Genomic DNA, 57,671 nt, shown 5'->3' on the forward strand with positions numbered 1-57,671 from the left:
ATTTCTTGTTGACTCGCTCTTTTCATAAGTTTGTTTTTGAAGCAAAATTAGCTGGTCAATGGAGGCTGAAAAATATGCAGTTGCTCGGGTGGATACATTGCACAGCAGCTATTATACGGCCAATTACAATGATTCAAGAGGCTTTGCAGAAAAGACCTATGAAGCTTCTCCGCTTAACCGACTCACCAAGCAAGGCGTGCCGGGTACCCCGTGGATAGGAAAAGAGATCAATCGGAATGAGAATACCAACGGAACTGGCGATGCAGTAAGAATATGGACAGTCGATGGGGCGGGATTACCCGTGACCTCCGCCAATTATCCTGCAGGAGCCTTGGCCAAACTGGAAACAATCAATGAAAACGGACAAAGGACCATTGAGTACAAAGACAAACTGGGGAGGCTGATCCTGAAAAAGGTACAGGAATCTGCCACTCCCGGAGTAGATCATTCTGGCTGGCTATGTACCTACTATGTCTATGATTCCTTTGGACGCTTACGGGTAGTGATGCCTCCCAAGGCCACTGCTGCGGTGCTGGCGGGTACAAGTTCTACCAATACCGATATCAGCAATGGGCTGTATTACCGCTACACCTATGATGAGCGGGGGAGAATGATTGCCAAAAAGCTTCCGGATAAGGGAACTGAAGAAATGGTCTATGACCTTCAGGATCGTTTGGTGGCTTATAGAGATGCCAATCTTACCAGCCAAAACAAATGGCTTTATACCAAATATGATGCCTTGGGAAGAGTGGTGATGACTGGTCTTACCCCTAACACCACTACTTCTTCTACATGGCAGGGTCTGCAAAATCTCCTAAATACATCATACGGCCTAAATAATGCCGAAATCAATGCCACCTCAGGGAAAACCGGAACCACCAACGCAGGTGGGTTTCCCCGTGCCGTCGATGGAGGAGAAGGCGAAGTACTGACGGTAAACTACTACGATCATTACAATTTTCGGAAATCAACCCTCACCTATGTCAAACCCAATGCTACCTATCACGATCAGAGCAATCAGGTCCATGGATTACTGACAGGAAAATTGGTCAGGAATCTGGAGAATACCACCCGATATGAAACCGCCATCTACTATGATCGGCAGGGAAGACTGATTCAGACTTTTGAGGACCACCATCTGGGCGGGACCATGCGGGCCTCTACCAAATTTGACTTTGAAAACAAGCCGGTGGAGACCATCACCTCATTTTCTACCCCCGGTACCCAGACCATCACCAAAAACTACCATTACAACAATGCCGGGCTGATCCGAAAAATCACCCATAAAATCAACTCAGGACCTACTGTGACTCTGGCGGACTTTGGCTACGATGAGTTGGGGCAGTTGACTGCCAAGACCTTTCCGGTAGCGGGAAATGCAGCCATGAGCTTCACCTACAATATCCGGGGTTGGCTAAAGCGGATTAATAATCCTCAGGTGAGCAATGCATCCGACAAGGTCTTTGCCCAGGAATTGTTTTATGAAAGTGGAAATCAGTTTAACGGAAACATTGCAAAAGTAGAATGGAAAGGGAGAGATGATATCAAGCGAGTCTACTCCTATACCTATGATGTAGCCAACAGACTGAAAACGGCAAATTATACAGTACCGACAGTATCTGCTCACAATGGGAGATATAATCTAGGATATATCAACTATGACCCCAACGGGAACATCACCACCTTGCAGCGGGTCAATCAACAAACGGCAAGTATCTGGGCCCTGGTGGATAATCTGGCCTATTCGTATGCTTCCCATAGCAATAGGCTTACCAATGTTCATGACCACCAAGGGACCACTACCTATCTTTCCAAGGATTTTAAGAATCTGGGGACATCCAGCTATACCTACGATGCCAACGGCAACCTGACAGTGAACTCAGACAAAAACATCACCTCCATCACCTACAACCATCTGAACCTTCCCAAGACGATTACCTTCTCCGGTACCAATAAGAAGATCGACTACTGGTACAATGCCGAGGGAGTGAAAGTCCGACAGGTGAATACCGACGGGGCCACAGTGAAAACGATCGATTACATCGGGGAATTTGTGTTTGAAAACAGTGCCATTTCTTATATCCTGCACGAGGAAGGGCGTGCCTCCTTTGAGAGTGGAGTTTTCCAATACGAATTCTTTATCAAAGACCACTTGGGCAATCCACCACGGAGGACAAGCCGTCCGTCATTTGGTATGGGCTCCTGTCTCCCCGTTGCTTATATTAATTTCCTGAAAAGTAGGCAAGTTTGAAAAACCAAAGGAAAAGGAACTTGAATTTAGAATTTATCCAATGATTTTTCTTACCGATTTGGACATCTTTGGTCCTTCATTTTTAACAAAATTTGCTTAAATTTGAATCAGGTAAAAAATTACTTCTAAGTATATGAAAACCAATTACTTAATTCCAAGCTTCATTCCTAAGCACGATTAAGTGAGTTGGATCAATTTAAATGAATTAAACAACAGTAAGTCAATTAGTTACAAGTTTTATTTAAATCCTGTCACCCCGACAAAAATAGAAGTAGTTCTTTTAGACTGCTTTAAATATCAGCAGTTCTTAGGAGCTGCTTTTTTTGTTTATAGAAATCTAAATTTTTCTACACACTTCAGAATCAATTGATTTGATAATTCCATAGCGCGTTTTGACCTAATTTGTTAAAAAATTTCGCTTGTTTTCCCCTGCTTTCTCCCTATGTTTCGGAATCATTCATTTTATAGTTAAATACTCCATGATCCTCAGATTCTTCTTCTTTTCTTTTGTTTTTTCCTGCGTTGGCTTTTTTGGAAAAGCCCAAACTTACCAGGACAGTTTGCTGGCTTATCAGCATGAATTGAATCTTAGTTTTGCTGATCCGGAGAGCTCTCCCTTGCCCTTTGAAAAAATCAATGGATTTGATGGCTTACCCTTTTTTCCTATCGATGAAAACTACCGAATCGTAGCCAAATTGGAGATTTTGCCAGCTTCGGACCCTTTTCGAATGCGAACCAGCGACCGGAGTATGCGGGAGTTTGACCGATATGCCTTGGCCCATTTTGAATGGGAGGGAAAAGAGTACACGCTGACTGTTTATCAGAATTCAGAGGATAAGTTTGAACCCGGTCGGGAAAAGAGCCTGTTTCTGCCCTTTACCGATCGGTCAAATTGGAATCAGACCTATGGTGGAGGTCGCTACCTGGATTTGGAAATCCCTGAAGGGGAATACTTGGTGATAGACTTTAACAAGGCTTACAATCCCTATTGTGCATACAGCGACCGCTATTCCTGTCCCATTCCTCCCAAAGAAAACGACTTGGGATTTGAGGTTTTGGCAGGAGTGAAATATGAAAACTGATCAAAAAGAGGCTGCAAGAGTCTTGCTTCCTCTTCTTTATTCAGAACCATTGGATATCTGTTTCATTTAAGCCTCGATCATACCGACCGATCTGGAGGTTTGATTCCTCCTTCGCAGGGACTTCCTATGGGGTCATTGCACTGACAGCGGGAATAGGCCTCCTTGTAGCTGTATCTGGGTCGGGGCTTGGGGTCGTGTTCAAAGAAAAGATCCATTTGTGCCAATGCACACAGGATAAGTTGATCCTCCTTTTCGGGAGGATTGGGGGCTCCCGCACCTTCCGGATTGCCAAACCATTTCCTGCAGGCCTCCGCCTTAACATCCTTAGGATCCCGATTCGGTTCGTCCGAATATAGTTTCAAAAATGTAGCTGCCACCATATCCTGAGCTTCATAGAGTCGGATATCCGGCATTTTGGAAGGGTCGCTGGTGCATCGTCCGGTTACTCCCGCTGCAATCATATGGTTGCAAATCAGGTAGGGAGTCTCCCGTTTGGAATGAGGGAAAACCCGGAATTTTCCGGCCTGTAGCACATTGACTTGAGGAATGCCATGATCATCCTGAGGCAGGATATCCGTGTAGGCCGTACGGAACCAACCCGGAGCCTGAGGATCATAGAGGGGAGATCCGCAGATGAGTAGGGGTAGAGTATTGGTATTTTCTTCAGGCCAGTCCGGAGGGGTCAAGTAAAGCTCCAGCATGGATTTGATGTAGTTTCTTTCCTCAGGACCATCAAAGAAGGCTGAAGCCATCATGATGGGCATGTAGTCATTGGGATATTCACTTTCTCCCGAACCCGGGGCTGCTACCGGGTTCACATCGATGATGGTTTTGTATCGGTTGGTCTGAGTGGGGTCAATCCCGGACTTTTCCAATAATCGGATCCAGCGCTGCATAGTCATGGAATTGTCAAATGTCCCTGCCTGAGCTACTGCCCAAGGGGGATAATGCATCAACAGCAATCCTTTTTGTCCGCTGATATTGAGTCCCAGTGGAGGCAAAAGCGTCCATTTGGAGGTGCCGTCAAAGGGGTTCAAGTTGACATGATAGCCTTCCATGGGATTCCAGACGCCCAATTCCTTCATCAGATCCCTGCCCCGAATGGCCTTTTGGGCATAGGAGTGGCTAAATGCCTGCCAATGTCTCTTTGCAAACCGGTCTACTTTTTCCCATTCAAATTCCCCTTCTATCTGAACCTGATAGGAGCCAAAAGCCAAATCGACTTTGACATCTTTGATCCCTTCGATCCCGTCTGCTGAGAGGGATTTCAGGCTGTAATGCCGAATGACATCTGCCGTGGTTTTGAAATTAAGGTTAGGGTCGGCGATTTTTGGATCCGGAAAAAGCTGATCCAAAAAATAGGCCTCCCCCAAGGGATAGGTATAATTTTTCATCGCTCAGCAGGTCGAAGGAGAATAATCCAAAAAGTCGGAAATGACATAAAGGCCGTCAGTAGAGGCTTTGTCATCGGGGTTCCATGTGGTTTTCATCCAGAAGTTTTTGGCCTGAGGGAAATTTTGGGCATAGATCGCACAGTTTCCCGGTTCGTTGTCAAAGGTTGCGATTACTTCTCCTTTCAGGGAATTTACATCAGCAATCACCCGGCTTTTGTAATCTACATCTTTTTCACTTTTGTTGATTTTAAGGTTGAGCTCGCATCGCCCCCTCCAATAAGGGAAGCCGCGCTCGGTGAAGGACAAAGTAGTGCCCTGACCCATTCCGTTGTTTAGCCCGGGATCACCTTCATGTCTTCCCGTTAGGTAAAATATCATTGCCCCCGCATCATGACAGGCATTGGCAAAGGATACGGCCCCGGGATTGGGGAGATCAAGGAGGACATATTCATTGGTAAAAAAGCAGCTCCCCCAGTAGTCAAGGAAAGGCTTAAGGGAGGGACTCTGTGGGTCAAGCCCTGCCTGAGTCAGTGCAAAACCCACACTCCAATTCATATCCTTGAAGGTAAGTTTGGCTGCCAGCTCGGCGAAATCAGGATATTTCTCTCCTTGGTCGGCTGCAAAATTCTGGATGATAATCAGATTTCTTCGGGCTGTTGAGTACAGTGTGTCATCCAAATCGAAGATCACGATGGGTAATTTGGTGCAAGCTTTGATCGCAGGAATCACTTGCTGAAGGGGAGTGGTAAGGTTCATGAAATAATGAGTTTATAGTGAATAAAAATTTGAAATAAGATAATCAATATATCAGTAAATCAGCGGTTTATTTGATGACAATTTCTCCAGAAGCTCCTCTGCCGGTGTCCTTCTTTTCGCAGTGAAGTGCTCAAAATAGCTTTCCAAAAGTTGAATCTGCTCCTTACTCCTAAAGGACTCAGGCAAACTCTGAAGACCATCTCCTGCCCGTCGGAAAATTTCTTTGGCGATACGGAAAATTTCATCATCCATTAGTCCATCGGATGCTTTTTGGCATAGGAGGTTCAGGCTGTTCATTTTTGGGGCTAACAATTCCCAAACTGCCTGAAGTGAATGGGGTGAATAAAATATTCCGGATAGGAAAGCCGCAGGCACCAATTGCCAGGTTCTAGGAAGCGCATCCGTCGCTCTCACTTCCAAAAAGCCTTTCATCCTTACCTGAGGAAAAAGCAAACTCAGGTGATTTTCCCAATCGGAAAAGGTAGGTTTCCTGTCTTCGATTTCATTTTCCAACCAATAAGCCCAGGTAATCTTTTCTCCAAACCAGCGATCATCCACCCCTTTTACATTCATTAAAGGCGCTTGAAAAGCCATTTGAGCATAAGCTTCTACCCAGCCTTTTTTACTAAAATCTCCCTTTTCAGGAATCCAGAATCCGGTACGCTTGGAATCAAGATTTTTCCAAAGTGTAGAGCGAAGGGACTTTTTCCCGGAGTTCTTCCTTTCCATTGTAGGAGAATTGGCAAATATGGCTGTCAGTAATGGGCAAATCACCTGGGCTACTCCGATTCTGAGCTGTTGGGTTTCTTCCTCTTCTCCCAAATCCAAATTGATATGCTGGGAACAGGTCTGTAGCATCATTTGCTGTCCTGCAGGATGAAGAGAGTTGAAGTAGCCCTGCAAATGTCGATAGCGGGGTTTGGGAAGTTGCAATCCGATTTCCTCCCCTGTGAAAAAGGGATGAGTGCCTATTTGAGCAAAAGTCACCGGGTTTTCCTCCTGAATTTCTTCCAAAATTCTCTGCATCCACTTCAATTGCCGCTCCAATTCAATCAGAGATGGGTAAGGAGCAGTGGCTATTTCTACTTGTCCTCCTGGCTCGAACTGGAAATTATCTCCGGACGCAAAGCTGATTTTGTCAATCCTGAGGGAATCCTCGGCTCCGAATTGATGACCTTGTGCCCCAAAGGCCTGACATTTTTCCCAAAGGAGCCGGGCAATGGGCCTTTGACCCTCGTAGAGAGAGGTAGGATGGAGTGCCTGGCCGTTCTTAGGATCCCTTAGCCAAGAGAAGGCCTCCTGCTCCAAACCGACCTTTCCAGGGCTATACAAAGGGTCGGTTTTGGATTTTTTTTGGGAAAATAGCCGTACATGTAAATCAGCAAGGCAATCTTCTTGGTTCATGGGAGAAAAATCAGAGTCAAGCATGGTCAAAAATTCAGGCGATATCCTTGTGGGATTGAGTTTCAAACTTTTTCTCCGGAATGGAGATGGCGCTGAGAAAATTCCAAAGTTGGAAATTCTCGAAGGCCAAGCCCCCGCCGCCCCGTTTTTCCTGACTTAGCTGCCGGTTGATATCTGCGATCACTAACCAATGGGATTTGGATTCGCAGGAAAAGCCCCATTTGGAATGATCTTGATCATAAGTCCATCCATAGCCTTCAAAACCTGCTTTTCCCAGATTGACGTCTACCACATCCATCGTTTTTTCTTTTTTTCCGGAATCCTGATCTCCAAAGACCATTCCTCTCCTCCATGTTTCCACATCCATATTGCTGCCTAATTCCGGACCCACCAAGTCCTTCCAAAAGTCTTTTCCTGTTTGGTCTCCTGATTTGATCTCGCTCCAAGCTTTGTTTTTCGAAATGAAACGCAACGGCATACCCGCCTGAGTTTTCAGCTGTAGACTTGCAGGTTGGAGAGGAGTTGAGAATGAAGATTGTTGGGCTAGGGCTGAAAGAGGATCTTTTGGGCTGAGTCCGGCTAGATTAAAGCCGTAGACTTGACCTTCGTTTTGGGTTTGCACGACTTGGGCCATCTGATTCAGTGAGGCAAAATCCAAACTCACACAGAAGTAGGTTTGACCAAATTTCCGTTCGTCTTCCGGAAGTTGGGTCTCGCCGATGGCAGGAAATCGGGGAGTAGAATGGAGGAGGTACCAACCGCAGTTTTGGGTTTTGGAAAAAGCAATTATTCCCTTGCTGTGGCCTTTACTCCCTTTGTTTTTGGGCTTGGGTTGGAAAGCCGTAGGAGGAATCTCATCATTCCAGGCCACATAGCCATATTCTGATTTTTTGGAAAAAAGCTCATTCAGCGTCAAGGACAAAGCTGAATTGCTTTGGTCCAAGCTTGTGGATGAAAGCTGAATTGGCCCCAGGCTTGTCGAGTCATAATAGAGGAATTCAAAGCCAGTAGAACCCTTTTTAGGGCCGACATTCATGGGCAGTTTGTAGATAAACCACCAATCTACCGGCTTGCCTCCTTTATCGCTCAGCGGACTAAGCATGGCTTGAGCTTTGAAGTTTTTGCTCTACTTTTTCCCAGAATTTTTTTGGGATTTCGGTGCCAAAAAAATGGTCAATTTCCCGAATACCTGTTGGGCTAGTTACATTGATCTCGGTCATGTAGTCACCAATGACGTCAATTCCCACGAAAAACGCCCCTTTTTCTCTCAGGGTAGGACCGATTTGACTGCAAATCCAAAGGTCCCGTTCGGTCAGTTCAAAGCCTTTGGCACTAGCTCCCACGGCGAGATTTCCCCTATGGTCATCCCCGCTGGGGATTCGGGCTATTCCATAGGGGATAGGTTCCCCGTCTATCAGGATGATTCGCTTGTCTCCTCCGGTTGTTATTTCAGGAATATAGGCTTGGGCCATGATGAAGACGGTACCCCGATGTGTGATTTCTTCCAGAATCACCTGGGTATTGGGATCGCCTTGGGCCAAAATAAAGATGGATTGGCCCCCCATTTTGTGGGTAGGCTTGACCACGATTTTTCCCTGCTCGGCCAGAAATTCTCTCAAAGCCGGAATAGATCTGCTGATGAGACTGGGAGGGCAGCATTGAGGAAACCAAGCCGTAAATAGCTTCTCGTTCATATCTCGGATGGCGGAGGCTTTATTGATCACCCAAACCCCAGCCTCTTCTGCTTTTTCCAGAATGTAGGTGGCCATCACATACTCGATATCGAAAGGCGGGTCCTTTCGCATCAGGATCACGTCGAGATGGGAAAGTGGTAGCAGTTCCGTAGAAATCGGCTGGTACCACAGCTTGAGATCATCGAGGATTTCCACTTTTCTCAGCAATCCCAAAAGCTCCCCATTTTTTAAAAATAGATCTCCCATTTCCAGGTAGAAGACTTCCCAGCCTTGCTTTTGCGCTTCCAGCATCAAAGCCAAACTGGTGTCTTTTTTGGGATTGAGGGATTGAATGGGGTCCATGACCACCGCCATTTTTTTATTTTTCATAAGCTATATTCATTTCAAAAATGCCTATCCCAAAGGTTGGGATTTCAATTGAAAAGGATTATTGCAAATACAATCACAGGAGTACCCTTTGAACCAAACTGGATTATTTGTGCTGAAGGACTTCGTAACCTTGCCAGTCTTTTCCCGGAGGGTGCTCCAGATAATTGAGGCAGCGGGAAATGAATATAGGAAATACCCGGTCTTCGGAGTCGATTTTTTGCCCCTTTTCAAAATGGTCCAAGGCTTCATGGAAGTTTCTTTTGAAATAGGCCTCCATACCTCTCCTGAGTGATTCCAAGGAATTCTCTTTTGCAATTTTTCGGTCTTCCTGCTCTGCATCCAGGATCTCGTAGAGGTTGACAGCCTTGGCCTTTCCTTTTACAGCCACTCGGTCCACCATCCTCCAGGAGAATTCATCTGGATTGGACAAGGCCTTGAAGGTTTGCTCACTGATCAGGAAAGGGGATCCATAGACTTTGGTGAGACTTTCTATTCTTGAGCCCAGATTGACCGTGTCGCCTAATACGGTACACTGCATGCGGTTTTCTCCTCCCATGGTTCCCAATACCAGCGGGCCGGTATTGATGCCGATTCCCATATTCAGGAGAGGTCTTCCCAGGACTTCGGACTCCTTGTTGAACTCCATCAGTGCCTTTGCCATTCCAATTCCAGCCTTTACAGCTTGATAGGCGGGAACGGCAAATAAGGCAAGGATTTCATCTCCGGCGAAAGAGTCAATAAAGCCTCCCTGATTGATAATTTCCGGGCCGATTTTGCTGAAATATTGATTGAGCAGGAGGATGACGGATTCAGGAGAAAGAAGCTCCACCAAAGGGGTAAAGTCCCGGATATCCGAGAAAAGCACACTCATCTCCATGGCCACGGATTCTCCCAATCTCACCTTGGCTATATCACTGTGGCCCAAATGGCTGAGAAATTGGTCTGGGACAAAGCGTTGCTGGGCACGAAGTAGCTTTTCCTGCTCCTCGTAGATCCTTGCATTTTCTATAGAGATGGCTGCCTGAGCTGCCAAAAGTTTGATTATCTGGACCCGCTCTTCGGTAAATGCACTATGTGTGAGGTTGTTTTCCAGATAGATGGCCACTTTCCACTGCCGGTGGATAGATAGCGGAACGCACATCAGAGAGAGAGGCTTTGATTTGATAAGATAAGGATCTTGGGAATAGGGATTAAGTTCGGTTCCATTGGCAATGACAATGGGTGTATTGGTACGGATAGCTGTATTGATCAGAGAGATGGGAAGAAAATCAATGTCCTCAGAGTCAGAGAAAACCAGATCCTTATTACCGCCCATATCCTCCCCATTGCTGGCTTGAATAGAGAAGTGGCCGTCTCTTTTTTCGATAAGAAAGCCACGCTGCGCTCCTGCATTTTCCAGAAGAATCTGAAGGGTAGCTTTGAGTAATTTTTCTAAAACCAACTCCCCTGAGATCACCTGAGAAGCCCGGATTACCGAGGAAATATCCAATAGCTGATTGCTGAAATCGTCAGAAATTCTGGTGGCAGAAGGTAGGGTTTGGGTAAGGGTACGTGATTTGGAGGAAGCTGAACTTTCGAATACCTGAGGATAAGTATCCAGCATGTCTTCGGTCTTTCGGTGGGCTCCCCATCTGTAAAACAGGTACTGGGCAGCTTTCAGATAACCTTCCGCGGCTTTCTCCAAACCCTGCCGGATTAAGTATTGCGCTATTTTCTCCTGAATCACTGCTTCATCCCGGATAAATCCATGCTTTTTGGCCATTAGGACAGCCGCCTCGTAGTGACCTAGGGCATCTTTCATTTTTCCGAAATGCCCAGCCAGTTCAGCTTCCATGAGCAATCTCAGGTGCTCAAAATTTTCCTCACACTGCTCAGCCCAATGGGCCATTTTGGAAAAATTTCCCTGCATTTTTTTCAGGAAATCATCCCTTTCTTTTTCGGTCAATTCTGGCAAAAGGTAACTCCTCACCAAAAATGCTACGATGTGAAACCGAACCAATTGAGGCAAAGACATGACTGAGGCCATGAGTTTTTCCTGCTCCAAAATATGGGGGAGAGCTCCTTGGGCATCGTTGTATAGCAAGTGGATTTCTGCTTTGTAGATATGGTAGTTGGCGATTCCGGTCATAAAATGCCGCTCCGCCATCCCTTCTAAACAGCTCTCTTCATCGAAATATTTGGATGAAAGAGAAAACTTCTCCTCGGTGAGCCCTGCAAAGTTTTTTAGCATTTGGAGGAAAAGTGTTCCTGAATCCAAAGAATCCAAATAATCGCAATCTGCCACGATTTTGAGCAATTTTCGGTGCTCTGCGATGGCAGTTTCCAGGTCCAGCTTTGGATCCCAAATAATGCAATCCTGAGCCGAATAGGCCAGATATAGTAAATCTCCCGACTGATAGCCCGTTTCAATTCCCTTTCTAAACCAGGGGGTCATCGTAGACCAGTGATTGCTCCAATGGTGCACAAACATGGTGTACACGTAGAGAATCCGTGATTTCATAGAAATGTCCCCGTAGCTTTCGATCATTTCCACTCCCAACTTTCCGTATTGATAGCCTTCGGAGGTATTTTCAAAATATCCACAAAGAATCATCCCATATGCCGCATAGGAGAAAGCGGATTCGGGACTTCTTCCGTAAGAAAGAGCCAAATTCACGGATTTGAGAACCAGATAGGGGAAAGTCCTGCCTGTGCCGGATAGAAATGCTGCCGCAAATATCTCCATCAATAGCTGACTGGCGATTTTTGCCCGCTCATCGCTCATTTCCGGCTGATCGATCAGTGAAGCCACTTCTCTTCCAGCACGGTTGATTTCTACATTTTCTATCTCTTGATCCAGATCTTTTTGGCTGGGATTTTTTGCGAAATGGTAGCCCAAAATCTCCAATCCCTGGTAAGCTGCCTGGATGGATTCATGCATTCTTCCGGTAGTGGCATACTGCCGGGTTCGGGTGGCCAGCACGAGTCCTTTTTGCATTTGGGTTTTAGCCTGAGCTAACATAAGTTCAGACCACTCCTCAGCATTTTCCTGATCCCCGGTCAGATAATAACAGCTTTGGATTTCCTCACCGACCGACCACATCAGTTCGTAGTCATTTTCCCAGGTTTTAGCATCCAAAAGGTCTACACTGATTTGAAGGTATTGCAAGGCGGAGGCATAGGCAGAGGATGCTTTTGCTTTCATTCCCGCATCCAGATTGAGGAGAGCCAGATCTTTTTTTTCTTCGGAATCTTGAATAAGCAATCTTCCCTGATTCAGGTGCTCTACTATGTCAAAAAGCAGGTCAGAAAGGTTGTCTTTGGAAATAAACCGAAGCATAAGCCGGCCAATAGACAGGTGTAATTTTTCCTTATTGCCCTCTGGAATCATGGAGTAGGCGGCCTGCTGCACCCGGTCATGCTGAAATTTATAAACCGGATTAATGTGCTGACTGTCTGATTCTTCAGGGTTAAAATACAGTTGGGATCCATGAGAGTAGGTAAGTCCAACCAATCTGTAGTTTTCATGAAGAGGAATAATCATATTCGCTTTGAGCGCCTCGTAAAGATCGGCGGCAGTTTTCTCCATGCTGCTTTTGTTGATCACGGAGAGTGTCTGCAGGTCAAATGTGGCACCGATACAAGCGGCAAGCTGGAGCACTAACTGAGTGCTTTCTGGAAGCCGATTTTGGCTTTTGACCAAAAAATCCACCACATTTTCGCTGTGGCTTACGTTTTCAAGTTTTTTTTGATCCCAAGCCCAAGTCCTTTTTTGAAGGTCAAAGAAGATGATTTTTTGTTCATGGAGATCTTTGAGTACTTCGGTGGAATAGAATGGATTTCCCCCGGTTTTATCAAAAAGGACCTTTCCCAGTTGTTGGGCGGAATCCACCGGACATTGCAAAGTATCCTTGATGATCTTGCTGATTTCAGCCCTATCCAAGGGATTCAGCAGCATGGTCTCGACCATCCGCTTTTTTCGGATTTCCTCCAGAGTGATGGTCAATGCATGGGCTTTGTCTACCGCATTGTCCCGATAGGCGCCGATAAGCATGAGGTAGCCCATCTCTTGGCTGCTTACCAGTCGGTTGATCAAGTTAAGAGTGGGGATGTCACTCCACTGCAAGTCATCCATGAAGATGACTAGCGGGTGTTTCTTTTGGGAAAAAACCTTGACGAAATTCAGAAAGGTGATAAAAAATCGGTTTTGAGCTTCAGAAGGGGATAAGCCCTGAACTGAAGGCTGCTTTCCGATGATCAGTTCAAGCTCCGGTATGAGATCCACAATCAGCTGTCCATGTTGATCCAAGGCTTTATTGAGCCTTTGACTCCATCGGTCCAGGCTGGCCTTGGGCTCTCCGAGAATTTGACGGATGAGATCTTTAAACGCACTGGCTAAAGCCGAATAGGCGTTGTTTTGTCGGAATTGCTCGAATTTACCATGAATGAGGAAGCCTTTTTTGCGCACCACTGTTCGGCCAAACTCGTGGACCAATGCAGATTTTCCCACTCCGGAATACCCTGCGACCAGGCAAAATTCTACGGAACCATGACTGGCCTTTTCGAAATAGGTTTCCAGCTTGTGTATTTCTTCATCGCGTCCATAAAGTCGCTGAGGTATCTGAAATCTTCCGGAAACATCCTCTTCTCCCAAAGAAATTTGCTGACCTGAGTTTCCGGAGTTCAGTAGCTCTTCTGCTTTTTCCAAATCTTTGATCAATCCCAAGCTGCTTTGGTAGCGTTCTTCGGCATTTTTGGAGATTAGCTTGGCAATGATGTCAGAAAAGGCCTGAGGAAAATCGGGGTTGATTTCGCGTAGCAAAGGCGGTTTTTTGCTAATGTGGCAGTGAACCCACTCCAGGGGATCTTGTGCCTGAAAAGGCAACTTGCCTGTAGCCATTTCAAAAAGTGACATACCCAAGGTGTAGTAGTCCGTACGGTAGTCAATATCCCGGTTCATCCGTCCAGTCTGCTCCGGAGAAATGTAGGGCAGAGAACCCGCTATACTATTGGGCAAAGAAAACTCCTGATGCTCCCTATTTAATTCACTCGAAGCACTAAAATCGATAACCCTCAGACCAAAAGTCTGAGGGTCGATCAGCACATTTCTGGGTACCAGATCTTTGTGGACAATCCCTTTCTCATGAATTCTGCCGAGAATTTTCGACAGTTCTATGGAGATTTTCAGAAGATCACTTGGAGGGATTTTTTTTCCCGGAAGGGTATTTCTATAGTCTTCCAATGACAGTCCGAAATACTCCATCTCTATGGCGAGGTTACCATTGCTGTGACCAATGAAATCAAAGACTTCAATGACTCCATCAATAGGGAGTTTGGTCACCATTTGATATTCTCTGGTGATACCTGCTACCTGCTCTTTCTTTGGGTATTTCTCGATCAGGGTTTTGAGGACCACATTTTTTCCGTCCCTTTCCCTTTTTCCTACAAAAAGGATATGAGGATAGGATTCGCAGAGTACTTGCAACTCGACGTAGCCAGGCAGTCTTTCTTTGAAAGGATAGTCGAGTTTGGTTTTCACGGATTAAATATTGAAAAACCTGTTGAAAGTCTCATGATATGTTTTTGTCGCCTCCCCAATGAAGGGGTAGCCATGACCACACAGGGCATGTTCAAATGGGATTTCCTTAAGTCTGACGAAGTCTTCTGCTTGAGGCTGACACTCCTGCATCCATGCTAAACCTAAGTTTCCTGCTTTGAAGAAACCGATTTCTTCCATGGTAGGAATAGTGCTTTCGTCGAAAAATTCATCCGGCTCTATCCAGTTTTGTAGAGAGTCACAGGCGATCATGATTCCACCTTCTCGGTCAAGTCTGATGATGCATTCCGGTCTTTTGGATGTGCGAAAGACAAAAAGGGAAGCATCCTTTAAGGGAAGCGGACCCCCTTCGACTAATTCATGGTCTACTTTAAGCCCTTCTTGTACTCTCATTCCGGGCATGGCCCAGAATTCGGCTCCATATCGGTCTACATAGAAGGGGTCATCTACTCCATGCATGTCTCCGATTCGGACTACATGGGTTACTTTTCCCAAACTTTCAAGCTGTTTTAGGCCTTCTTCTCCAAGTCTGACGGTGTTGATTAGGGTCAATTTTCCGTTTTCACGGACCACGGTCATGTTGCGGCTAAACTGCCACATCGAACCGAAAAACTCATTTTTCATGGTGCCCATCACAAAGAAGACGTCTGGCAGCACTTCTTTGATTGGACCATGGGGCATGGCTGGGTGGTAATTTTTCATAAGATATATGGGTATGATAAGGTAGAAATAAGTTTACAATCTTAAAAGTTAAATTCATTTGGGATGGGATTCATAGTTAAGTTTCCCGGCGTAGGTAAATTCTTTCCCGTAGGCATGTAAATAGGTGTTGAGGTACTTTTTAGCTCCATCAGAAATGTCTCCTGAAAGGAAGTCTGAAAAGATTTCTTCTCCGGTACTGGAATCGTGTCGTTTGATGTGGAATAGGGTCATGTCTTTTCCCCCGAAGATGGGCCATAAGGAATGCAGCTCCCACCTAGCCTTACTCATATCAAAAACTTCTCCGCAGAGTCCGGTGAGCATGGGATGATCGCTTAATGTTTTTTCATCCCAGCTGGGGAAATCACCCTCAGGAGCCTTGAATACAGGAAAATCAGGGGAGAAAAGAATCTGCTGGCCTTCCAGTTTTTTGATATACTTTTCGCTCAATCCTGCCGTGCGGGCTCCATGCAGAATGAGATTTAAATACCGTCGGGTAGGAAGGAGTCCTGGCTTGACAAAGGCCGGGAGGCCCACGTAGGCCCAGGCTTTGGCCAATCCGGATTTGGTTTGGACTTCGACTTCTACCCGATCATAGCCGATTCCATAGGCTTCCAACTGATCCAGCTGTTTCAATTGGCTATCCGGGCAGGAGTAAAAGTTGCCTTCCACCTGATCGCCGGGGTTTCCGGTAGGCCGGATATTTCCCATTCCTCCCTCATGCTCAAACCAATGCTGTACGCTGAAATCCAGTTTCCATCCTTTCAATATTGCTTTTTGAGTATGATGTGGGGTGACCCCTTTGGCACGAAGGGAAATCAGGTTGAGATTCGATCCGTATCCAAAATAGTTAAACATGAATCAGGGATTAAAACTGTACTCCTGGTCCTCCTGAATCATGATCTTTTTCAGTCGGGGATTATCTGTCCAAAAGTTGATCAGATTTTTAAGCAAGGCCTCCGGGTTTTGGAATGGATATCGGGCCATGTGAGCTTGCCACCCTGAGGCTACCAAGTCCTGTACCAGAATCTCTCTTTTTTCAGGACTGTCCGGCTTACTGGCATAGTACAAGTATTTGCTGGGATGATTGGCACAAAGTACCGGAGTGGTGCAGGACTCGCCTTCTTTAAGATTGAGATGGATGAGTGAAAGCGGATTGAGGGTTCCTTTGACCCGGTCTGGGAAAGTCTGCTGCAGCCATTCCATCACTGGTCCACCATAGCCTACCACAGGTTGGGTGACACCACCTCCTAAATTGGAAAGTCTTGCATTCAGCATTTTCCTTACATAATCAGCGAATGTGCCATTGAAGTGATCTATGCCTTCGTTGTCTCCTCCTGGAGCACCCAAGGGTACAAAGTCAACGATACTTTCCAACAAAGAAAATCTGCTTCGGGTAAATCGATTGTAGCCCAATAAATTTTCCCAGCGGCGATTGGTAGGGGAAAAGAGGTAATCCAGATAGACAAAAGTCTCTATGGGAGGAAAGTGAAGCAGCTGAATCGATCGGGGTCTGGCCAGAGAAAGGCCCCAAGGCAAAATAAAGCGCATTTCCTTGCCCGTGTCCTGAATCACTTTCTGGATGGTGGCTTCATTTTGCTCGTAGATTTGAAGACCCAATTTTCCGGCTTCCAAAAACGCCGGGATTTTTTCACGATAAATCCTTAAATCATGGTGAGGACTGGAAAGCTTAAGATTGAATTGCTCTCCGATCTTCCATACCATTGCCCAAGCGCCAAAGTAGCCGTCTCTTTCCAAGGTTTGATTGAAGAAATGGGCCATAAATGTCTGCAGAGAGGTCAGGTTGGAGTTTTGAAGTCCCTCTGAATAGGAGAAAAGCCGGGTAAACAAGTCCTCGTCTCCGTCTAAAATGATATCGATACTTTTTTTCATAAATGGATAAAAATTGATGTAGTTTAGAAAATACCGAGTAAATAGTCGCTTCAGAAGACTTTTCTCCGGTAGCTGTAAATTGAATTAATTTTAGTGGAATTTATCACTTTTTTCAGAATGTTTTATTTTTAATAAGTTTTTGTTCCTACATTTCTTTTGGCCAATTAATGGTTTCGAGATTTTTCTTTTCAACAATTAACATTTTCAATTATGTCCTCCTATCTCATCGGGCGAAGTGCCCAATCCAACTCCTATTTAGTTTGGAAATTTTCGTTAGCCAACGGTCCTGTTTTTGAGCAGGTGACCCTAGAATCCTCCGCACAGCTGGAATCCACCGATAGAATCGCCCAAGTCGGCGGATATATGCTGCAGTGGGGGGCCGGCTTGGATGCCGTCAATGGGAAAAATTACCCCTACAAGCTTTTGGAATTTGACCCTACATTAAAAGACCCTCTCAATGGCCCCGCCGTACAGCAAGGTGTCTGGTCTTCCCAAAAGTTTTGGAACTATCGAAGTCATTATTCCAATGACCCACATGAGCAAGACCATTTGCCTCTCTATTCCATGGGCAATTTCATGCTCTTTTTTGTGGGAGGGGAGGGAAGAGGCACTTACATGCTTTATAATTTTGATCCCAATCCTGCCAAACCCAACTCTTCTGATCCTCTTCCATCGACCTATTTGCCTCAGGGGGGATTTCCTACTATTCAGAAGGGACATGACCTAATCTATTTGAACAATTATGTGCTGGATCGCCATATCGAGAAGTCTGCATTCAGAATTTGGAGTTTTGATCCTCAAAATCCAGTGCCTCTCTCCATTCCAGAAGTAAATGGAGGAAAATGGGATCAAATTACAGCCAAACACCGTGTGATCGGATTAGGAGATCACTTACTTACTTGGATACCGGGAGAAAGAGAGTATACGATTTGGTCCTTTTCTCCCACAGATAAAGAACCTTTGAAAGCGGTGGTTTCCGGAGAAGAATTACCCTGCGAGATGGCGGAATATTCTTCCTTGACCTATTTTCAGACCAAAGAAGCGGTAAGTTCCTCCCAAGCGGCCCCCGGGACGATGGACTACTTCCGGACCAAAATCAAACACGTGGTTTTCTATATGCTTGAAAGTCGGTCATTTGACAATGTAGTAGGTTGGCTTTATGAAAAAGACCGATCAGCCATTCATACCATTGGCAAGCATCATCCCTATGTGGGAGTGGATCCGGATTTCTATAATTGGGATGGGGATAAAAAAGTCTATCCCAAAAAATTCAATGACGGCAAACCCAGCGAGGAAATAGACCTCTCAGACCAGCCTCAGGATCCTTTTCATGATAACTCAGACGGGCTTCAGCAAATGTTTTATGAAAAGAACCCAGGGTATCCGAACAAATCCAAGCCGGATATGAGAGGCTTTGTCAGCAACAATTCCTCTACCGATGTGATGTATACGCTCACTCCGGAGCAGCTACCCATTCTTAACGGATTGGCAGAAAATTTTGCTTCCAGTGACGAGTGGTTTTCTTCAATTCCCGGAGGAACAGACATCAATCGCTCTTTCTCCGTCACAGGATCAGCCATGAACCGACTGGATACTTGGGAAGGAGGAAGTATCTATGCCAACTGGGCCCAATATCCACGTAGACAATCACTCTGGAAAGTGCTTTGGGGTCAGGGTATCAAAGACTGGAAAATCTACAATGCGATCAAATGGCCACCTAGTCCTCAGGGTGTGCCTTTTACCTACCATCTTTATTTGGAAGGCCAAATCCCAAGCGTGGATTCTGACACAAAGGATCATATCGACTCAGTGGATAATTTCACCAAGCAGGCCCAGGAGGGAAAGTTGCCCGCCTTCAGCTTTCTCGAACCCATATGGTTAGCCCAAGATGGAACCACTTCATACCATCCGAAAACAGATCTTGTCCCTGCTGAGATAGCATTAAATGAAATTTACGAAGCCATCAAAAATGGACCAGCTTGGGAGGAGACTCTCTTTGTAGTCACTTTCTCCAAACCGGGAGGGATTTGTGACCATGTGCCGCCTCCGTATGCCCAAAAGCCTTGGCCAAATGATTTGAGGGATGGTTTTAGATTTGACCTGATGGGACCAAGAGTTCCCGCAATTATGGTTTCTCCTTGGGTAAAACCCAATACTGTATTCCGGGCCGAGGGAGATGTGCCTTATGACGCGACCTCCTTCACAGCTACTTTGCTACATTGGTTTGGGGTTCCTAAAAACCAATGGGGTCTGGGTGATCGAATAGACGCTGCTCCTACCTTTGAAAGTATTTTCGAAGAAGAAAATCCCAGAAAAGATGCCCCCAAGTTGACGCCTCCTTCGGATAAGTCTTTTCCAAGTAAAAAATAAGGCCTATTTGCCAACCAACCTCCTGAAAAGTCAGCCATTTGGGCTGGCTTTTCTGCGTTTAATGGGAGGAGGTTTCTTCTGCCCCTTTTCCCAAAGTCAAGAGAATGACTGTTGCCAATATCAACCCTGTTCCCAGCCAGTCCAGCCCCAAGAAGCTGACTCCCAGCCAAAACACAGCGGTAATTGCGGCAGATAGCGGCTCTACACTGGTCAGAAGACTGGCTTTGGTCGCGCCAATGATTGTCACCGACTTGAGGAAAAAATAGAAGGCCAATACTGTTCCGAATACGACGATATAGGCAAATGCAGCCCAGGTCTGCCAATCCCAAGTACCGGAAAAGTACCAAGGCTGGGTGAATAGTGAAAAGGTAATCCCTCCGATCAGCATTCCCCAGCCAGTTACAGCAGCCGGAGAAAAGGTTCTCAGCAATCCCACAGGCTGAATAGTGTAAAAAGCTAAGGCCAGTGCGGAAAGAATTCCCCAGAAAACCGCTTTTTCCGAAATGACCAGCTCCTCCATAGAGCCATGAGTGACCAGCAGAAAGGTGCCTGAAAGAGCCAGAAATAAAGCAGCATATTCCACTAAAATCGGCCATTTTCGGTTTTTGATAGCGTAAAAAGCGACTACGAATACCGGGCCTATGTACTGGAGAATGGTCGCCGTGGCGGCATTGGATAGGGAAATGCTGAAAAAATAAGTGTACTGGACGGCAACCATCCCCAAGATTCCAAAGAGCAGAAGACGAATAGCATTTTTGGGCTTTCCCCAGATCTCAAAGGTTGTTTTTCTTTCCTGAAAAAGAGAAAAGCCAACTAAAATCAGCCCTGCAATGCACATTCTCCAGGTCACCAACCAAGCAGGATTTAATCCCCGATTTTCGAATAAAAATTGAGCGCAGGTTCCTGAGATTCCCCAAAAGATGGCAGATGAAAGGGCCATGATAATTCCCGGTATTTTCTGGTAGGAAGTAGGCTGAGGCATAGGCTAGGTGTAAAAGCTAGCGAAGATACCTGAAAAATCTTCAGACCAAGTTTGAATTACTTGGCTTAATTTGAACTGAAAAACAAAATCCGTCAAGATGGACCCGAGTTTGGAAATTAGATCTGCAAAAAAGAACGATGAAGACAGTCTCTGGTCAGTCATTGAGCCTATTATCCGAGCTGGGGGCACTTATGTGTTTTCTCCTCAGTCATCTAGAGAAAAAATAATGAGCTATTGGCTAAACGAAGATAAAAAGACCTATATCGCTCTGATAGAAGGAAAGGCAGTTGGCACATTTTATATTAAAGCCAATCAGCCTGATCTGGGAGATCACATTTGCAATGCGGGATTTATGGTAGATCCAGAACAAAAAGGAAAAGGTATCGGAAGAAGCTTGGGGCAATTTGCTATCTCTGAGGCTAAGGCTTTGGGCTATCAGGCCATGCAATTCAATTTTGTGATTTCTAGCAATCATTCTGCAGTTGGCCTTTGGAAGAGCTTGGGTTTTCAGGTGATAGGTGAAATCCCTCAGGCGTACCGACATCCTTCGCACGGACTCGTATCAGCTTTTATATTTTACAAGAAATTGTAAAAAGAGTAGCAGATTCTTGATTTCAACTGTAGCATTCAGAGGCTACCTCTCGTCTAAAAAGTAAACCCAACCAAAAATGAAATCCCTGCTTAGGATATTCTTGTTGTTATTCTTCGTTTCCTGTGCTGATGAAGGGGATTTGGATTCTCCTTTCTTGGGAGTTTCCTATGAAGTAAGATTTGACCAGGTCCGCTTCCAAGTCAATGAGCAACTGTATCAGCAGCTCAATTTTGAGCGGGGGAGTAATTCCTTCTGTGCAAATCTGGCAGAAATTAGCTCCATAAAACGAACTGGCAACGAGCTTCAGCTGGTCGTCCGAAGGAATTCATCCTGCAAGGGAGATTATCTCCTGGTTTGGGATGGGGGAGTGCAGGAAAGTATGCCTGAGCGAGTACAGCTGTACCTCTATCCTCAGCTAACCGATTGTGGCTTGGGATCAAGTGTGGTCAATGATACCTTGAAAATAGATTTGAAAAGGGCATTTATGCCCTTGCAGGAGACGGTTGTCAATCGAATGAGCCTTTATATCCGCGAAAACTGCAACTTCTTTGATTTCAATTGTGAAGGAAATTGTGACTTTGAGAAGAATTAACTGGGGGAAAAAGGGCTTTATTTAAGTAATACTAACGGGGCAAGATTTGATTTGAACTGGTCGGACCAAGAGCTGATTGACGGTTGCAAACGTCAATCCAGAAAGCATGAAGAAGTGTTTTTCAAGCGCTACTATGGCTTTGTCATGGGGATCGGTCTCTCCTATGTCAAGAGTCGGGACCAAGCTCAGGAAATCACCCAGGATTCCTTTCTGAAATTTTTTGATTCCCTGAAAAAAATGGATCAGGCCCCTTCCGTCAAACCTTGGCTGAGAAGAATTACCGTCAATACTGCCATTGATTATTATAGAAAAAACAAACGCATTCAAAACCACGAGGAAGCAGACGGGGAAACTCCCGTTTTCGACCCCGTCTATGCCCCGGATGATTTGGCCTATGAGGAGATTTTGAAGCTCCTCTACCAGTTGCCCGAGGACCAGCAAATCGTCTTCAATCTCTATGAGGTTGAGGGATATAGTCACCGAGAGGTAGCAGAACAGTTAAATATTACCGAAAGCTCCTCGAGAGTATACCTGACGCGGGCAAAAACGAAGCTCCGTCAGCTGATCAAATTACATCTGAAAGAATATGCAGGAAGATAATCTGGATAAATGGCTCGCAAAGAATCTGCGCAGGCATCAGGAAAATGATCCTGTTCCCTATGAGGAAGGGGCTTGGGAGGCTTTCCAGGCCAAAAGAAGCGGGGCAGGATTTAAAATCGCCTATTGGGCAGGAGGAATAGCAGCATCACTGTTAATTTTCTTGATGGCGTATTTCGCTATGGATTTAGGGAAATCTCAAGAGTCGATTTCCAATGAAATGGAACTCCTTACCGAGGAAAGGACCACCAATGTGGATCAGGAAGAAGTTATGCAGGAGCAGCAAAACCAAGCCAATTCTGGCAATTCATCCGAGAATTTGGCATTGAAGTCTGAAACCAAAAAAGAGCCGTCTTTTTCCTCCAATGAAGAAAAGGAAGACAGGAATCCAAGAGGTGAAACTACCCGGCCGAAAGTCATCGAGCCCTCAAAGCCAATAGACAATCAAGTGGCTAAAAAAACAATTGGTTCTACTCTGCAGGCTAATCCAAGCCCTGCTCAGCCTGAAAGGAAAGAGAGTTCCCTAATGGCCCAAATCGCACCGGATAATGCCGGCCAAAAAGATTCGGTGACCCAAGCAAAGGTAGAAGAGCTGAAAAAGCAAATAGCCGAACTCACCGGAGCCGAAGAAAAGCAGCCCGCAAGCTCGGATGAATATCGTACACGGACGCTTTCTTTGGGACTAAGTCCAGGAGTGGGAAGCTCCCAATCCAACAATCAATCCACCTCAGGAACCTCTCTGGGATTGGGTGCTCAGGTAAATTGGGCGCTAGGTGAGAAGCTTGCCTTAGGTTCGGGGATGGGAGTGAACTTCTTCAATCAAAGCTCCCAAGGAGAAAGCTCCGTGCAGATAGCCAATGCTTCCTATCCCGTACGTCAGGAAGTGCAGGTATCTCAGGTACAGGTGGATGTTCCGGTTTACCTTACCTATCCTGTCAACCGCAAGCAATCCATTGCCATCCAGGCTGGGTTTTCCAATCTGATGGCCTTTACCAGCAATGCCCAGCAGGAGAATAGTTATCTCCGCCAGGTGGCGGTATTTGATGCCCAGTCTTCCAGTTCGAATGACTTCACACTCAGGACGGAGTCGGTGTCCAGTCTATCCTCGGTGGATACTCCTTCATCCCGTTTTATTCCTTTTGCCACGGCCAATTTGGGGGTGAATATTCTGGTATTGGAGTCCAAAAAAACGGCTTATCTGTTGATGCCTTTTTACAATTACCCCCTGCAGGATATTTCGGGGACAGGTACTAATCCTGGCTTTTTCGGAGCAGCGCTGAAAGTCAACTTTGGTACAATCCAAAAGAAATAAAACCGAAAACTAAACCAACTATACACCCCGAAGCGATTCGGGGTGTTTTTTTTGACTTAATTTCTAATACTTGGCTTTTCGTTTTTAAAAAGCGACGGTTTATGTCATATTTCAACTCTTTCTTAAAAAATAAAAAAAATACCAAGTAGTGGGTATAGGATTTTTAGTTTGAGATTTTATCTTTCGAAAACTAAGGGGTTAAAAAAAAGCGACCCGACTAGAGATTCTAATCGGGCCCCTTTAGATGTTTTCACAACGGAATAATCCTTATTGTGAATTGCTTCAAAATAGTAGTGCTAATATAGATTTTAAACTTTCAACTTTTCAAAAAATATGAAAAAGATTTTGGGATTGGATTTGGGGACTAACTCAATTGGCTGGGCTCTGATCGAGCAGGATTTCGAAAACAAGCAAGGGGAGATTTTGGGTATGGGCTCCAGAATTATACCGATGGGACAGGATGTTTTGGGAGAATTTGACAAAGGGAATTCTGTCTCCCAAACTGCTGAAAGAACAAGGTTGAGAAGTGTAAGGAGACTTAGGGAACGTCATTTGTTGAGAAGAGAGCGATTACATCGAGTTTTAAATATTCTTGGATTTTTGCCAAAGCACTACTCCGATCAGATCGATTTTCAAGAAAGACTAGGGAAATTTTTGGAAGAAACAGAACCAAAAATCGCATACAATGGGGTGGATTTCCTTTTCAAATCATCCTTCAATGAAATGCTGGATGAATTTAAAATTCATAAGCCATTTTTTGTCGAGGGTGATAAAAAAGTACCCTATGATTGGACTATCTATTTTTTGCGTAAAAAGGCCTTGACCGAACAAATCGAAAAGGAAGAATTGGCTTGGATAATTCTGAATTTCAATCAAAAGCGGGGGTATTATCAGCTTAGAGGTGAGGAGGAAGAGGAAAAGACTAATAAGCTCGAAGAATTTTATTCGTTGAAGGTAGTAGATATCAAAGTGGATGAAACCCCAAACAAAAAGGGAGACACTTGGTATTCCTTAACCTTGGAAAATGGCTGGATTTACAGAAGATCAAGCAAAGTTCCCCTGGATGATTGGTTAGGCAAAACCAGAGACTTTATTGTCACTACTGATATTGATGAAGAAGGAAATCCCAAACTGGATAAAGAAGGAAATCCGAAAAGAAGTTTTCGTGCTCCAAGCGAAGATGATTGGGGCTTGAGGAAGAAAAAGACCGAGAAGGAAATTCTCGACTCATCCAAAACCGTTGGGCAATTCATTTTTGAAAACCTTCTGGCTGATCCGACTCAAAAAATCAAGGGAAAGCTGGTCAGAACTATTGAACGGAAATTCTATAAAGATGAACTGAAGCAGATTTTGGTTTCCCAAAAAAGATTTCATCCTGAACTCAATGATGCTGATCTGATGGCGGATTGTGTCAGAGAATTATATAAACACAATCATTCACATCAGAATTTTCTTGCCAGTAAGGATATACTACACCTTTTGGTTGATGATATTATTTTTTACCAAAGGCCCTTGCGAAGCCAAAAATCCACTGTGTCAAACTGTCCCTTGGAGTTCAAGACTTACAAAATGGATGGAGTCGAAGTTAAGGCTCCTTACAAGGTTGCTCCCAAATCCCATCCCTTGTTTCAGGAGTTTAGATTACTTCAATGGATCTCTAACCTTCGGATTATCCGGAAATCGGATGATTCGGATGTGACCATGGATTTTTTGCATACCCAAGAAAAGACAAAGAGGCTTTTGGAATATCTGATGACTCAATCCGAAATTGATTGTGCCAAATTGATGACTTTCCTTTTGTCTCAAGAGGGATTTAAAGGGAAAGAACTTAAGCCTGAAGTCGGCAAGTTTAGATGGAATTATGTCTATGACTCTGAAACAGGTGAATCTAAATCCTACCCCGGAAATACTACACGAGCTGAATTCCTTAAGAGATTAGCAAAGGTAGAGGGATTTGATCTGGGAAGTTACAATGACCAGTTTGAGGAATCACTTTGGCATCTTGTTTACTCAGTCACCGATAAGATCGAGTTTGAAAAAGCCCTCAGGAAGTTTGCCCGAAAAAACGAAATTGAGATCAATTCTTTTGTGGAGAATTTCAAAAAGATCCCACCATACAAAAGCGAATACGCCTCTTATTCCCTAAAAGCAATAAAAAAGCTATTGACACTTATGCGTTTCGGAGAATGGTGGCAAGAAGATTTGATTGACTCGAACTCGAAACGTAGAATAGAGAATATCCTAACCGGAGAATACGATCCTGAAGTAAAGGACAAAGTACGTGAACTAGCTAAAGGCTTTAATAATGTAATTGACTTTCAAGGGCTTCCAGTTTGGTTGGCGGAATTTATTATATATGTTAAGAAGCCCTCAGAAAAATGGATAAATAGTTCATCTCTCAAAGAATTTATAGACGAATTCAAACAGCATTCCCTCAGAAATCCAATTGTTGAACAAGTGGTTCTGGAAACCTTGAGAGTAGTCAAAGATATTTGGGATACCTATGGAAATGGTCAGAAAGGCTTTTTTGATGAAATCCATATCGAGTTGGGAAGGGAGATGAAAAATCCTGCTGAGCAAAGGGCTAGACTGACCTCTCAGATTTCTGAAAATGAAAACACCAACTTAAGGATTAAGTTGCTTTTGGCGGAGCTACTTCACGACCCTGGAGTGGAAAATGTAAGACCCTATTCTCCAATGCAGCAAGAAATCCTTAAGATTTACGAAGAGGGAGTTTTAAAATCGAACGTGGAGGTTCCTGATGATATCCTAAAAATTAGTAAGACCGCCCAGCCTTCTTCATCTGATCTAAAGCGCTATAAACTTTGGCTGGAACAGAAATATCGTTCGCCCTACACAGGGAAAATTATTCCATTAAACAAGCTGTTTACTCCTGCTTATGAAATAGAGCACGTCATTCCGCAATCCAGATACTTTGATGATAGTCTCAGCAACAAAGTGATTTGCGAGGCAGCGGTCAACAAATTGAAGGATAACAGACTGGGGCTCGAATTTATAAAAAGCTTCCATGGACAACGGGTTTTATTAGGTTTTGGCGAAGAGGTTGAGATTTTTTCTGAAAGTGCCTACAAAGCATTTATTCAGGATAATTATTCCAAGAATCCCGCCAAGAAAAGAAAGCTTCTTTTGGATGAATTGCCGGAACAAATGGTGGAACGGCAGATGAATGATACCCGGTACATCAGCAAATTCATTACATCCATCTTGTCCAATATTGTTAGGTCTGAGGAGAATGATTCTGGATTCAATTCTAAAAACATAATTCCTGGAAATGGAAAAATTACAACTGCGCTAAAGCAAGATTGGGGGCTAAATGATGTTTGGAATGAATTGATTTTACCAAGGTTTGAACGGATGAATCAATTGACAGGAACCACAGCTTTTACGGCATGGAATGAAAACCACCAGAAATTTCTGCCAACTGTTCCTTTAGAATACGCAAAAGGCTTTCAGAAAAAAAGAATTGACCACCGTCACCACGCGATGGATGCTTTGGTTATTGCCTGCGCCACAAGAGATCATGTGAATTACCTAAACAATGAACATGCCTTAGGCAAGAAGTACAAGGGAAAAGATGAAAAGCAGTCTAGAAGATTTGATCTAAGACAAAAGCTTTGCATCAAGAAGAAAAATGGTCACTCCCAAGAGAACTATGAATGGATTTTCACTAAGCCATGGGAATCCTTCACTTTAGATGCAAAAGAAAGTCTAGAAAAGATTGTGGTCAGTTTCAAGCAAAATCTTCGGGTTATCAACAAGACAAGCAATAAATATCTCAGCTACAGGGATGAAGAGGGTAATCTAAGGCTAGATAATCATGGGAATCCAGTAAAGGCACTAACAAGACAGACCAAAGGGGATGCTTGGGCGATAAGAAAAGCTATCCACAAGGATACTGTTTCTGGTCTTGTCAAATTGAGAGTGGTTAAATCAGTGAGTTTAAGATTGGCCTTGGAAAAACCTGCCAACATCTTGGATAAAGGTTTAAAGAAAAAGATCACTGAACTGACCAAGTTGAATTATGATAAAAAGCTCTTGCTTAAATATTTCAAAGACAGGAACAATAAGTTTGAAGGCAGGGATATTTCAAAGCTTGAGGTTTACTTTTTTGAGGAAGATTTGGCCGCATCCAGAGTTAATTTGGATACTTCATTCAATGAAAAGAAAATTCGATCAATAACCGATACAGGAATCCAAAAGATCCTTTTAGCCCATTTGGCAAAATACGAAGGAGCACAGGATGAAAAAGGAAAAGTCATACCGGCAGAGACTTTAGCCTTCACCCCTGAAGGGATAGAAGAGATGAACAAAAACATTCGAGACCTCAATGGCGGAAAATTTCATCAGCCTATCTATAAGGTTCGGACTTATGAGCCCAAAGGCAATAAATTCCAGGTTGGCTTCAAGGGAAATAAACATGCTAAATATGTTGAGGCTGCCAAGGGGACTAATCTTTTCTTTGCTATTTATGTCAATGAAGATGGAAAAAGGAGTTATGAAACTATTCCTTTCAACGTAGTGATGGAAAGGCTAAAACAAGGTGAGGGACCTGTGCCACTTATAAATGAAAAAGGTGAAAAACTCTTGTTTCACCTTTCTCCAAACGAATTGGTTTATGTACCTGAATCTGATGAAAATCTCACAAGTATAGATTTTAATAATCTCTCTAAAGAGCAGGTGGGGAGATTTTATAAAATGGTCAGCTCCTCTGGTACTCAATGTTTTTTTGTAAAGCACGATGTCTCAACTCCAATCCTAAATAAAGTTGAGTTTTCCGCTTTAAATAAGACAGAAAAGACTATCGATAGCATTATGGTAAAGGAAAGATGTTCAAAGATTTCAATTGACCGTCTAGGCATAGTTCATTAAGAATGGAACTTGGAATCCTGCCAGTCTTACGAAGTCTACAAACTCGCTATTGGAACCCAGAATATTTTCCGGGAGGAGAAGAATTATCGTTTCTTCCTCGAGCACTATACAAAGCATTTGGATAAGGTGCTGGATACCTATGCATACTGTCTTATGCCCAATCATTTTCATTTGTTGGTTAGAGTAAAGGAGATGCTTGAGCTCTGGAAAACTTTTTCAAAGTTCCAAATTTTGGAAAAGTTTACTCCAGACTTGCCAAAATCAATAGGAACCAAAAAAGCTAAATAAATGGAACCCGGCCAATCCTACCATATCTACAATCACGCCAATGGATCGGAGAATATTTTCCGGGAGGAGAAGAATTATCGCTTCTTCCTCGAGCACTATACAAAGCATTTGGATAAGGTGGTAGATACCTATGCTTATTGTCTTATGCCCAATCATTTTCATTTGATGGTAGGAGTGAAAGAAGAGACTTCGCTCAGGAGAACTTTTCCAAAGTTCCAAACTTTGGAAAAGTTGGTTTCGAAGCAGTTTTCTAATTTTTTCAGCGCCTATACCCAATCTTTCAATAAAGCCTATAAAAGACGGGGAAGCCTGTTTATGAAGAATTTTAAGCGTTTACCCATTTTAGATGAACATCAATGGCAAGAAACTTTTTTGTATATCCATCTCAATCCGGTAAAACATGGATTTACAAAAAAACCTGATGATTGGAAGTGGACGAGTTGGCATGGATATGAAAATCAAAACAAAACCTCAAAGCTAAATCGAATTTATTATTTGAACTTTTTCGATAGTTGGGAGCATGTCAAAAAATTGACAGAAACCAAAAAACAATTTGTCATAAATCAAAATGTGGAATGAGCCAACTTTTCCAAAGTTCTAAAACTTTGGAAAAGTTAATTCAAATCATCTTCTCCCGTATGATCAAACGAACCCTTTTTTTCGGAAATCCAGCTTACCTCAGCACCAAAAACGAGCAGCTTCAAATATCTTTTCCTGAGCCAGATAAATCCGATAGGACCGTTCCCATCGAAGATTTAGGGATGATCGTCCTGGAAAATCAACAAGTAACCATTACCCATGGGTTGATTGCCAAGCTGACTGATAAAAAAGTCGCTATAGTCACCTGCAACAGTCAGCATCTTCCTGAGGGCCTTCTTCTTCCCATGCATGGACATTCTGAGCAAACCGAACGGATTCGCTACCAAATTCAGGCCTCTCAGCCATTGAAGAAAAATCTTTGGCAACAGACCGTTTCAGCCAAGATTCAAAATCAAGCTGCTCATCTCAAGGAAAAAGGGAAAGATTCTCCAAGGCTACACTACTTGGCAAAAAATGTAAGTTCGGGTGACTCAGGAAACCATGAAGCACAGGCCGCAGCAATTTATTGGCAAAGCTTATTTGATATTCCAGATTTCAATAGGGAGCAAGCCGGTATTCCACCCAATAACCTGTTGAACTATGGTTATGCCATTTTGAGGGCGGTGATTGCCCGAGCTTTAGTCTCTTCTGGGATGTTTCCGGGATTGGGGATTTGGCATAGGAACAAATACAATGCATACTGCCTAGCAGATGATATTATGGAGCCATACCGTCCCTATGTGGATTTGGTGGTCAGTCACTTGGTGGATACGGAAGATGATATTTCGGAATTGACCACAGAGATGAAGAAAGAGTTGCTAAGTATTCCAGCCTTGGATGTGCGTATTGATGGGCAAAAAAGTCCCTTGATGGTAGCTGCCAGCCGGACTACCAACTCCCTTTTTGAGTGCTTTGCCGGAATCAGCCGAAAGATCATCTATCCAGAATATGGAGGATAAATTTTATTCCAGACTTAACCAATACAGAAGCTTGTGGGTCTTAGTTTTTTTTGATTTGCCTACCGAAACCCGCAAGGAGCGGAAGATTGCTACTAAGTTTAGAAAAAACTTGTTGGACGATGGCTTTGCCATGTTTCAGTTTTCGATCTACATGCGCTTCTGTGCCAGTCGGGAAAATGCTGATGTTCATACCAAGCGGGTAAGGAATATGCTACCGGAGAAAGGGAAAATTGGAATCATGCAGATTACCGACAAGCAATTCGGGATGATGGAGATTTTCTATGGGAAAAAGGTGGTGGAAAAAGAGGCCCCTGCCCAGCAACTGGAATTGTTTTGATATACTGAGGTCAGGGGCAACTTTTCCAAAGTTCTAAAACTTTGGAAAAGTCATTTCTCTCCAATTCAAGTAAATTACCTTTTGGGAAGGCTGTTTTTTAAATTCTAAATTCAAACATAAAAAACAGCATACCAGCCACTTACGGTGGGGTATGCTGTGATTCCTACAGGAAAGTACCATTTTGAAAGCAATTCACAACAGCTGGAGGCCTGGAAGAAGATAAGGTCATGCTGTGATTCCTACAGGAAAGTACCATTTTGAAAGCAATTCACAACGTCACTCCCGAGGCTGCCAAATATCTTGAAGCTGTGATTCCTACAGGAAAGTACCATTTTGAAAGCAATTCACAACAAACCCCAGCGGGTACTGCTTGGCTTGATGGCTGTGATTCCTACAGGAAAGTACCATTTTGAAAGCAATTCACAACCTCCTAAAAAAAAAATGTCTCGATACGCCCGCTGTGATTCCTACAGGAAAGTACCATTTTGAAAGCAATTCACAACCCTTTTCCCCTCTCTTCAAAATTGTATTATGCTGTGATTCCTACAGGAAAGTACCATTTTGAAAGCAATTCACAACAAAGGCTGATCCTGTCCAAACCCATAAATCGCTGTGATTCCTACAGGAAAGTACCATTTTGAAAGCAATTCACAACTGATTGAAAGCCTATAAAATGGAAAGCTTTGCTGTGATTCCTACAGGAAAGTACCATTTTGAAAGCAATTCACAACAGCTCCAGTCGCTGCCTGTATTCGTTCAGAGCTGTGATTCCTACAGGAAAGTACCATTTTGAAAGCAATTCACAACTTCTGATTTCGTTTTCAAGGGTTAGTTCAAGCTGTGATTCCTACAGGAAAGTACCATTTTGAAAGCAATTCACAACTGCAGGGTCGGTGGATAGTTCCACATTTCCGCTGTGATTCCTACAGGAAAGTACCATTTTGAAAGCAATTCACAACCAGTACCTGCTGCATTTGAAAATCTAACGTAGCTGTGATTCCTACAGGAAAGTACCATTTTGAAAGCAATTCACAACACCTTGGTCCCGCCTTCCCAAGAAAACCTAGCTGTGATTCCTACAGGAAAGTACCATTTTGAAAGCAATTCACAACAGTCCCTCGGCCCTGTTTATTTTTCTGATTGCTGTGATTCCTACAGGAAAGTACCATTTTGAAAGCAATTCACAACCCGGGAGATCACACGTCTGAAGATCGGAGAGCTGTGATTCCTACAGGAAAGTACCATTTTGAAAGCAATTCACAACTGGATGGTCTTGGAATTAACTGGCACACCAGCTGTGATTCCTACAGGAAAGTACCATTTTGAAAGCAATTCACAACAGGAGGCGCAAGAGGAAAGAAGCTATCTGGGCTGTGATTCCTACAGGAAAGTACCATTTTGAAAGCAATTCACAACTATGATTTGGATCGATGAAGAGGAGCAAAAGCTGTGATTCCTACAGGAAAGTACCATTTTGAAAGCAATTCACAACAGCAGTAAAAGCAAAAGAATCAGCAGTTAAGCTGTGATTCCTACAGGAAAGTACCATTTTGAAAGCAATTCACAACCAGTATCTTTATCTCTATTACGCAAGCTAGCTGTGATTCCTACAGGAAAGTACCATTTTGAAAGCAATTCACAACATCAGATAGCTCGTCTTTACAACCAAATCTGCTGTGATTCCTACAGGAAAGTACCATTTTGAAAGCAATTCACAACAAACCGACGCGGTTTCGGTAAACAATAAAAGCTGTGATTCCTACAGGAAAGTACCATTTTGAAAGCAATTCACAACAGGACATATTAGAACAACTTAAATAAAAACGCTGTGATTCCTACAGGAAAGTACCATTTTGAAAGCAATTCACAACCTGGGTGCCTTGGTTGCTCCAGAAATACAGGCTGTGATTCCTACAGGAAAGTACCATTTTGAAAGCAATTCACAACTTGGACGTATGCTTTGACGATATATGGGGGGCTGTGATTCCTACAGGAAAGTACCATTTTGAAAGCAATTCACAACGAATATGCTCCGATTTAGTGCTTTAATAGCGCTGTGATTCCTACAGGAAAGTACCATTTTGAAAGCAATTCACAACAAGGGCAAGGCAGTCGTCCCAGAATTCCAAGCTGTGATTCCTACAGGAAAGTACCATTTTGAAAGCAATTCACAACTCGGTCAATGCTGGCACGAAAGCGGGGGGTGCTGTGATTCCTACAGGAAAGTACCATTTTGAAAGCAATTCACAACCCAGTGCCTTGCCTTGGCCTCAAAAAGGCGGCTGTGATTCCTACAGGAAAGTACCATTTTGAAAGCAATTCACAACATGGAATAGCCCTAATGATGTCCAGCCATTGCTGTGATTCCTACAGGAAAGTACCATTTTGAAAGCAATTCACAACAAAGCCCTGTTCGATCATGAATGCCGTGGTGCTGTGATTCCTACAGGAAAGTACCATTTTGAAAGCAATTCACAACTCCGGGAATATTTTAAATTTGTTCAGGGTTGCTGTGATTCCTACAGGAAAGTACCATTTTGAAAGCAATTCACAACTGGAATCCACTAGTAAATGATCCTGAAATTGCTGTGATTCCTACAGGAAAGTACCATTTTGAAAGCAATTCACAACAACCTTAGACGTGCATTCAAACTTCAAGAGCTGTGATTCCTACAGGAAAGTACCATTTTGAAAGCAATTCACAACAAGGGCTGAGGCGCTCCTTTTGAATGCCCGGCTGTGATTCCTACAGGAAAGTACCATTTTGAAAGCAATTCACAACGGATCAGGTTCTACAGGAGCTTCAGGCAATGCTGTGATTCCTACAGGAAAGTACCATTTTGAAAGCAATTCACAACAGGAGTTAGTCACTTTTGTTGAATTCGTCAGCTGTGATTCCTACAGGAAAGTACCATTTTGAAAGCAATTCACAACTGCTCAATATGTTTAAAAAGTATATATTCGGCTGTGATTCCTACAGGAAAGTACCATTTTGAAAGCAATTCACAACTGATGAATTAATAGAAAAACTGCGATGAACGCTGTGATTCCTACAGGAAAGTACCATTTTGAAAGCAATTCACAACTGCATACTGCTTTTAGTATCCTGTAAGTCGCTGTGATTCCTACAGGAAAGTACCATTTTGAAAGCAATTCACAACTAAGGACCTTGTCCGCTGTAGGATTGCCTTGCTGTGATTCCTACAGGAAAGTACCATTTTGAAAGCAATTCACAACAAAATACGGGGCAAACGATGATTTTAAGGGCTGTGATTCCTACAGGAAAGTACCATTTTGAAAGCAATTCACAACTGGATTGGAGGCCACCACAATATCTACCTGGCTGTGATTCCTACAGGAAAGTACCATTTTGAAAGCAATTCACAACAGGGATTTTATATAAAAAACAACCCGTATCGCTGTGATTCCTACAGGAAAGTACCATTTTGAAAGCAATTCACAACTTGCGGGCTGTTCCGGTTACACGAAACAAGGCTGTGATTCCTACAGGAAAGTACCATTTTGAAAGCAATTCACAACAAAGCAACAGAAGACCAATTAGATGACTTGGCTGTGATTCCTACAGGAAAGTACCATTTTGAAAGCAATTCACAACCGGCTTCCTGACCGTTGGATAGGCGGATATGCTGTGATTCCTACAGGAAAGTACCATTTTGAAAGCAATTCACAACTCGCCTGAACAGATTGCCGAAAAGATAGCGCTGTGATTCCTACAGGAAAGTACCATTTTGAAAGCAATTCACAACGGCTAAACCCCCGCAACTGGACCGAAAATGGCTGTGATTCCTACAGGAAAGTACCATTTTGAAAGCAATTCACAACGATCCACTAGGGCTTTTTTTTCCTATTGGGCTGTGATTCCTACAGGAAAGTACCATTTTGAAAGCAATTCACAACACCCTGCCACTTCATCTGTATAAGGTGGGTGCTGTGATTCCTACAGGAAAGTACCATTTTGAAAGCAATTCACAACGATAGTCTTGATATTGGGTATTTGAATTGTGCTGTGATTCCTACAGGAAAGTACCATTTTGAAAGCAATTCACAACGAAGTAAAAGAAGCACCGGAAACCGATGCGCTGTGATTCCTACAGGAAAGTACCATTTTGAAAGCAATTCACAACCACTACCAGTTTTTCTTTTCCCGAGTCTCCGCTGTGATTCCTACAGGAAAGTACCATTTTGAAAGCAATTCACAACTGCATTTCAGAAGGATAAATCATGGAACTAGCTGTGATTCCTACAGGAAAGTACCATTTTGAAAGCAATTCACAACCGATTCCTACCTAATCCCCCAAATCGACCCTTTTCCTTCTTTTTCTAAAATTTTTTCGTCCCTTAAAACCACTACCTAAAAATTCGAGATTTTTCACCTAAATTCCTTTGGACTAAAGCAGCCTATGAAAAAATTTCCCACTCTATCTTTTCCAAGGGCCTTATTTGTCCTATGGGTTTGGATATTTTCTCCGGTTTTGGCCCATGCGCAGGAAGCCTCTCCATCCCCGCAGTCCCAGCTGGAGCAGCCTCTCGGTTTTCCCGTTTTAGGGGCTTTAGAGGACACTCTCTTCTCTGTGTATTCCAGGCTGGGTTCGCTAACTGCAGAGGAAAGGGCAAGAAGAATTACCGAGCGGATTCAAAAACTATCCAGAAACGAAAAATATGTAGCCGACTCTCTTAAAGTCGAAGAACTGGAGAATGCCTACGATATTCTCTATGGGCATGATATCGTCGGAACCGTATCTCCCGGAGATATCAGGGATGACCAATACGATATTCAGAGCATGGCCTTGGCAGTCAGAGATGTAATCAATCAGGATATCCTCAACTATCAAAATGAGACCCGATTGGAAGTGATGCTCAAACGGATAGCCTTGGTCTTCTTGATTATTTTGGCAGCAGTTCTGATTATCTTTTTAATCCAAAAAGTCTCCAAACGCCTGATTAAATGGGTTTCCTCCAGAGGTAATAAGTTATTCAGGGATTTGGACTACAAAGGCTATACTTTTTTGACTTGGGAGAAAGAAATGAGCTTAGCCATCCGGGCGATCAAAGTGATGAGATGGGTCTTTATCCTGATTCTCCTCTACCTGTTGCTGCCGATTTTATTCAGTATTTTCCCCTTTTCTAAGGATTGGTCAGACGATATTTTGAACTGGGTCTTGCATCCCATCCGGAATGTCTTTGAATCTACTCTGGATTATCTGCCCAACATGTTCAGGATTCTGGTGATTCTGATTTTCATGAAATACCTGATCCAGTTTGTCCGGTTTATCTTCCATGAAATTGAGTTAGAAAGACTTCAGGTGTCCGGGTTTCATCCGGATTGGGCTATGCCTACTTACAATATCGCCCGCTTCCTGCTATGGGCCTTTACCTTGGTTCTGATTTTTCCCTACCTCCCTGGCTCAGATTCTCCTATTTTTAAGGGAGTCAGTGTATTCATCGGAGTGATTTTCTCCTTGGGTTCCTCCTCAGCGATTACCAATTTGATTGCCGGCTTAGTCATCACCTACATGAGGCCCTTCAAGATCGGGGACCGGATCAAAATTGCGGATGTGCAAGGAGATGTGATGGAAAAGACCCTGCTGGTCACCCGGATCAAAACCATTAAAAATGAGGTGATCACTATTCCCAACGCTTCAGTTTTGACTGGAAATACCACCAATTATACTTTGCAGGCTGAAGGTCAAGGACTGATCCTATATACCTCGGTCACTTTGGGGTATGATATCCCTTGGAGGAAAATCCACGAAACCCTGATCGAGGCAGCTTTGGCTACGGAATTTGTGGAAAAAGAACCCAAGCCCTATGTGCTTCAGACCAGTTTGGACGACTTTTATGTTTCCTATCAGCTCAATGCATATACCAAGCAGGCGAGTAAGCAAGCTATTATCTACTCCCAACTGCATCAAAATATCCAAGATTGCTGTCAAAAAAATGGCATAGAGATCATGTCTCCTCACTACAGGGCTAACAGAGATGGTTCGGCCTCGACTATTCCTGGGGGAGAAGGAAAATAAAAATCCCGAAGCCCATTGAGGCTTCGGGAAATTCAGTTAAAAAATGAGGCGTCTTTAGTAAGCAATGTAATTGGTGATCAGCTGGATATCTAATTTTTTTGGACCTGAGGTTTCCCTGCCCAATCCTCTGACTACCAGCGTGTAAACCCGGTTTCCTTTCAGGTCCAAAGTGCCCGAGGTAAGGAGCGTTTCTCCGGTTTGTGAGGAACGGATTTTTAGAACAGTGTTGCCGGGAGTCAGCTCCAGGTAGTCCGAAACATCTTTATAAGAGGATTCTTCAAGAAGCGGCGTGCTTTCCTCATTGAGAAATAGGTCAACCGACTCGGTATCCGGTGACAAGTGCACTAGTCTCAGTTGGGCTTGGGTAGGGGTCGGTTCTTCCCATTCATCTTTGACCAGCAGGGCATCCATCGCTGCACTTTCATTGATCACAAAGAGGGAATAAACCGAGTCTGCCTTCAATTCCAATTCCTTTTCCAAAAGAGAACTTGCCGAATTGACCGCCGCAAATCGGAAATCACGCTCTCCTGGGAAGAAAGGACTATAGCCCAAAACCTGGGTGAACTCCATGGGGTCCCGATTGACCCGATTGGCATTAGCAAAAATATCCATAGCCGGGGCATCCGGTGAGCCTTGATAGATGGACACGTAAGCAGTGGGTGGGAGAGGTGTGTTTTCCAGATTGTCGAAGCAGGAACTCATCAATACAGTGCTGCTCACCGCCAAAGCGGAGAGGATAGCTTTTGTAATTCGCATAGTAATTGGGTTTAGTTTCAAATATGCTCTCAGGACGAATGGAGCAGGTTTTTCGCTTCAGAAGAAGCATAAATTTTCCACACGGAGTTGGTAATTCGCTGAAGGATAGGACTATTTATCCAAAAATTTTTTTGATTAAAAACTGTAAATAAGACATAAATGTACCGTATAAAACAGAACTTGTAGGCAAACCTTCCAAACCCTATGTCTTCCGAATTAGAGGCAATACGCAGCTCCCTTTCCCTGATTGAAAAAGAAATGAGAACCAGCCCCATGCATTTTGCATCTTTGCTGGAGTCTGTTCATTCCAGTCAGTTGGAATCAGCTAAAAATCTGATCAATTACCTGATTTTGAGAAGGATGGATATTCAGCAGCTTCAAGCTGATCTCCATGCGGAGGGGCTATCATCTCTAGCCAGCTGTGAAAGTCACGTCCTAAGGCAGATTCAAGTCACTTTAGCCAGATTGGGAGAGAAATCAGAGCATCTGGATTCATGTACGATTGAGTATGGAGCTGAGAAAATCAAACAAAACAGCGAGCGACTTTTTGGTCTCCATCATGCGGAGTGGCCCTCTTCGGTGATGGTTACCTTTGACCGGTCCTTTTTGGAAGAAAAAAAGTACATCGAAAAGCTGCTTCAAAATGGCATGGGCGTAGCTAGAATTAATTGTGCCCATGATGATTTTGATACTTGGTCCCGAATGGTAAAAGAGATTCAGAAAGCCTGTAAAAAGACCGGATTGTCTTGTGCTATCCATTTTGACTTGGCTGGACCTAAGATCCGAACTGTATTGCTTCGCAAAGGGAAAGAAGAAGGGAAAGCGGAAATAAAAGTTGGAGGTAGGGTATGGTTGAGTAATTCGGGGAATGGGTTTTCTTCCAAGGATTTGGTAGTCAGTCCCAATGAACCCGAATTGGTCGAGTCATTGAAAGTTGGTGAGCGGGTTTATTTCGATGATGGGCTGATCCGAGCCAGAGTAGACCGGGTATCCAAAAAAGGGGCATCCCTGAAAATAGAGCGGATTTCATCCAAAAAGCCCTTTTTAAAAAATGAAAAGGGAATCAATTTTCCAGATTCGCTTTTGTCGATTTCCTCCCTGACCGAATATGACAAGAAATGCCTTGCAGAAGTCCTTCCTATGGCGGATACGCTTGGTTTTTCTTTTGTCCGCACTCCAGAAGACTTGGCAGAGTTGCAGGAGGAAATGGCCAAGCTTACCGATACTCCTCCTCCAGTCATTCTGAAAATTGAAACAAGAGAAGCGGTGATTCAATTGCCTGCTTTACTATTGGAAAGCATGAAAGCTCCCTGTTTTGGAGTAATGATTGCACGGGGAGATTTGGCTGTGGAGATTGGTTTTGAGCGATTGGTGGAGGTGCAGGAAGAAATATCATGGATTTGTGAAGCCGGTCATATCCCGGTCATTTGGGCTACCCAAGTGTTGGAAAATCTGCACAAATCGGGAATTGCATCCCGAGCAGAAATCACCGATGCAGGCCGCGCGGCCATGGCCGAATGCGTGATGATCAATAAGGGAGGGCATACTTTGGAGGTACTGAAGACCCTCAAGGATATTGCTAAGAGAAGTCGGTCCCTCAAGATCAAAAACCGGCTGATTTTCCGCCCTTTGAAAATCGCAGAGAATTTTTTTGAAAGGAAATAGCCTGAAAAACTGAGGTTTATTCGCTTTTTTCACCATTTATGGAATAAGATCAAAGCTTTTGACAGACTTACTTGCCTTTTGGCAAAGGCTTTGTACTTTGTATCTAGCGAAATCACCCTTTCGCCCTCACCATACTTAACACTCTACAGCTATGATCACAGAATCAGAGTTGGTCGCGCTTTCTTTGGAAAAATTCAAAGTCTGGGAAAGTTTTGATCAAAATAAATTCGAGCAAATTTTTGATGAAGAAGGGCTGCTTATTTGTTACAATGGGAAAGCTGAGACCAAAACCGAGCTACTTCAGGAATTTTTGGATCCCAAGCGAAAACTCAACGCTTTCACCATACGCAAGCCTATTGTCAGAATATTTGGTGCTACTGCTGTGGTCCATGCAGACGGAGAGATTACTGTCGACAACTTTGGAAAAAAAGAAACCTTGGCAATGAATTTCCTCGATGTGTGGGTGCAGCGGGAAAAAGGTTGGAAATTAGTCTCTGCTCACTTCAATCAGATCAACTGATTGTTACCTCGTTAATCTTCACTTGACATTAGCTACAGTCTGTTCAACGTTGGATTTTTCCTGTATAATTTAGAACTAGGCTAAGGCTGTTTTGCTTATTTCAAGTTTGTGTTTTTGGATTTTGATTTTTCAATCAAGCAGGCTAATGATTTCCTGATTAAAAGATGAATTTTTCTTAAAAAAAGGAATCCTTTTTCAAAAAAATCAATGAAGTAAGTTCATGATCTGTTGATTTTCAATTCCGGTCTAAGGAAATGGACCAAGCTAACTTCGTGGCTTAATCCAACCTTTAAACCAGTTGAAAATGGTAAACTTTACAAATTTTGTTGCAGGCAAATTCCTGAAAATGGGAGTGTTATGTTCTGCCCTTATTTTTCTGGGTGGAGGAGCAGGCTTGAGTGCAGCGCCTTCTTTTCCGGCAGAATCGACAGAGGGGCAGAGGGAGCTGATTACCGGTAAGGTAGTCGACGAGACCGGAGCTCCGTTGCCCGGTGCGGCAGTTTTGGTCAAAGGAACCACTACAGGCACGATTACCGATTTGGATGGGAATTTTTCCATCGATGTGGCCTCCGATGCGGTATTGGTTATTTCCTACTTGGGGTATTCCCCTCAGGAAATCAGAGTGGGAAATCAGGCCGAGCTGATGATCCGTTTGGAGCCGGAAAGCTCACAGCTGAATGAAATCGTGGTGGTAGGATATGGTACCCAGAAGCGTTCTGATGTGACGGGAGCGATCGGTTCATTAAAGAATGAGGATTTTAACCGGGGAGTTATCACCAATCCGGTAGACCTACTCCAAGGCAAAGTGGCAGGGGTAAACATCACCTCCGTCAGTGGGGAACCCGGAGCCAATCAGAATGTAATCATCCGAGGGATTGGTAGCTTGAGGTCAGGAACCCAGCCACTGTATGTTTTGGACGGATTCCTTTTGGACAATTCTGACACGGGGATTGCATCGAATCCCCTGAATTTCCTCAATCCAAATGATATCGAAAGCATCGATGTCCTGAAAGACGCGAGCGCTACTGCACTTTACGGTTCGAGAGCATCCAATGGAGTCATCGTAATTACCACCAAAAAAGGAAAATCCGGAACTTCTCAGGTCAATCTATCCGCCTCTACCGCTTGGTCTTCCATGGCCAGTACCATCGATGTTTTTGGTGCGGATGAATTCAGAAGAAGAGTTGTGGAAGTGGGAGGAAACCTGGAAGATTTTGGAGGAAATACCAATTGGCAGGAAGAGTTGACCCAAGTAGGCTTTTCTCAGGACTACAGCTTGTCCATGAGCGGGGCAAATACGGAGCGATTTTCTTATTTCGCTTCTTTGGGTTATCAGGACCAAGAGGGCATTTTGAAAAACAGCAATCTGAGAAGGTATTCAGGTAAGTTGAACATGAATCAGAAAGCGTTTGAGGGCAGACTGATCGTAGACTACAATCTGACGGCATCCTACACAGAAAATCTTCGTCCGGCTATTGGCTCCATTGCCAGCGACATGCTGTATCTGAATCCTACCATTCCGGCATTGACTGATGGTGAGCCTACTTTGCTCAATACCAATGCGCTTAACCCGCTCAAGCGAAATGAACTCTACAGCGACGATGCAGCCAACAACAGGATTTTGGGGACTATTTCTCCTTCTTTCGAAATCATTGATGGGTTGACCTACAAGCTCAATCTCGGGGTGGACTATTCCAATACGGCCCGATATATCCAATACAAGCCTTTTCCAGAAGTAGTCAATGAATCTAATGTGTCGGATGGTACTCTGGATGAATTGATTTCATCCAATACCAACAGTCTGATCGAAAATACACTGACCTACAACTGGAACAATTACAAGCATAATTTCACCGTGTTGGTCGGTCATTCGTATCAGACCTTCCTTGATGAATTCAGAGGGACTTCTTCCAGAGGCTTTGCAGCAAACAATATTGAGCCCAGGTATCAGGACCACAACAGTACGAGTGAGTTTCCCACCACGGTCAGTTCCTCCGCGGTGAGAAATGAGTTGCAGTCCTTTTTCGGCCGATTAAACTACGTCTATGACGAGAAATACCTCTTTACGGCGACTTTTCGGGCTGACGGATCTTCCAAATTCGGGCAAAATAACCGATACGGTTATTTCCCATCTTTTGCCTTAGGCTGGAATCTGAGCAAAGAAGGCTTCATGGCCGGTTCGGTTTTCAATAATCTGAAGCTACGAACCAGCTGGGGACAAACGGGGAATCAGGAAATCCCTTCCAAAATCACCAAAGCAAGTTTCTCCGAAGATCGATTGGCTACCGGTTCGGGCAGTTTGAATACTTATCCAATTGACACGGACGGGAACTCCCTTGATGATTACCCCTATGGGATTGTATTTACACGTTTGGCTAATCCGGATCTGCAGTGGGAGGTTTCCACTCAGTTTGATGTAGGGTTTGACTTTGCTTTTCTGGATTACCGATTGACCGGTACCTTGGACTATTTCAATAAGGTTTCTTCCAATATCCTTTTGGAAGTAGTGCCGGCAGACCCGGTGCAGCCGACCTCCACTTTTTGGGACAATATTGACAACATGGAAATTGTCAATCAGGGGATAGAATTGGCTCTAAACTACAACAGCAATCCTCAAAAATCCTTTACCTACACCTTGGGAGGCAATGTGACCTTTATCCAAAATGAGGTAAGAAATTCACCTTACTCGGTTTTGACTACGGGAGCAGCGCAAGGTGCAGGTCAAACAGGGGCTACCATCAACGGCTACATCAACAATCAGCCCATCGGCGCATTTTACATGCTGCAGTTTGACGGGATTGGAGAGGATGGCCTGAACCGGTTCGTAGACGTGAATGGAGACGGTGAAATTCTCGACAATGACCGGGTAGTAGTAGGAAGTGCGATCCCCAATACGATCTACGGGATCAACACCTCCATGCGGTATGGAAACTTTGACTTGGTTCTGAACTTTAACGGAAGTGCAGGAAACAAAATCTACAACCACACGACCATGTCCCTTTTCACCAAGGCACAACTTTCCCGCTCCAATAACACCACCGACTTTGCGGTACAGTTTCCCGAGGAATCCATCAACAACTCCAACACCGTTTCTACCCGATTCCTTGAAAATGGAGCCTTTTTTAGGCTAAACAATGCCTCTTTAGGATATTCTGTAAATCCTGAAAGACTAGGGATAGGAAATGCTTTCCAAAACATCCGCTTTTCTCTGACCGGCCAAAATCTGTTTGTCCTGACCGACTACTCCGGATATGATCCCGAGGTAAATACCGGATCGACTTCAGGGGGGATTCAGACCTTCGGGATTGATCGATTCACCTATCCACGAGCCAGAACATTTATGCTCAATCTGAATCTGACTTTCTAAACCCGGAAATCAGTCATGAAAACAATCATCAAATCATCAAATCAAATGAAGACGTTCAGTTTTAGAAAACTAATTCCCATAGCCTTGTTTTTTGCGGCTTTCATGAGTTGCACCACCTTGGAAGAGGAAATTCTCGATGAATCCCTCACAGGAACAGGACAGGCCGAGATTGTAAGCGGGTCGATCGCTCCGGTATACGGTATGCTCCGGCAGGTATGGTTGCATACGACCAATTTTGGTCTGCAGGAAGTAGCCTCCGATGAGGGGATTCTCCCTTACCGAGGAGGAAGAGACTGGTTTGACGGCGGGAAATTCATCGCCGTCCATCAGCATCTGATGACACCCGGCAACAGCTTGGTTGGGGATTCCTGGACATTCATCACCTTGGGCCTATCCCGGGCTGTAGCTGCAGAGGAGCAATTGGGTCTCGAAGTGGAAAACGGAAATAACGCTGCACAGAATCCATTGTATGAGATGGTAGCCATCAAAGCTTACCTCAACATGCTGGCTTTGGACAATTGGGGTTTAGTCTTCAGAAAAGACCGCTCCGATCAGCAATCGGAAATTCTCAGAGGACAGGATGCTGTGGATTATCTGGAATCTGAGCTGCTTTCCGTGGTGAATGTAATAAGCAGTACCAATGGACCCGGCCGAATGAACAAATTCGCTGTGGAAGGACTTTTGGCAAGACTGTACCTGAATGCAGCGATCTATCGGGATCCTTACGGGACACCCAATTTCCAACAAGAAGATTTGGATAAGGTAATCCAATACACTAGCAACATTATCAATGGGCCTTTTTCTCTTTCCCCTGAATACTTTGACATTTTCAATGACGACAACAATACCAATCCGGAGGTGATTTTCTCCCTGGATCAGCGGGGAGTATTGCAGACTGAGCATAGCCGTTGGCAATATTGGTCGATATCCGGTGATCAAATCCCGAGACCGGAATTTCCCAATACCCGGGGTACGGATGCCGTAGCGGCGACCCCGGATTTTATCCAATCTTGGTATGATGCTTATGGAGATGTGGACCCTGCTGATGCTGATGCCCGCTTTTTTCAGGAAAATACCATCATTCCCGAAAACCTGAGAGACCTCACTGGAGTCAATCCCACCAATGATGAAGACCATTACTACTGTGTGGAAGCGACTGAATTCCAGATTGATCGTGGGATCCTCAGAGGAATCATCTGGGGTCCAAGAAAGGATGAAACCGGGAGCATCATTACCTGTGAAGACGGAAAAGTCAGAATATATCCCGTAATCAACAGAAGAAGCAGCGGTGCGGATATTCGCTATGTGGACCACAATTTTCAGGTGGATTTCACCAATGAGGGAAGCCTTCACAATACGGGACACCGATTTTCAAAATACCAGTTTAGCCGAACTGCCCCCAACTGCTGCTCCAATAGCAGTGTGGATATCGTTTTGCTGAGGCTAGGGGAAATCTATCTGATGAGGGCCGAGGCAAAACTCAGAAAAGGTGACAATGCCGGAGCTTTGGCGGATTTGAATATCCTCAGAACCTCCAGAAATGCCAGACCTGCACAGACCCCTGCAGCACTCAATTCCATCGATTTGGATATTCTGTTCAGAGAATCTGGATTTGAACTGTACTGGGAAGGCTTGAGAAGAGTCTATCAAATCCGCTTTGGAAAATATGAGGACAGCTGGACGGAAAAAACGGACCGCGATCCCAACAAGCGTCTGTTTCCGATTCCTCAGCGGGCCATCGACGGAGCTTCCAATATTGAAGGATTTTTGGTGCAAAATCCGGGTTATTAATTTCTTATAGGTTGTATATCAAAAAGCCGAACGGATTCTGTTCGGCTTTTTTCATCTCTGATCATAAAAGATTTAAATGACTAGTCGGAATGCTGTACATGTTAAGGGATTTGAAATCATTCCGATGATATAAATCCCCCAAGCCCCCTTAGGCAGGGGGAATTTGCCAAAATCTAGCATCAAACCTTTAAATCCTTTGGCTACATGCAAGAATAAGTAGACCCAATAAGATTTAATTGATTGAATCCGGTCTGCGGATGCTCAGATCTTGAAGATCTATGAAAAAATCATCCGATGGCAGACCTGTACTCAAAGCTCCCAAAATTCGCAGAAAGGAAGAAAATTGACCATTTAGGGATGAATCCAAAGTAGAAAGTCGACGCTTGGAGAGTTGCGTATAGAGTTCGGCCCGTGCTTCAGGAATCAGGGCTATCCCTAAATCTCCACCGTTTTTTATTCTGTAAAAATCCTCCATCAAGTTTCCTTTTTGACCGTTTTGCAGGATTTGTTGATAGATTTCACCGAGTAGTTGCGGTCTTTTTTCCAAGGGTGAACCCAGCCATTTTTTGAGTTGATCGGTTGAGATTCCCTGAACCAGATTTTTGAGTTGGCTAGGCCAATCGGCCTCTGCAAAACGAAGTCGGATTAGTTCCTGCAGGTGCATTTGAGTGAATTCCAGGTAGTGGGCCGCTTCCAAAACTTTAGGGTTCCAAGCTTGGGATTCCTTTTGCTGGCTAAGCCAATGGTGTTCTATTCTGTAGAGATCGAAAAACTCGTCAAATCGATCGGCCTGTTGGATGTGATGAGTTCGGATATGCATAGTGGTAGAATCAATTAGGTTCATGGTTTTGTAGGCTGGAGGAAAAGCCGCCAAGGAAGGAACCTGAATATTTACAAGCTCCGTCTTGTCTTCAATTTCCAGGTTTCCGGTATCATTGATGTGCATGTGTCCGGCAAAGTGAATCCGGATTCCGGCCTCGGCATAGGCTTGGGATACTTCGGGCTTTGGGACTCTGGACAATTGGAATTTTCCTGCGCCAAAGAGGTGGCCCATTTCTTCAGAACTGTTTTCATGAAAATCAGTCAGGGGATAGTGGCTGAAGGAAATCAGGGTTTTCCCTCTTTTTTGGGCTTCTTCGCTTACTTTCCGAATCCAGTCCAAATGATGACTTTTGCTTTTCATCGCGAGATTGAAACCGACTGAAGACCCCCTCCAAGCAGTGGAATCGTAACTTTCTTCAGAGCCAGAGTAAGTGTAGACATTGGCGTCAATCGCCAACAGCCAAATGCCTGGTACGGGCTCCACCAGATAGCTGGCATCCGGAAGTAAATGTCCTGTGTTGGGGTCCGAGTAGCTTCGGTTTTCCAAACCGGCTTTCTCTCTTATTTTCTCAAAGGAATAGTTTTCATACTCCCAATTCACAAATGGATGGGTCCAAAAGAGGTCTTTGGGGTCGGGGTAAAAGCCAAACTCCTGCAATGACAAAAGAATCTCATCATACCCCCAATTTGCTATGGCTTGACTCAGGACTGTATTGGGGAATCTTAAAAAGGAACTGTCACTGACTACAGCTTGACTCTGCCCGTTTTCTCCTAAAAAATCCCGCTTTCCGTCAGGCCCACCAAAAGGAGATACCGGGTCATGATTGCCTGTAGTCAGAAAAAAGCGCATGCCATAGCGACTCTCGTATTCCTTCAAAATCCCTCTTAAAGCCAAGACGTTCATGGGTTGACCGTCATCGGTAAAATCACCCGGAAGAACCACAAGCTGAATATCCTTTTCTCTTAAATCTTCCAAAGCAGCGAGCAAGGCAAAGTAGTTTTCGTTGAAAAGCCGGGTGGAATTCAACTGGCTTTCCATGGTTCGGATGGTGGCCATTTTCCCGTTTTTTGGGTTTAAGACCCCTCGAAACTCTTGGGATTCAAAGTCCCCATAGACATCCTGCAGGTGAATATCTGCCAAAAAAGCCACCTTCACTTCTGTCACAGACTGGGCAAGAGTCCATGAGGAAGGGCAGGAAACCAATATGCCTGCTTTCACCAAGGCTGCAATCAGTCGGGGATACTTCACTTTTTTTGCAAGACAGGGTTGGGGCGCTCGAAAGTTTGATTTTCAAACTTTACGCTGTAGTCTGATTTGAAGAATTCGGATGGCAAGTAATAATCCGTTGAAATCACCTGCGCACCTGAAGCTTTTGCCTTTTCAAACTGGCTGTAATCTCCTGTCCGAGCCTGTTTGGTATCCGAGTCGGCCCGGGTTCTGATCAGATATCCTTTTTCTACCAATTCCCGGATGTAATTCTCCTGAGTGACTGGATTATTGATGATTCGGAATCCGGCCTCGGGATTTCCTTCTTTCAGATTGACAAAAAGGACAGCATTTTCCAGACCTGGTTTGGCCTGAAGGTAGCGGCGGATTTTCTCTTCATTTTCATCTAAAACAAACAAAAACTTACCCCGCACCTCATCGATTTGAGGCCAGTTTCCAGCCAATACAGCCTCCTCCAGATTGGAGTAATTTCCCCGGACTTGATCCGGAGTGATCAGATTTTCCAGTCCGAGATGGGTCCGGATTTCCAGATCAATGCTATCCAGTGCGGCAGTGGAAAAAGAAAGCGGGGCGGTCGTCATGGGAACTTGCCCGTCTTTGGCATTGATCAGAACAAAAACAGGATGATGGTCCGGATGGGCTTTACTCCAGGCTTTCAGCTCGAGCAAAGCATTTTTGAAGAGGAGATGATGGGAGTAAAAATCCAAATCCTGAACATGGAAGAGCTTCAGACCTGGTTTTTCCAAGTCTTTTTCTGGATCAAAAACAGTCCCCTCGGGTAGCATGGCCAAGCCTTTGGGCTGAGCATAGCGGCCACCTTCAGGATCATGAAATACATCCAACTCCAGATTCCTCAATCCCAAGTCCAACTGATCAGAGAGCGGGATATGGGCATATTCCAGACTTTGGGCTGCCCCCGGGTTCACCTTGCTGAGGTAGTCCAAAATCGGGCGGGGCATATCACTTTTGTAACTGTTGTGGCTGCCGATTACCTGTGTTTCATTGAGCTTTTGGGCAGATGCCGAAAGAGCTGAGCAAAAAATCCCAACATAGAGGATGAGTTTTTTCATTTTCCAGAATAGACTTTTGAATACCAAATATTCAATATTTTGCTTGCTTAGGATTTACCCTTCTGTCAAGTTTTTGTTACCAAAGGGAAAGAGTAGGCTGGGTTTTTATCCTTTTGTTAAGGATTGGAGTTTCCTCAGTTTAACCCTCAGAATTTAGGCTTTGGGGCCTTATTTTTAGCCATGAAAAAATACTTCTTTCCTTTTTTATTTCTTCTTGTATTCGCTCAAGAAGGGCTCTTTGCACAACAGGACTTCCGCCTTCATTCCCATAATGATTACCTGCAAAAAGCCCCATTTTGGGAGGCATTTGCCGCCGATGCGGCTTCCATCGAGGTGGATGTCATTTTGTATGACGGAAAAGTCATGGTCGCCCACGAAAAGGAAAGCATACAACCTCAGCGGACCTTCAGGACACTCTATCTAGAGCCTATCCAAAAGGCCTTGGAGCTGGGAATGATTGATGGATTTGGTTTTAATCTTTTGGTGGATTGCAAGACGGAAGGCTACTCCACCTTGGATGCAGTGATTCGCGAGGCAGAGGCTTTTCCTTCCCTGCTTTTTTCCTCCCAAAACCCAAAAGGACTAAAATTGATCATTTCAGGCAACCGACCCAAGCCAGAGGATTATAGAAACTATCCCGAATGGGTACTTTTTGACTATCAAAGCAAAAGTCTGCCTGCGGATTTGCCTTGGGAGAAAATCGGAATGGTAAGTCTGAGCTTCAGGCAGTTTTCTGTGTGGAATGGCAAAGGGAGATTGGTAGAGAAGGATCGGAAGGGCTTGGAAGACTTTATTTCTTTGGTTCACAGCTTTGGAAAGCCGGTGCGTTTTTGGGGGTCTCCGGATAGCAAGACGGCCTGGAGAGCTTTTCACGACTTGGGGGTGGATTTTATCAATACAGACCAACCCAAAGCTGCTCAGGAATATTTGGCCTCTTTGAATCAGAGGGTCTATGCAACTGATTCGATTTATTCGGTCTATAACCCCAGCTTTGCGTCGGACGGATTGGATGCGCCTATACGAAACATCATTTTGCTGATCGGGGACGGCAATGGACTGGCCCAGATTTCCGCTGCACTTTTTGCCAATGGAGGAAACCTGAATCTGGCACAAATCAAAAATATGGGGCTGATCAAAACTCAGGCAGCGGATGATTTTACCACCGATTCTGCGGCAGGGGCCACAGCTTTTGCCACTGGGCAAAAAACCAATAATCGGGCTTTGGGAGTTGGTCCTGATGGAGGGCGATTGAGAAATTTGCCTGAAATATTGGCTGAAAGGGGCTTTTCCGCAGGAATCATCACCACGGATCAAATTACCGGGGCCACTCCGGCAGCGTTCTATGCCCACCATCCGGAGCGGGATGATACCGATCAGATTGCTGCTTTTTTGCCGAAAAGCGCCTTGAGTCTGGTAATTGGTGGAGGGAAAAATACTTTTTCTCCCTTACAATCAGAGTTGGTCAAGGAAGGGTTTAAACTGGTCGATCAGCTCCAAGGATTGGGTGAAATGGGGGCTGATCGAATTGCCTATTTTTCTTCTCCGGGTTCTAATCCAAGCATGGAAAAAGGCCGGGGGGATTTTCTTACCCAAAGTGCCTTGGAAGCGCTTAAGTTTTTCGATCAGAAGAAAACTCCCTTTTTCTTGATGATCGAGTCGGCCATGATCGATTCAGGAGGCCATTCCAATAGTACTTCCACGATCGTGACAGAAATGCTGGATTTTGATCGGCTGATCGGGGAGATGATGCGCTTTGCGGATCAGAATCCCGGTACCTTACTTCTGATTACTGCTGATCACGAGACAGGAGGAGTATCCATTCCGCAAGGAAATGTGGAAAAAGGAGAGGTGGAATTAGGATTTCACAGCGATGATCATACCGGGATTTTGGTGCCGATTTTTGCTTATGGACCGCATTCGGGAGAGTTTCGTGGGATTTACGACAATATAGAGGTTTTTGAAAAATTGATCAGGTTGGTGCAAAATCAGTAATTCAGAAAAGCGCATTTCTTTGGGATTTTTTCATCCTCTCTGATCCAATTGGTCATCCTGCTTCGTACCTCCTCCCAAACTAGGAAATGATGCAGGAAAGATCAGTGAACAACCACAAAACAGGGAAAAAACAATCTTTTGAATCGGGCAAAGCAGGGCTGTCCATGAATCACTTGGCAGATTTCATTGCCAAGCACCCTCTTCCGGCCCCCCAATCCTTCAGAAAGCTGCAGCTTTTTCTTGGGAAGGTTTGCAATCATTCCTGTTCCTTTTGCCCACATGACGCAAAGCCTCAAAGTGCGGATTTTATGCGCTACGATGTGGTACATCAAGTGGCGGCACTGATTGAAAGGGAAAACTTTGGAGAAGTGACGCTGAAGGGTGGGGCTCCGGAGCTGACTCCTTATTTCCGGTGGTTGGTCAGGCAGATTCGGGAGCGTAGTCCCCACACCCGAATGGTGATGCATACTCATGTGACTTCAATGAAAGATCCCGGATATCGGGATTCTATTCCCAATTTTTTGAAGGAAAACCAAATAGAGTTGGTTGTCCACGTCCCAACGATTCAGGAAGAAGAAATGGACCTGCTTCGGGGAAAAGGAGCTTTTAAAACTTTTAGGTCTGTCATTCGCTACTTCAACCGCTTGGGCTATGGGGTAAATTCTGAGCTCCCGATCCGATTGGTTTACAGCCACAGGCAGCACCCCGGGCAGCTCACCCTCCAGGAAAAAATGAAGTCCTGGTCCACCCAAATGGGTTTGAAATTAAGCTCTTTCGAAGAAAAAATGCTTGCTCCGGTAGGCAGAATGCAGACTTGTCTTTCTCAAAATGGACAGGAGTCATCTCATTTTCAGGATTTATTTGCCCATTTGGGCCAGCATGGTGAGGTAAAAATGCCTTGTCAAGAGTCCGTGACCATCGACTGGGAGGGAAATGTCTTCAACTGTGAAAATCACCTATCTGTGAAAGACGGAAGAATCAACTATCGGCTTTTTCACCTCAATGACTGGAGTAAGTCCCAACTCGACCGGGTAAGGATTCAGCCGGCTCTTCACTGCCTGAGTTGTATGGCCTGTTTTAAAAATTAATTCGAAAAAGTTTTTCTTCCCTCGATCCAAGAGGAAAAGGCACTTCGTATCTCCAGAAAAATGAAGTAAACCATGATTAAAAAAATTCTTCTCACAGCAGGTTCTATTGTTTTGGTGCTCCTAGTGATTTTGGGAGTTCACATTTATCAGGTCACCGGAAAAGGTGCCTCGGAAGGGCCCAATTGGTCCATGGGTAAAATTGAGATTTCCGATCAGCCAGATTTGACTCGATTGAAAGAGGTTCAGGATGAATACTTGGATAAGCCCTATATCCGTGCATTTCGTGTTAATCGGGAATTAGGGCATTTTATTCTCCTATATGACCGCAAGCAAATCAGCGGAGATGAGCTTGCCAAGGATTTGGGAGAAAAGCTTCAAATCAATGCTGCCTTATATCGCCCAAGTGCTGAGGAATTGGCTAGTAGCTGTCCAGCCATTCCCAAGGATAGTTTCACTTATCAATTAGGAAGTCTATTTCAATCCATATTTACTAAACTATAACAACTATGAAAATCAAAAACTTATTCATTACTAAGCTTTGGGTTTTGGGTGTTTTTGTCTTTTTCGCCTGCGGGGAAGATGAACCCATGCCGCCTATGGACACCTCGTTTTACTCCACTCAGCTAGGTGGAGAGACGATGGTCCAAGACCCGAATAATCCGGGGCAGATGATCGAGCAGGGATTTCTAAACCTGCGAACGGTAGTAACCAACACGGTTTTGGAAATTGCAACCAATGAGGGAGGTACTTATGACGACCTTCAGCCTTATTTCTCTGTTCTGTTGAACGAGGTAGGAAGAAATGAACTCTCCGGATTTACCACCTTGGTAGATGATTTTACCCGATTTTTAGCCGAGGCCACAGGATCCAAAAATTTCCAGTATACCGGATTGAATATGGCTGAGGCACACAACTCTGCCAATCCTAGAATGAATGGCTTGATAAACAATGCCGATTACGATCTATTCATTCAAGCAGTAGTGGCTGGAGCAGCTGAAGCTGGCATCACCAGTCCAGATGTGTTGGGACCTGTGGCAGAGCTTTTGGAATCGGTCAGAGAACCAATCGTGCAGCGGGCTGATGATGAGGAACTTGATCTTTACACCAGATTGGGAGGCTCAGGCCTAGTTGCCGATCCGGATAATCCCGGGATGTTGATCGAAGCGGGATACCTTCCTTTGAGAGCGGTGGTGACTTCGACTGTTTTGGTCATTGCTACCAACGAAGGCGGAAAATACGATGATTTGCAGCCCTATTTCACGGTATTGCTCAATGAAGTAGGAGCCGGAAATACCAGCGGATTTATCACCTTGGTGGGAGACTTTTCAGACTTTCTTGCAGCCAATATCGGATCTACCAATATCACCTATAACGGTTTAAACATGCGGGATGCTCACGATCCTGCTGTCAACTCCAGAATGACAGGATTCATCACGGCAGAGGATTATGATCTCTTCATTCAGGCTGTAGTAGAAGGGGCATTGGAAAACAATGTACCCGAATCCATCATCGGTGAATTTGGAGCTATTCTAAACAGTGCTGGCCTGAGATCTGCAATCATTCAGGCCTAAATAAGGAACTCTACGGAATATGGGGTGAAGTAGAGTTTCGATTCCCCGGTTAGGTAGTTTTTTGGGGAAGAATAAGGCAGCTTACGGGCTGCCTTTTTCTTTTGGATCGAAAAAACGAGGCTGTCACATAAACCGGTTAGTTGTCAGCCTGACCCTTCGATTTCGAGACTCTCGTCTCTCAAGTGCTCAGGGTGACAGGAGTCGAAGGCCATTTTCAGTTTTCTGGAAGACATTTCGACTTCGCTCAATGTGACAAACTTCACTTTTGAAACAGCCTCGTTTCAATTTTTTTCAGATTTCAAACCTTCGAGGTTTTGAAAACCTCAAAGGTTTACTCTTCCGCCGTGGTTTGTGTCTTCACAAACCACTTTTTACCATGTATCACATCTTCAGATTCTCCATCTCCAGCTGCGGCGCAAAAGGCTGCTCGTAGTAGCGCTTGCCGGTTGCTTTGTACAAGGAGTTGGCCAAGGCCGCAAAGACAGGAGGGAAGAAAGGTTCTCCCAACCCGGTCGGGTCTTCCTTGCTGTCCACAAAGTGGATTTCAATTGATTTAGGAGCCTCTTTTTGCCGAATCATTCGGTACTTATCAAAATTCGTTTTGTTTGGCACTCCATTTTCAAAGGCTAATTCTCCAAAGAAAGCATTGCCAATCCCATCAATAATAGCCCCTTCGCCCATATTGGTGGCGGCGTCTGGATTTACTACGATTCCACAGTCTACCGCAGCATAGACTTTTTCAACTACAGGTTTTGAATCGACGATTTTGGTGTCTACCACCTCTGCCACGTAGGAATTGTGACAGAAATAAGCCGAGACGCCTCTACTTACTCCTGGTGCAGGTGAGGCCCAATTGGATTTTTCACGGACGAGTTCGAGAACTCCCGCGTAGCGCTTAGCGTCGTAATCGTAGTTTTGCCCTACCGGGTTGGTTTCTGCCCGCTTGAGCAATTCCAAGCGGAATTCGATGGGATCTTTGCCCATTACTTCCGCCAATTCATCCAAGAAGCTTTGCTCTGCCGCTGCGATAAAGTTGGATCTAGGCGCTCGGAACGCGCCAATAGTGATGTTGGATTCGATTTGCCAAGCTTCCGCCAAGTAATTGTCGATGGCTCCGGCAGGGAATCGGTTGGCATGAAGGGGAGTTTCCGGAATCCCGCCTGCTTTTACATGCAGGGCCAACAAGTTGTTATTTTCATCCAACGCAGCCCGATACGTGGCAGAATAAGTAGGACGATACACCCCCGCTGACATATCATCTTCACGCGTGTAAACCATCTTTACCGGAGCTTGGATTTTCTGAGAAATCAATGCTGCCTCGGTCATGTGGTGGCTGTAGGCTCTTCGTCCAAATCCGCCTCCCATTCGGGCAAGATTGATTTGGATATTTTCTTTTGGAATCCCCAAGCTACTAGCCAAAGTGTTGGCAATAAATTCTGGAGCTTGAGTTGGACCATAAATCACCGCTTGATCTCCTTTGACATCTGCAAAGCAGTTCATCGGTTCCATGGTATTATGCGCCAAAAAGGGAGCGTTGTACGTTTTTTCAATGATTTTTGCAGCCTTTTTAAAGGCTTCTTCCGGATCTCCATCTCGTCGAACTACGTTGCCGGGCTTCTGGATGTACTCGGCCATTAGTTCTTTATGACGGTTGGTGTTTTCCAATCCAGCTGGAACTGTGACTTTTGAGTTGCCTCGACCACCGAATCCCGCCACTTCGAAGGAGGATTCTGGGGCATTTTCCCATTCGACTACCAAGGACTTTTTGGCTTGCATCACCTCCCAAGTGGAGTTGCCCACAATGGCGATGATCTCTGGGAAAGTGGTGGTGTCAAAGAAATTTCTTCCGTAGTCGTCTTTAAATAAGTTGATCGAAAAGACATCCATAATCCCAGACATGCTACTTACTGAGCTTTTGTCAAAAGATTTGAGTTTCATCCCGAAAGCAGGAGGATGCACGATTGCGGCATACTTCATGCCTTCCACTTTATGGTCAATTCCAAAAAGCGGTTTTCCGGTTACGATTTTTGCACCATCGACATTCTTTTTGGAGTTTCCGACGATTTTGAAGTCAGTCAATGCTTTCAATGAAACCTCTTCAGGCACTTCCATAGTGGCTGCGAGGGAAGCCATTTCTCCATAGTGGGCTTTTTTGCCACTTCCTTTGTGTTCTATAATTCCAGCTGAAGTGGTTATTTCAGAAGCGCGTACATTCCAGGTTTGGGCAGCAGCTGCGATCAACATGGCCCGGGCAGTGGCACCGGCGGTTCGAAGTGGAGTCCAACCTTGACGGATTCCTTGACTTCCTCCGGTGAATTGACGCTCGATTCGAGTAGGCCAGAAGTCAGCTTGCTCTACAAATACATTTTTCCAATCTGTATCGAGTTCCTCTGCCAAAATCATCGGCATGGAGGTCTTAACATTAGAGCCGAATTCTGGATTGGGAGAATAAAGCGTCACCGCTCCGTTTTCACCGATTTTGATATAGCTATTCAGTTCAAACCATTCTTTGGGCAGGCCTATCATTTCTTCTTCGGTGGGCTTACAACCAGCGAGCCAGGCAAAGCTGAGCATCATTCCACCTCCTGCCAAAGCCGAGGCTTTCAGGAAGGATCTTCTGTTCATTTTGGTATTTACAGTTGTCATGGTTTTCAGAGCTTAGAGGTTTTGCGAAGCGGTTTTAATGGCTGCCTTTATTCTGAGATAAGTTCCACAGCGACAGATGTTTCCATTCATTGCATTGTCGATGTCGGTATCGGATGGGCTAGGATTTTGTGCCAAAAGGGCTGCCGCACTCATAATTTGACCGGCTTGACAGTACCCGCATTGGGGCACATCGTGCTCCAACCATGCCTTTTGGACGGGGTGGTCTGCTTTTTCAGAAAGCCCTTCTATGGTGGTGATTTGTGCACCTTCAGCAGCCGAAACCGGTAACTGACAGGAACGCACAGCACTCCCGTCCACGTGAATGGTGCAGGCGCCGCATTGGGCGATACCGCAACCATATTTGGTACCCACAAGGTCTAGGTGATCACGCAATACCCAAAGCATGGGGGTACTTGGATCCACATCGACCTGTTGGGATTTGCCGTTGATTTTGAGGTTGAATTGAGCCATAGTCTTTTTTGGTTTGGACTTTAAAGTTCAAAAAAATAGGCGGGCGATCCTTACGAATATCAAACAGAAAGCTTGGAATATCAAATACAGCGGCAAAAGAACAAATTTTTTCAATTGACTGACAACTAGTTGAATATAAGTTAGATTCCCAGAAAAAATTCATAACGGTTCAGTTCGTTAAGTTTTTCTAAAGAATTAATTGGTACCCTGTTGCCTTTCCGGTTTTTCTATCTACCTTTCCCTCAGACTTTTAAACAAAAACTTTATGAAAAAATCTTTGATTCATTCCTACTTCGGAATGGTTTTAACTGCAATTTTAATTGGGTGGGGGTGTACTAATGAAATAGATTAACAACCCATATTTGTTTCGGAAATTTTTGAATCTGATAATCCTCAATTGGAAGGGGTAAATTTTCAAGGTTCTATAATTACCTTCAAGGATTTTAAGGTATTTAGAGAAATCACGGAGGATGAATCGTTAAAAAATATATTTATTGAAACATCGAAAAGGTTCAATAAATCTAATCCTAGAAATAATAGAAGTAGAGTAACCGCGGATAGTGAGTTCCCTGAAGGTTTTCTGGAGTATATTTTGAATCCAGAAAATATAGTAGTAATCGGTGATTATATTTTTAAAGTTTTTGTAAGCTCCCCTAAAAGTCGGCCATTTGAAAGTTGAATTGAATTTATCAACTTTAAATGGTTATTATGAAAAAATCGAGATTCACAGAAACGCAGATCGTCAAAGCGATCAAAGCTCATGAGGCAGGCAGAAAAGTAGAGGAAATCTGCGGCGAGATGGAAGTAACCCCCACCACTTTTTACAAATGGAAGCAACGTTATGGCGGGATGGAAGCCAGTGAGGTCAAAAAGCTGAAAGAACTTCAGGAAGAGAATTCCCGCCTGAAGCGGATGTATGCAGAGCTAAGCTTGGTACATGAGGCACTCAAGGATGCGGTGGCAAAAAAGCTCTGACGCCTGACGAAAATCAGTTCATGGTCGAAGAACATGGAGTGAGCCAACGTCAGGCGTGTAAGACGCTCAGCGTGCCTCGAAGTACTTTCCAGTATCAACCCAAACCCAAAAACGACATGCCCGTGATCCAGGCCCTGGAAGAACTGGTAGCCAAACATCCTGCCATTGGCTTTTGGCAGTCCCATTACCGGCTTCGCAGAAAAGGCCATCCGTGGAACCATAAAAAGGTCTACCGCATCTATTCTGCCATGGGACTGAACATCAGGCGCAGACACAAGAAGCGGCTGCCGGCAAGGACCAAACAGGCCCTGTATAGACCAGAATCGATCAACCAGGTCTGGTCTGTCGACTTCATGAGCGACAGCCTGTGGAGCGGCAGGCACTTCCGTCTGCTCAACATTCTGGACGACTATAACCGGGAAATGCTGGCCATGGAAGTGGACTTTTCACTTCCTGCACAACGGGTGATCCGGGTATTGGAGTTTCTTGAGCTGGTCCGGGGCCTCCCCAAAATGATCCGCGTGGACAATGGCCCTGAGTTTATCTCCCGCCTGTTGGACCACTGGTGTAGGGAGAAGGGCATTGAGATGGTCTTTATCCAGCCGGGAAAACCGATGCAAAACGGCTATGTGGAACGCTGTAACGGATCGGTCAGAAAAGAACTGCTTAGCTCCAATGTATTCAATTCTCTGGATGAGGTAAGGGAAAAAGCGATGGAATGGATGGAAGACTATAACCGGGAAAGGCCCCATGAGGCACTTGGATATCGGACTCCCGTGGACTTATTGGAAGAACTAACATGAACATATCTTTTGCTTTTCCAACCGTTAAGCAGCGCAAAAGTGAATGCGGAAAGCGGCTCAAGACCGGTTGGCCCAAGCCAACCGCTCGCCTTGGTCTTGAACCGCTTGGAGTATTCACTTACCTTCGCTTATCGGGTGAAAAGTAAACTTTTGACTGGCCCAATTTTCGGGGGAGCTTACAATGAGTATAGGTTTTTATTTGAACATAAGTTAAATCAAATCGATATCCCCTTGTTGTTATCATTTTCTAAACGCAGTGGCAAAATCGGATTTGGGGGAGATTTTGGAA

At 44.5% G+C, this 57,671-nt stretch carries 37 protein-coding genes and 1 CRISPR repeat array (1 of these 38 running past the window's edge); of the genes, 22 read left to right on the plus strand and 15 right to left on the minus strand.

Features of this window, described 5'->3' with window-relative positions; translation table 11 throughout:
• Positions 1-58 precede the first annotated feature (58 nt).
• Complete coding sequence (locus tag AAA942_RS00005) at positions 59-2,251, plus strand: RHS repeat domain-containing protein (protein WP_338218163.1); 2,193 nt, start codon at positions 59-61, stop codon at positions 2,249-2,251.
• Between the two features lie 479 nt (positions 2,252-2,730).
• Positions 2,731-3,333 (plus strand): DUF1684 domain-containing protein, encoded by a 603-nt coding sequence (locus AAA942_RS00010; RefSeq protein ID WP_338218164.1) that lies wholly within the window; start codon positions 2,731-2,733, stop codon positions 3,331-3,333.
• A 77-nt stretch (positions 3,334-3,410) separates the two neighbouring features.
• On the opposite strand, the gene AAA942_RS00015 is transcribed toward AAA942_RS00010, so the two are convergent.
• The 9 genes from AAA942_RS00015 to AAA942_RS00055 all read right to left on the minus strand — a co-directional run bounded on the left by AAA942_RS00015 (position 3,411) and on the right by AAA942_RS00055 (position 17,078).
• Positions 3,411-4,727 carry a hypothetical protein gene (locus AAA942_RS00015; protein WP_338218165.1) on the minus strand — a complete coding sequence of 439 codons (1,317 nt, stop codon included), beginning with the start codon at positions 4,725-4,727 and terminating at the stop codon, positions 3,411-3,413.
• Between the two features lie 3 nt (positions 4,728-4,730).
• Entirely contained in the window at positions 4,731-5,483 is a 753-nt protein-coding gene (locus AAA942_RS00020) for a hypothetical protein (RefSeq protein ID WP_338218166.1), read from the minus strand.
• Between the two features lie 51 nt (positions 5,484-5,534).
• Positions 5,535-6,911: a glutamate-cysteine ligase family protein gene (locus tag AAA942_RS00025; protein WP_338218167.1), complete on the minus strand. Its 1,377-nt coding sequence runs from the start codon at positions 6,909-6,911 to the stop codon at positions 5,535-5,537.
• 10 nt (positions 6,912-6,921) lie between these two features.
• Complete coding sequence (locus AAA942_RS00030; protein WP_338218168.1) at positions 6,922-7,989, minus strand: deoxyribonuclease II family protein; 1,068 nt, start codon at positions 7,987-7,989, stop codon at positions 6,922-6,924.
• Positions 7,982-8,950, minus strand: a complete 969-nt coding sequence (gene gshB, locus AAA942_RS00035) for a glutathione synthase (RefSeq protein ID WP_338218169.1) — start codon at positions 8,948-8,950, stop codon at positions 7,982-7,984. Before gshB ends, AAA942_RS00030 begins: the two co-directional genes overlap by 8 nt.
• A gap of 103 nt (positions 8,951-9,053) precedes the next feature.
• On the minus strand, positions 9,054-14,468 hold the full coding sequence (locus AAA942_RS00040; RefSeq protein ID WP_338218170.1) for an AAA family ATPase: 5,415 nt from the start codon (positions 14,466-14,468) through the stop codon (positions 9,054-9,056).
• A gap of 3 nt (positions 14,469-14,471) precedes the next feature.
• Positions 14,472-15,188 (minus strand): hypothetical protein, encoded by a 717-nt coding sequence (locus AAA942_RS00045; protein ID WP_338218171.1) that lies wholly within the window; start codon positions 15,186-15,188, stop codon positions 14,472-14,474.
• A gap of 54 nt (positions 15,189-15,242) precedes the next feature.
• Entirely contained in the window at positions 15,243-16,043 is an 801-nt protein-coding gene (locus AAA942_RS00050) for a gamma-glutamylcyclotransferase family protein (RefSeq protein WP_338218172.1), read from the minus strand.
• Positions 16,044-16,046: 3 nt separating this feature from the next.
• Positions 16,047-17,078 (minus strand): hypothetical protein, encoded by a 1,032-nt coding sequence (locus AAA942_RS00055; RefSeq protein WP_338218173.1) that lies wholly within the window; start codon positions 17,076-17,078, stop codon positions 16,047-16,049.
• Between the two features lie 210 nt (positions 17,079-17,288).
• On the opposite strand from AAA942_RS00055, the gene AAA942_RS00060 reads away from it, so the two are divergent.
• Entirely contained in the window at positions 17,289-19,448 is a 2,160-nt protein-coding gene (locus tag AAA942_RS00060) for an alkaline phosphatase family protein (RefSeq protein WP_338218174.1), read from the plus strand.
• 58 nt (positions 19,449-19,506) lie between these two features.
• Here AAA942_RS00060 and AAA942_RS00065 read toward each other — a convergent pair whose 3' ends face one another.
• The gene (locus AAA942_RS00065) at positions 19,507-20,430 is read right to left on the minus strand and encodes a DMT family transporter (protein ID WP_338218175.1); all 924 of its coding nucleotides are present in this window, start codon (positions 20,428-20,430) and stop codon (positions 19,507-19,509) included.
• A gap of 97 nt (positions 20,431-20,527) precedes the next feature.
• Here AAA942_RS00065 and AAA942_RS00070 point away from each other — a divergent pair, with 97 nt between their 5' ends.
• The 9 genes from AAA942_RS00070 to AAA942_RS00110 all read left to right on the plus strand — a co-directional run bounded on the left by AAA942_RS00070 (position 20,528) and on the right by AAA942_RS00110 (position 36,617).
• Positions 20,528-21,022: a GNAT family N-acetyltransferase gene (locus AAA942_RS00070; protein WP_338218176.1), complete on the plus strand. Its 495-nt coding sequence runs from the start codon at positions 20,528-20,530 to the stop codon at positions 21,020-21,022.
• A gap of 76 nt (positions 21,023-21,098) precedes the next feature.
• Positions 21,099-21,614 (plus strand): hypothetical protein, encoded by a 516-nt coding sequence (locus AAA942_RS00075; protein WP_338218177.1) that lies wholly within the window; start codon positions 21,099-21,101, stop codon positions 21,612-21,614.
• A gap of 51 nt (positions 21,615-21,665) precedes the next feature.
• Complete coding sequence (locus AAA942_RS00080) at positions 21,666-22,214, plus strand: RNA polymerase sigma factor (RefSeq protein WP_338218178.1); 549 nt, start codon at positions 21,666-21,668, stop codon at positions 22,212-22,214.
• Complete coding sequence (locus AAA942_RS00085) at positions 22,201-23,523, plus strand: hypothetical protein (RefSeq protein WP_338218179.1); 1,323 nt, start codon at positions 22,201-22,203, stop codon at positions 23,521-23,523. The genes AAA942_RS00080 and AAA942_RS00085 overlap by 14 nt, the downstream gene beginning before the upstream one ends.
• A 333-nt stretch (positions 23,524-23,856) precedes the next feature.
• Entirely contained in the window at positions 23,857-28,413 is a 4,557-nt protein-coding gene (gene cas9 / locus AAA942_RS00090) for a type II CRISPR RNA-guided endonuclease Cas9 (RefSeq protein WP_338218180.1), read from the plus strand.
• 288 nt (positions 28,414-28,701) lie between these two features.
• On the plus strand, positions 28,702-29,280 hold the full coding sequence (locus AAA942_RS00095; protein WP_338218181.1) for a transposase: 579 nt from the start codon (positions 28,702-28,704) through the stop codon (positions 29,278-29,280).
• 26 nt (positions 29,281-29,306) lie between these two features.
• Positions 29,307-30,239: a type II CRISPR-associated endonuclease Cas1 gene (gene cas1 / locus AAA942_RS00100; RefSeq protein WP_338218182.1), complete on the plus strand. Its 933-nt coding sequence runs from the start codon at positions 29,307-29,309 to the stop codon at positions 30,237-30,239.
• Positions 30,229-30,576: a CRISPR-associated endonuclease Cas2 gene (gene cas2 / locus AAA942_RS00105; RefSeq protein WP_338218183.1), complete on the plus strand. Its 348-nt coding sequence runs from the start codon at positions 30,229-30,231 to the stop codon at positions 30,574-30,576. The genes cas1 and cas2 overlap by 11 nt, the downstream gene beginning before the upstream one ends.
• A 153-nt stretch (positions 30,577-30,729) precedes the next feature.
• A CRISPR array of direct repeats spans positions 30,730-34,873; the repeat unit is 46 nt; unit sequence GCTGTGATTCCTACAGGAAAGTACCATTTTGAAAGCAATTCACAAC.
• A 124-nt stretch (positions 34,874-34,997) separates the two neighbouring features.
• Positions 34,998-36,617 (plus strand): mechanosensitive ion channel family protein, encoded by a 1,620-nt coding sequence (locus tag AAA942_RS00110; RefSeq protein WP_338218184.1) that lies wholly within the window; start codon positions 34,998-35,000, stop codon positions 36,615-36,617.
• A gap of 54 nt (positions 36,618-36,671) precedes the next feature.
• On the opposite strand, the gene AAA942_RS00115 is transcribed toward AAA942_RS00110, so the two are convergent.
• Positions 36,672-37,373, minus strand: coding sequence for a DUF4397 domain-containing protein (locus tag AAA942_RS00115; protein WP_338218185.1), 702 nt, complete (start codon positions 37,371-37,373; stop codon positions 36,672-36,674).
• A gap of 204 nt (positions 37,374-37,577) precedes the next feature.
• On the opposite strand from AAA942_RS00115, the gene AAA942_RS00120 reads away from it, so the two are divergent.
• From AAA942_RS00120 to AAA942_RS00135, 4 genes are all read left to right on the plus strand, one after another.
• Positions 37,578-39,038 carry a pyruvate kinase gene (locus tag AAA942_RS00120; protein WP_338218186.1) on the plus strand — a complete coding sequence of 487 codons (1,461 nt, stop codon included), beginning with the start codon at positions 37,578-37,580 and terminating at the stop codon, positions 39,036-39,038.
• A gap of 151 nt (positions 39,039-39,189) precedes the next feature.
• A complete protein-coding gene (locus AAA942_RS00125) occupies positions 39,190-39,558 on the plus strand; it encodes a nuclear transport factor 2 family protein (RefSeq protein WP_338218187.1) in 369 nt (122 codons plus the stop codon).
• Positions 39,559-39,862: 304 nt separating this feature from the next.
• Entirely contained in the window at positions 39,863-42,925 is a 3,063-nt protein-coding gene (locus AAA942_RS00130; RefSeq protein WP_338218188.1) for a SusC/RagA family TonB-linked outer membrane protein, read from the plus strand.
• A 45-nt stretch (positions 42,926-42,970) separates the two neighbouring features.
• Positions 42,971-44,716 carry a RagB/SusD family nutrient uptake outer membrane protein gene (locus AAA942_RS00135; protein WP_338218189.1) on the plus strand — a complete coding sequence of 582 codons (1,746 nt, stop codon included), beginning with the start codon at positions 42,971-42,973 and terminating at the stop codon, positions 44,714-44,716.
• 232 nt (positions 44,717-44,948) lie between these two features.
• On the opposite strand, the gene AAA942_RS00140 is transcribed toward AAA942_RS00135, so the two are convergent.
• Complete coding sequence (locus AAA942_RS00140) at positions 44,949-46,787, minus strand: metallophosphoesterase (RefSeq protein ID WP_338218190.1); 1,839 nt, start codon at positions 46,785-46,787, stop codon at positions 44,949-44,951.
• Positions 46,784-47,836, minus strand: a complete 1,053-nt coding sequence (locus AAA942_RS00145; protein ID WP_338218191.1) for a phosphatidylinositol-specific phospholipase C1-like protein — start codon at positions 47,834-47,836, stop codon at positions 46,784-46,786. The genes AAA942_RS00140 and AAA942_RS00145 overlap by 4 nt, the downstream gene beginning before the upstream one ends.
• Before the next feature lie 180 nt (positions 47,837-48,016).
• On the opposite strand from AAA942_RS00145, the gene AAA942_RS00150 reads away from it, so the two are divergent.
• The 4 genes from AAA942_RS00150 to AAA942_RS00165 all read left to right on the plus strand — a co-directional run bounded on the left by AAA942_RS00150 (position 48,017) and on the right by AAA942_RS00165 (position 52,487).
• Positions 48,017-49,828 (plus strand): alkaline phosphatase, encoded by a 1,812-nt coding sequence (locus AAA942_RS00150; protein ID WP_338218192.1) that lies wholly within the window; start codon positions 48,017-48,019, stop codon positions 49,826-49,828.
• Positions 49,829-49,917: 89 nt separating this feature from the next.
• Positions 49,918-50,916, plus strand: coding sequence for a radical SAM protein (locus tag AAA942_RS00155; protein ID WP_338218193.1), 999 nt, complete (start codon positions 49,918-49,920; stop codon positions 50,914-50,916).
• A gap of 72 nt (positions 50,917-50,988) precedes the next feature.
• A complete protein-coding gene (locus AAA942_RS00160) occupies positions 50,989-51,417 on the plus strand; it encodes a heavy-metal-associated domain-containing protein (RefSeq protein WP_338218194.1) in 429 nt (142 codons plus the stop codon).
• A 5-nt stretch (positions 51,418-51,422) separates the two neighbouring features.
• Entirely contained in the window at positions 51,423-52,487 is a 1,065-nt protein-coding gene (locus AAA942_RS00165; protein WP_338218195.1) for a hypothetical protein, read from the plus strand.
• A 381-nt stretch (positions 52,488-52,868) separates the two neighbouring features.
• Here the strand turns inward: AAA942_RS00165 and AAA942_RS00170 are convergent, their stop codons facing one another.
• Together AAA942_RS00170 and AAA942_RS00175 are read right to left on the minus strand one after the other, a co-directional pair.
• Positions 52,869-55,133: a molybdopterin cofactor-binding domain-containing protein gene (locus AAA942_RS00170; protein ID WP_338218196.1), complete on the minus strand. Its 2,265-nt coding sequence runs from the start codon at positions 55,131-55,133 to the stop codon at positions 52,869-52,871.
• Between the two features lie 12 nt (positions 55,134-55,145).
• Positions 55,146-55,604, minus strand: coding sequence for a (2Fe-2S)-binding protein (locus AAA942_RS00175; RefSeq protein ID WP_338218197.1), 459 nt, complete (start codon positions 55,602-55,604; stop codon positions 55,146-55,148).
• 708 nt (positions 55,605-56,312) lie between these two features.
• Between AAA942_RS00175 and AAA942_RS00180 the strand changes: the two genes are divergently transcribed.
• Together AAA942_RS00180 and AAA942_RS00185 are read left to right on the plus strand one after the other, a co-directional pair.
• Positions 56,313-57,382, plus strand: a protein-coding gene (locus AAA942_RS00180; protein WP_338218198.1) for an IS3 family transposase whose coding sequence is annotated in 2 segments (ribosomal slippage) — positions 56,313-56,565 and positions 56,565-57,382 — 1,071 coding nt in all. Because the reading frame shifts where the segments join, the coding sequence is not laid out codon by codon here.
• Between the two features lie 39 nt (positions 57,383-57,421).
• Positions 57,422-57,671, plus strand: the start of a protein-coding gene (locus tag AAA942_RS00185; RefSeq protein ID WP_338218199.1) for a hypothetical protein. Its footprint extends 302 nt past the window's final position; 250 of the gene's 552 nt are visible here — the first part of the coding sequence; the start codon lies at positions 57,422-57,424; its stop codon lies beyond the right edge, outside the window.

Origin of the sequence: Algoriphagus sp. oki45, from assembly GCF_036245605.1 — a bacterium.
In the GTDB taxonomy this organism is placed as follows: Bacteria; Bacteroidota; Bacteroidia; order Cytophagales; family Cyclobacteriaceae; genus Algoriphagus.

What these genes read in the sequence shown, in the direction of transcription:
- cas2 (WP_338218183.1), top strand. Translation starts at nt 30,229, where the DNA reads ATGGAGGATAAATTTTATTCCAGACTTAACCAATACAGAAGCTTGTGG.
- AAA942_RS00075 (WP_338218177.1), top strand. Translation starts at nt 21,099, where the DNA reads ATGAAATCCCTGCTTAGGATATTCTTGTTGTTATTCTTCGTTTCCTGT.
- AAA942_RS00115 (WP_338218185.1), bottom strand. Translation starts at nt 37,373, where the DNA reads ATGCGAATTACAAAAGCTATCCTCTCCGCTTTGGCGGTGAGCAGCACT.
- AAA942_RS00125 (WP_338218187.1), top strand. Translation starts at nt 39,190, where the DNA reads ATGATCACAGAATCAGAGTTGGTCGCGCTTTCTTTGGAAAAATTCAAA.
- AAA942_RS00010 (WP_338218164.1), top strand. Translation starts at nt 2,731, where the DNA reads ATGATCCTCAGATTCTTCTTCTTTTCTTTTGTTTTTTCCTGCGTTGGC.
- AAA942_RS00175 (WP_338218197.1), bottom strand. Translation starts at nt 55,604, where the DNA reads ATGGCTCAATTCAACCTCAAAATCAACGGCAAATCCCAACAGGTCGAT.
- AAA942_RS00085 (WP_338218179.1), top strand. Translation starts at nt 22,201, where the DNA reads ATGCAGGAAGATAATCTGGATAAATGGCTCGCAAAGAATCTGCGCAGG.
- AAA942_RS00110 (WP_338218184.1), top strand. Translation starts at nt 34,998, where the DNA reads ATGAAAAAATTTCCCACTCTATCTTTTCCAAGGGCCTTATTTGTCCTA.
- AAA942_RS00020 (WP_338218166.1), bottom strand. Translation starts at nt 5,483, where the DNA reads ATGAACCTTACCACTCCCCTTCAGCAAGTGATTCCTGCGATCAAAGCT.
- gshB (WP_338218169.1), bottom strand. Translation starts at nt 8,950, where the DNA reads ATGAAAAATAAAAAAATGGCGGTGGTCATGGACCCCATTCAATCCCTC.
- AAA942_RS00170 (WP_338218196.1), bottom strand. Translation starts at nt 55,133, where the DNA reads ATGACAACTGTAAATACCAAAATGAACAGAAGATCCTTCCTGAAAGCC.
- AAA942_RS00150 (WP_338218192.1), top strand. Translation starts at nt 48,017, where the DNA reads ATGAAAAAATACTTCTTTCCTTTTTTATTTCTTCTTGTATTCGCTCAA.
- AAA942_RS00160 (WP_338218194.1), top strand. Translation starts at nt 50,989, where the DNA reads ATGATTAAAAAAATTCTTCTCACAGCAGGTTCTATTGTTTTGGTGCTC.
- cas9 (WP_338218180.1), top strand. Translation starts at nt 23,857, where the DNA reads ATGAAAAAGATTTTGGGATTGGATTTGGGGACTAACTCAATTGGCTGG.
- AAA942_RS00145 (WP_338218191.1), bottom strand. Translation starts at nt 47,836, where the DNA reads ATGAAAAAACTCATCCTCTATGTTGGGATTTTTTGCTCAGCTCTTTCG.
- AAA942_RS00135 (WP_338218189.1), top strand. Translation starts at nt 42,971, where the DNA reads ATGAAGACGTTCAGTTTTAGAAAACTAATTCCCATAGCCTTGTTTTTT.
- AAA942_RS00025 (WP_338218167.1), bottom strand. Translation starts at nt 6,911, where the DNA reads ATGCTTGACTCTGATTTTTCTCCCATGAACCAAGAAGATTGCCTTGCT.
- AAA942_RS00045 (WP_338218171.1), bottom strand. Translation starts at nt 15,188, where the DNA reads ATGAAAAATTACCACCCAGCCATGCCCCATGGTCCAATCAAAGAAGTG.
- AAA942_RS00015 (WP_338218165.1), bottom strand. Translation starts at nt 4,727, where the DNA reads ATGAAAAATTATACCTATCCCTTGGGGGAGGCCTATTTTTTGGATCAG.
- AAA942_RS00130 (WP_338218188.1), top strand. Translation starts at nt 39,863, where the DNA reads ATGGTAAACTTTACAAATTTTGTTGCAGGCAAATTCCTGAAAATGGGA.
- AAA942_RS00065 (WP_338218175.1), bottom strand. Translation starts at nt 20,430, where the DNA reads ATGCCTCAGCCTACTTCCTACCAGAAAATACCGGGAATTATCATGGCC.
- AAA942_RS00005 (WP_338218163.1), top strand. Translation starts at nt 59, where the DNA reads ATGGAGGCTGAAAAATATGCAGTTGCTCGGGTGGATACATTGCACAGC.
- AAA942_RS00095 (WP_338218181.1), top strand. Translation starts at nt 28,702, where the DNA reads ATGGAACCCGGCCAATCCTACCATATCTACAATCACGCCAATGGATCG.
- AAA942_RS00060 (WP_338218174.1), top strand. Translation starts at nt 17,289, where the DNA reads ATGTCCTCCTATCTCATCGGGCGAAGTGCCCAATCCAACTCCTATTTA.
- AAA942_RS00070 (WP_338218176.1), top strand. Translation starts at nt 20,528, where the DNA reads ATGGACCCGAGTTTGGAAATTAGATCTGCAAAAAAGAACGATGAAGAC.
- AAA942_RS00120 (WP_338218186.1), top strand. Translation starts at nt 37,578, where the DNA reads ATGTCTTCCGAATTAGAGGCAATACGCAGCTCCCTTTCCCTGATTGAA.
- AAA942_RS00155 (WP_338218193.1), top strand. Translation starts at nt 49,918, where the DNA reads ATGCAGGAAAGATCAGTGAACAACCACAAAACAGGGAAAAAACAATCT.
- AAA942_RS00030 (WP_338218168.1), bottom strand. Translation starts at nt 7,989, where the DNA reads ATGCTTAGTCCGCTGAGCGATAAAGGAGGCAAGCCGGTAGATTGGTGG.
- AAA942_RS00165 (WP_338218195.1), top strand. Translation starts at nt 51,423, where the DNA reads ATGAAAATCAAAAACTTATTCATTACTAAGCTTTGGGTTTTGGGTGTT.
- AAA942_RS00055 (WP_338218173.1), bottom strand. Translation starts at nt 17,078, where the DNA reads ATGAAAAAAAGTATCGATATCATTTTAGACGGAGACGAGGACTTGTTT.
- AAA942_RS00050 (WP_338218172.1), bottom strand. Translation starts at nt 16,043, where the DNA reads ATGTTTAACTATTTTGGATACGGATCGAATCTCAACCTGATTTCCCTT.